Annotated in this window: 49 protein-coding genes, 2 tRNA genes and 1 pseudogene (1 of these 52 running past the window's edge); 20 read left to right on the plus strand and 32 right to left on the minus strand. The window is 36.3% G+C overall.

Translation table 11 applies throughout. From position 1 onward, the window contains the following. The 3 genes from ACTBZY_RS13725 to glmM form a co-directional block, all read left to right on the plus strand. A partial coding sequence (locus tag ACTBZY_RS13725) for a DNA-directed RNA polymerase subunit beta (protein ID WP_463046909.1) occupies window positions 1–213 on the plus strand: 213 nt, incomplete at its 5' end. A gap of 30 nt (window positions 214–243) precedes the next feature. After that, window positions 244–4,551 (plus strand): DNA-directed RNA polymerase subunit beta', encoded by a 4,308-nt coding sequence (gene rpoC / locus ACTBZY_RS13730; RefSeq protein ID WP_463046910.1) that lies wholly within the window; start codon window positions 244–246, stop codon window positions 4,549–4,551. Between the two features lie 325 nt (window positions 4,552–4,876). Next, window positions 4,877–6,271, plus strand: coding sequence for a phosphoglucosamine mutase (gene glmM, locus ACTBZY_RS13735; RefSeq protein ID WP_463046911.1), 1,395 nt, complete (start codon window positions 4,877–4,879; stop codon window positions 6,269–6,271). Window positions 6,272–6,279: 8 nt separating this feature from the next. Here glmM and ACTBZY_RS13740 read toward each other — a convergent pair whose 3' ends face one another. The 20 genes from ACTBZY_RS13740 to smpB form a co-directional block, all read right to left on the minus strand. After that, entirely contained in the window at window positions 6,280–6,567 is a 288-nt protein-coding gene (locus ACTBZY_RS13740) for a hypothetical protein (protein ID WP_463046912.1), read from the minus strand. Then, a complete protein-coding gene (locus ACTBZY_RS13745) occupies window positions 6,560–7,081 on the minus strand; it encodes a DUF420 domain-containing protein (protein ID WP_463046913.1) in 522 nt (173 codons plus the stop codon). Before ACTBZY_RS13745 ends, ACTBZY_RS13740 begins: the two co-directional genes overlap by 8 nt. Next, entirely contained in the window at window positions 7,078–7,752 is a 675-nt protein-coding gene (locus ACTBZY_RS13750; protein WP_463046914.1) for an SCO family protein, read from the minus strand. Before ACTBZY_RS13750 ends, ACTBZY_RS13745 begins: the two co-directional genes overlap by 4 nt. A 29-nt stretch (window positions 7,753–7,781) precedes the next feature. Next, complete coding sequence (locus ACTBZY_RS13755; RefSeq protein ID WP_463046915.1) at window positions 7,782–8,117, minus strand: cytochrome C oxidase subunit IV family protein; 336 nt, start codon at window positions 8,115–8,117, stop codon at window positions 7,782–7,784. Window positions 8,118–8,141: 24 nt separating this feature from the next. Next, entirely contained in the window at window positions 8,142–8,870 is a 729-nt protein-coding gene (locus ACTBZY_RS13760; RefSeq protein WP_463046916.1) for a cytochrome c oxidase subunit 3, read from the minus strand. An 89-nt stretch (window positions 8,871–8,959) separates the two neighbouring features. After that, window positions 8,960–9,532 carry a cytochrome c oxidase subunit 3 gene (locus tag ACTBZY_RS13765; RefSeq protein ID WP_463046970.1) on the minus strand — a complete coding sequence of 191 codons (573 nt, stop codon included), beginning with the start codon at window positions 9,530–9,532 and terminating at the stop codon, window positions 8,960–8,962. After that, on the minus strand, window positions 9,532–10,413 hold the full coding sequence (gene cyoE, locus ACTBZY_RS13770; RefSeq protein ID WP_463046917.1) for a heme o synthase: 882 nt from the start codon (window positions 10,411–10,413) through the stop codon (window positions 9,532–9,534). Before cyoE ends, ACTBZY_RS13765 begins: the two co-directional genes overlap by 1 nt. Before the next feature lies 1 nt (window position 10,414). Then, window positions 10,415–11,359, minus strand: a complete 945-nt coding sequence (locus tag ACTBZY_RS13775) for a COX15/CtaA family protein (protein WP_463046918.1) — start codon at window positions 11,357–11,359, stop codon at window positions 10,415–10,417. Window positions 11,360–11,436: 77 nt separating this feature from the next. Next, complete coding sequence (locus tag ACTBZY_RS13780; protein WP_463046919.1) at window positions 11,437–13,305, minus strand: cytochrome c oxidase subunit I; 1,869 nt, start codon at window positions 13,303–13,305, stop codon at window positions 11,437–11,439. Between the two features lie 30 nt (window positions 13,306–13,335). After that, window positions 13,336–14,442 carry a cytochrome c oxidase subunit II gene (locus ACTBZY_RS13785; protein WP_463046920.1) on the minus strand — a complete coding sequence of 369 codons (1,107 nt, stop codon included), beginning with the start codon at window positions 14,440–14,442 and terminating at the stop codon, window positions 13,336–13,338. 57 nt (window positions 14,443–14,499) lie between these two features. Continuing rightward, window positions 14,500–15,846: a quinol:cytochrome C oxidoreductase gene (locus tag ACTBZY_RS13790; RefSeq protein ID WP_463046921.1), complete on the minus strand. Its 1,347-nt coding sequence runs from the start codon at window positions 15,844–15,846 to the stop codon at window positions 14,500–14,502. A 55-nt stretch (window positions 15,847–15,901) separates the two neighbouring features. Next, the gene (locus ACTBZY_RS13795) at window positions 15,902–16,516 is read right to left on the minus strand and encodes a c-type cytochrome (RefSeq protein WP_463046922.1); all 615 of its coding nucleotides are present in this window, start codon (window positions 16,514–16,516) and stop codon (window positions 15,902–15,904) included. Between the two features lie 8 nt (window positions 16,517–16,524). Beyond that, window positions 16,525–17,046, minus strand: a complete 522-nt coding sequence (locus ACTBZY_RS13800; protein ID WP_463046923.1) for a DUF3341 domain-containing protein — start codon at window positions 17,044–17,046, stop codon at window positions 16,525–16,527. Window positions 17,047–17,077: 31 nt separating this feature from the next. Next, window positions 17,078–18,439, minus strand: coding sequence for an NrfD/PsrC family molybdoenzyme membrane anchor subunit (nrfD, locus tag ACTBZY_RS13805; RefSeq protein ID WP_463046924.1), 1,362 nt, complete (start codon window positions 18,437–18,439; stop codon window positions 17,078–17,080). 55 nt (window positions 18,440–18,494) lie between these two features. After that, window positions 18,495–21,533, minus strand: a complete 3,039-nt coding sequence (locus ACTBZY_RS13810; protein WP_463046925.1) for a TAT-variant-translocated molybdopterin oxidoreductase — start codon at window positions 21,531–21,533, stop codon at window positions 18,495–18,497. Window positions 21,534–21,589: 56 nt separating this feature from the next. Beyond that, a complete protein-coding gene (locus ACTBZY_RS13815; protein ID WP_463046926.1) occupies window positions 21,590–22,795 on the minus strand; it encodes a c-type cytochrome in 1,206 nt (401 codons plus the stop codon). A gap of 251 nt (window positions 22,796–23,046) precedes the next feature. Beyond that, window positions 23,047–23,117, minus strand: a tRNA-Cys gene (locus ACTBZY_RS13820). Window positions 23,118–23,242: 125 nt separating this feature from the next. Then, window positions 23,243–25,045 (minus strand): 30S ribosomal protein S1, encoded by a 1,803-nt coding sequence (gene rpsA, locus ACTBZY_RS13825; protein WP_463046928.1) that lies wholly within the window; start codon window positions 25,043–25,045, stop codon window positions 23,243–23,245. Between the two features lie 153 nt (window positions 25,046–25,198). Further along, window positions 25,199–25,708, minus strand: a complete 510-nt coding sequence (locus ACTBZY_RS13830; RefSeq protein ID WP_463046929.1) for an HNH endonuclease — start codon at window positions 25,706–25,708, stop codon at window positions 25,199–25,201. A 109-nt stretch (window positions 25,709–25,817) separates the two neighbouring features. Beyond that, window positions 25,818–26,273, minus strand: coding sequence for an SsrA-binding protein SmpB (smpB, locus tag ACTBZY_RS13835; RefSeq protein WP_463046930.1), 456 nt, complete (start codon window positions 26,271–26,273; stop codon window positions 25,818–25,820). 483 nt (window positions 26,274–26,756) lie between these two features. On the opposite strand from smpB, the gene hflX reads away from it, so the two are divergent. Further along, entirely contained in the window at window positions 26,757–28,019 is a 1,263-nt protein-coding gene (hflX, locus tag ACTBZY_RS13840; RefSeq protein ID WP_463046931.1) for a GTPase HflX, read from the plus strand. A gap of 44 nt (window positions 28,020–28,063) precedes the next feature. Beyond that, a tRNA-Arg gene (locus tag ACTBZY_RS13845) sits at window positions 28,064–28,135 on the plus strand. Between the two features lie 1,208 nt (window positions 28,136–29,343). On the opposite strand, the pseudogene tnpA reads toward ACTBZY_RS13845, so the two are convergent. The 3 genes and pseudogenes from tnpA to ACTBZY_RS13860 form a co-directional block, all read right to left on the minus strand. Then, a pseudogene (tnpA, locus tag ACTBZY_RS13850) lies at window positions 29,344–29,820 on the minus strand (IS200/IS605 family transposase). Window positions 29,821–30,109: 289 nt separating this feature from the next. After that, on the minus strand, window positions 30,110–30,367 hold the full coding sequence (locus ACTBZY_RS13855; RefSeq protein WP_463046932.1) for a hypothetical protein: 258 nt from the start codon (window positions 30,365–30,367) through the stop codon (window positions 30,110–30,112). Between the two features lie 45 nt (window positions 30,368–30,412). Further along, a complete protein-coding gene (locus tag ACTBZY_RS13860) occupies window positions 30,413–31,144 on the minus strand; it encodes a hypothetical protein (protein ID WP_463046933.1) in 732 nt (243 codons plus the stop codon). 406 nt (window positions 31,145–31,550) lie between these two features. Between ACTBZY_RS13860 and ACTBZY_RS13865 the strand changes: the two genes are divergently transcribed. Genes ACTBZY_RS13865 through ACTBZY_RS13875 form a run of 3 tightly spaced genes read left to right on the plus strand, consistent with a single transcriptional unit; the run spans window position 31,551 to window position 35,384 of the window. Further along, a complete protein-coding gene (locus tag ACTBZY_RS13865; protein ID WP_463046934.1) occupies window positions 31,551–32,198 on the plus strand; it encodes an SRPBCC family protein in 648 nt (215 codons plus the stop codon). A gap of 7 nt (window positions 32,199–32,205) precedes the next feature. Continuing rightward, a complete protein-coding gene (locus ACTBZY_RS13870; protein ID WP_463046935.1) occupies window positions 32,206–34,485 on the plus strand; it encodes a TonB-dependent receptor in 2,280 nt (759 codons plus the stop codon). 2 nt (window positions 34,486–34,487) lie between these two features. Continuing rightward, complete coding sequence (locus ACTBZY_RS13875; protein WP_463046936.1) at window positions 34,488–35,384, plus strand: DUF4249 family protein; 897 nt, start codon at window positions 34,488–34,490, stop codon at window positions 35,382–35,384. 147 nt (window positions 35,385–35,531) lie between these two features. Here ACTBZY_RS13875 and ACTBZY_RS13880 read toward each other — a convergent pair whose 3' ends face one another. The 7 genes from ACTBZY_RS13880 to ACTBZY_RS13910 form a co-directional block, all read right to left on the minus strand. Further along, on the minus strand, window positions 35,532–36,062 hold the full coding sequence (locus ACTBZY_RS13880) for a phosphatase PAP2 family protein (RefSeq protein ID WP_463046937.1): 531 nt from the start codon (window positions 36,060–36,062) through the stop codon (window positions 35,532–35,534). 1 nt (window position 36,063) lies between these two features. Beyond that, window positions 36,064–37,206 carry a serine hydrolase domain-containing protein gene (locus ACTBZY_RS13885; protein ID WP_463046938.1) on the minus strand — a complete coding sequence of 381 codons (1,143 nt, stop codon included), beginning with the start codon at window positions 37,204–37,206 and terminating at the stop codon, window positions 36,064–36,066. A gap of 26 nt (window positions 37,207–37,232) precedes the next feature. Further along, the gene (locus ACTBZY_RS13890; protein WP_463046939.1) at window positions 37,233–37,970 is read right to left on the minus strand and encodes a COG4705 family protein; all 738 of its coding nucleotides are present in this window, start codon (window positions 37,968–37,970) and stop codon (window positions 37,233–37,235) included. 40 nt (window positions 37,971–38,010) lie between these two features. Continuing rightward, on the minus strand, window positions 38,011–39,468 hold the full coding sequence (locus tag ACTBZY_RS13895; RefSeq protein ID WP_463046940.1) for a hypothetical protein: 1,458 nt from the start codon (window positions 39,466–39,468) through the stop codon (window positions 38,011–38,013). Window positions 39,469–39,478: 10 nt separating this feature from the next. Beyond that, window positions 39,479–40,075 carry an RNA polymerase sigma factor gene (locus ACTBZY_RS13900; protein WP_463046941.1) on the minus strand — a complete coding sequence of 199 codons (597 nt, stop codon included), beginning with the start codon at window positions 40,073–40,075 and terminating at the stop codon, window positions 39,479–39,481. Between the two features lie 110 nt (window positions 40,076–40,185). Further along, on the minus strand, window positions 40,186–40,668 hold the full coding sequence (locus ACTBZY_RS13905) for a PepSY-like domain-containing protein (RefSeq protein WP_463046942.1): 483 nt from the start codon (window positions 40,666–40,668) through the stop codon (window positions 40,186–40,188). Between the two features lie 368 nt (window positions 40,669–41,036). After that, the gene (locus ACTBZY_RS13910) at window positions 41,037–42,440 is read right to left on the minus strand and encodes a c-type cytochrome (RefSeq protein WP_463046943.1); all 1,404 of its coding nucleotides are present in this window, start codon (window positions 42,438–42,440) and stop codon (window positions 41,037–41,039) included. 137 nt (window positions 42,441–42,577) lie between these two features. Between ACTBZY_RS13910 and ACTBZY_RS13915 the strand changes: the two genes are divergently transcribed. The 12 genes from ACTBZY_RS13915 to ACTBZY_RS13970 all read left to right on the plus strand — a co-directional run bounded on the left by ACTBZY_RS13915 (window position 42,578) and on the right by ACTBZY_RS13970 (window position 56,635). After that, window positions 42,578–43,039 (plus strand): DUF2147 domain-containing protein, encoded by a 462-nt coding sequence (locus ACTBZY_RS13915; RefSeq protein WP_463046944.1) that lies wholly within the window; start codon window positions 42,578–42,580, stop codon window positions 43,037–43,039. A gap of 14 nt (window positions 43,040–43,053) precedes the next feature. Further along, complete coding sequence (locus ACTBZY_RS13920; protein WP_463046945.1) at window positions 43,054–43,701, plus strand: DUF998 domain-containing protein; 648 nt, start codon at window positions 43,054–43,056, stop codon at window positions 43,699–43,701. A gap of 10 nt (window positions 43,702–43,711) precedes the next feature. Continuing rightward, complete coding sequence (locus ACTBZY_RS13925; protein ID WP_463046946.1) at window positions 43,712–44,350, plus strand: VTT domain-containing protein; 639 nt, start codon at window positions 43,712–43,714, stop codon at window positions 44,348–44,350. 11 nt (window positions 44,351–44,361) lie between these two features. Continuing rightward, on the plus strand, window positions 44,362–46,947 hold the full coding sequence (locus tag ACTBZY_RS13930; protein WP_463046947.1) for a phosphatidylglycerol lysyltransferase domain-containing protein: 2,586 nt from the start codon (window positions 44,362–44,364) through the stop codon (window positions 46,945–46,947). Between the two features lie 69 nt (window positions 46,948–47,016). Then, window positions 47,017–48,192, plus strand: a complete 1,176-nt coding sequence (locus tag ACTBZY_RS13935; RefSeq protein WP_463046948.1) for a CehA/McbA family metallohydrolase domain-containing protein — start codon at window positions 47,017–47,019, stop codon at window positions 48,190–48,192. 130 nt (window positions 48,193–48,322) lie between these two features. Then, window positions 48,323–49,603 (plus strand): TolC family protein, encoded by a 1,281-nt coding sequence (locus tag ACTBZY_RS13940; RefSeq protein ID WP_463046949.1) that lies wholly within the window; start codon window positions 48,323–48,325, stop codon window positions 49,601–49,603. A 6-nt stretch (window positions 49,604–49,609) separates the two neighbouring features. After that, a complete protein-coding gene (locus ACTBZY_RS13945) occupies window positions 49,610–50,539 on the plus strand; it encodes an efflux RND transporter periplasmic adaptor subunit (protein ID WP_463046950.1) in 930 nt (309 codons plus the stop codon). Beyond that, window positions 50,536–51,129, plus strand: a complete 594-nt coding sequence (locus ACTBZY_RS13950) for a phosphatase PAP2 family protein (RefSeq protein ID WP_463046951.1) — start codon at window positions 50,536–50,538, stop codon at window positions 51,127–51,129. Before ACTBZY_RS13945 ends, ACTBZY_RS13950 begins: the two co-directional genes overlap by 4 nt. After that, window positions 51,119–54,217: an efflux RND transporter permease subunit gene (locus ACTBZY_RS13955; protein WP_463046952.1), complete on the plus strand. Its 3,099-nt coding sequence runs from the start codon at window positions 51,119–51,121 to the stop codon at window positions 54,215–54,217. The genes ACTBZY_RS13950 and ACTBZY_RS13955 overlap by 11 nt, the downstream gene beginning before the upstream one ends. A gap of 59 nt (window positions 54,218–54,276) precedes the next feature. Then, window positions 54,277–54,612 carry a hypothetical protein gene (locus ACTBZY_RS13960; RefSeq protein WP_463046953.1) on the plus strand — a complete coding sequence of 112 codons (336 nt, stop codon included), beginning with the start codon at window positions 54,277–54,279 and terminating at the stop codon, window positions 54,610–54,612. Next, window positions 54,605–55,198, plus strand: a complete 594-nt coding sequence (locus tag ACTBZY_RS13965) for an HD domain-containing protein (RefSeq protein ID WP_463046954.1) — start codon at window positions 54,605–54,607, stop codon at window positions 55,196–55,198. The genes ACTBZY_RS13960 and ACTBZY_RS13965 overlap by 8 nt, the downstream gene beginning before the upstream one ends. A gap of 243 nt (window positions 55,199–55,441) precedes the next feature. Beyond that, entirely contained in the window at window positions 55,442–56,635 is a 1,194-nt protein-coding gene (locus ACTBZY_RS13970) for an MFS transporter (protein ID WP_463046955.1), read from the plus strand. Between the two features lie 467 nt (window positions 56,636–57,102). On the opposite strand, the gene ACTBZY_RS13975 is transcribed toward ACTBZY_RS13970, so the two are convergent. Together ACTBZY_RS13975 and ACTBZY_RS13980 are read right to left on the minus strand one after the other, a co-directional pair. Continuing rightward, window positions 57,103–57,246 (minus strand): hypothetical protein, encoded by a 144-nt coding sequence (locus ACTBZY_RS13975; RefSeq protein ID WP_463046956.1) that lies wholly within the window; start codon window positions 57,244–57,246, stop codon window positions 57,103–57,105. Between the two features lie 250 nt (window positions 57,247–57,496). After that, window positions 57,497–57,671, minus strand: the 3' end of a protein-coding gene (locus ACTBZY_RS13980; RefSeq protein ID WP_463046957.1) for a multicopper oxidase family protein. 2,075 nt of this gene lie beyond the right edge of the window; 175 of the gene's 2,250 nt are visible here — the last part of the coding sequence; the start codon falls outside the window, past its right edge — the gene reads right to left on this strand; the stop codon is at window positions 57,497–57,499.

The raw sequence follows: 57,671 nt of genomic DNA on the forward strand, positions 1-57,671 counted from the left end.
GGAGAAATGGAAGTTTGGGCATTAGAGGCCTTCGGAGCTTCTCATGTTCTTCGTGAGATTTTGACATTGAAATCTGATGATGTGGTTGGACGTGCCAAAGCCTACGAGGCTATCGTGAAAGGGGAAAATCTTCCAAAGTCAGGAATTCCAGAATCATTCAATGTACTTGTACATGAATTGAGAGGATTGGCTCTTGAGATTACCTTGAAATAATTTATCATTTTCATTTAAAAAAGAAAGAAAATGTCTTTTAAGAAAAACAAAAAGTTAAGCAGCGACTTTAACAGCATAACCATTAGTTTGGCTTCTCCAGAATCAATTCTGGAAAGCTCTTTTGGTGAAGTTACGCAACCAGAAACTATCAACTACAGAACTTACAAACCAGAAATGGGAGGTTTGTTTTGTGAGCGTACTTTTGGTCCAGTAAAAGACTGGGAATGTCATTGTGGAAAATATAAGCGTATTCGTTATAAAGGTATCATCTGCGACCGTTGCGGTGTAGAAGTTACCGAAAAGAAAGTACGTAGAGAGCGTATGGGTCACATTGAACTAGTAGTTCCTGTAGCTCATATTTGGTACTTTAAAAGTCTTCCAAATAAAATAGGTTACCTATTAGGTCTATCTTCTAAGAAACTTGACCAAATTATTTACTACGAGCGATACGTTGTAATTCAAGCTGGTGCAAAAGAAGAAGATGGTATCCAGTACATGGACTACCTTACGGAGGAAGAGTACCTTGATATCGTAGATAAATTACCAAGAGAGAACCAACTGCTACCTAACGACGACCCTCAAAAGTTCATCGCCAGAATGGGAGCAGAAGCTTTAGAGATGCTATTGAGCAGATTGAAGCTTGACGAACTTTCTTACGAACTACGTCATCAAGCTGCAACTGATACTTCTCAACAAAGGAAGGCAGAAGCTTTAAAAAGATTGAGAATTGTAGAAGCTCTTCGTGATGCCAACACAAGGATAGAAAACCGTCCAGAATGGATGATTATCAAGATGGTTCCTGTAATTCCACCAGAATTACGACCTCTTGTTCCTTTAGATGGTGGACGTTTTGCGACATCAGATTTAAATGATCTTTACCGTCGTGTTATTATTCGTAATAATCGTCTTAAAAGGTTATTAGAAATTAAAGCCCCAGAAGTAATCTTACGTAACGAAAAACGTATGCTTCAAGAGGCCGTAGATTCTCTTTTCGATAACTCAAGAAAAGTAAATGCGGTACGTTCTGATGGAAACCGTGCGTTGAAATCACTTTCAGATATGCTGAAAGGAAAGCAAGGTCGATTCCGTCAAAACTTATTGGGTAAGCGTGTTGATTACTCTGGTCGTTCTGTAATTGTTGTAGGTCCAGAATTGAAATTGCACGAATGTGGTCTTCCCAAAGGAATGGCTGCCGAGCTTTTCAAACCATTCATTATCCGTAAGCTTATTGAGCGTGGTATCGTGAAAACGGTTAAATCTGCAAAGAAAATAGTAGATAGAAAAGACGCTGTAGTTTGGGATATTCTTGAAAACGTGTTGAAAGGACATCCGGTTATGCTTAACCGTGCTCCTACGCTTCACAGATTGGGTATTCAAGCTTTCCAACCAAAATTAGTGGAAGGAAAAGCCATACAATTACACCCGTTAGTATGTACAGCATTTAACGCCGATTTCGATGGTGACCAGATGGCCGTTCACGTTCCTTTGGGACAAGAAGCTATTTTGGAAGCCTCAGTATTAATGCTTTCTTCTCATAACATCTTGAACCCTGCCAACGGAGCACCTATTACGGTACCTTCTCAAGACATGGTTTTAGGACTTTACTATGTAACCAAAGGTAAACGTTCTACAGAAGATGAGAAAATAGCTGGTGAGGGAATGACATTCTATTCTCCGGAAGAAGTTATTATTGCAATGAACGAAGGCAGTGTTTCAAAACATGCTTATATCAATTGCAAACTGACCGTTAAAAATGAGAAAGGTGAATTAGAGAAAAAGATTATTGAGACCGTTGCTGGTAGAATACTCTTCAATCAATTTGTTCCTGAGCAAGTAGGATATATCAACGAACTTCTAACTAAAAAGAAACTTCAAACCATTATTGGTCAGGTTTTCAAAGAAGTGAGTTTTGCTAGAACAGCGGATTTCCTTGATGATATTAAAACACTTGGATTCCAAACGGCCTTTACTGGTGGACTTTCCATCGGTTTAGGAGATATCATGATTCCGGAAGAAAAGCAGGATCTGATTGAAAATGCTCGTGTAGAAGTAGAAGAGGTTCAAAGTAACTATATGTTCGGTATTATTACGGAGCGTGAGCGTTATAACCAAATCATTGATATCTGGACTCGTGTAAATACGAGATTAAGAGAAACACTTCTACAACAATTAGAAGATAAAGATCAAGGCTTTAACTCTGTTTATATGATGATGCACTCTGGAGCCCGTGGTTCTAAAGAGCAAATTCGTCAATTGGGAGGTATGAGAGGTTTGATGGCCAAGCCACAAAAGAACATTCAAGGTTCTGTAGGTGAAATCATTGAAAACCCAATTCTTTCTAACTTTAAAGAGGGTCTAGATGTATTAGAGTACTTTATCTCTACCCATGGTGCTCGTAAAGGTTTGGCTGATACAGCCCTTAAAACTGCCGATGCGGGTTACTTAACAAGACGTCTTCATGATGTTGCTCAGGATGTTGTCGTAAACGAACAGGATTGTGAAACCCTTAGAGGTATTACAGTTTCTGCGTTGAAAGAAAACGAAGATGTGATTGAGCCATTATCTGAAAGGATTCTTGGAAGAACAGCTGTAGACGACGTGATAGATCCTGTCACTAAAATGCTATTAGCTAGGGCTGGTGAAGAAATCACAGAAGAAATTGCAGATCTTATTGAAGAGTCTGCAGTAGATTCAGTGGAAATTCGTTCTGCTTTGACTTGTGAGACAAGACGTGGAATTTGTGGTAAATGCTACGGTAGAAACCTTTCAACCAACAGGATGGTGGAAGTAGGAGAAGCTGTTGGAGTAATTGCCTCTCAGTCTATTGGAGAGCCTGGTACACAGTTAACGCTTCGTACATTCCACACAGGGGGTACGGCGATGAACGTTTCTGTAGATGCTAGTATCAAAGCGAAATTTCCAGGTATAGCCAATTTCGATCAAGTACGAACAGTTGAGAGTATAGATAAAGAAGGAAATCCTACTAAAATAGTTTTAGGAAGACGTGGAGAATTGAGAATTGTAGATCCTGAAACAAATCAGATCTTAATTACCAACAACATTCCTTACGGTTCTACTTTACAGATAGAAGATGGTCAAAAACTAGAAAAAGGTGATGATGTATGTCACTGGGATCAGTTTAACGCCGTTATTATTTCTGAAAGAGATGGTAGCATTGAATATGATGCTATTGAAGAAGGTATTACTTTCCGTGAAGAAGCCGATGAGCAAACTGGTTTTAAGGATAAAGTAATTACAGACTCTAAAGACCGTACTAAAAACCCGGCCATCATTATCAAAGGAAAGAAAGACGACGAAAAATCGTATAACCTTCCAGTTGGTGCCCGTGTAATGGTAGAGGATAAAGCTAAGGTAAAAGCAGGACAGATTCTGGCGAAAATACCAAGAGCTATAAACATGAACGCCGATATTACTGGTGGTCTACCTCGTGTAACGGAGCTTTTTGAAGCACGTAACCCTTCTAACCCAGCTGTAGTTTCAGAAATTGACGGTGTTGTATCTTATGGTGGTATTAAAAGAGGTAACCGTGAAGTATTCGTGGAAGCCAAAGATGGTACTAAAATGAAATATATGGTTTCTCTTTCTAAGCTAATCTTGGTTCAAGAAGGAGATTACACTAGAGCTGGTGAACCACTTTCTGATGGTGCCATTACTCCTGCTGATATTCTAAGAATTAAAGGACCTACTGCGGTTCAAGAATATTTAGTAGAAGAAACTCAGGCGGTATACCGTCAGCAAGGTGTAAAACTTTCTGATAAGCATATTGAAGTGATTGTACGTCAAATGATGCAGAAAGTAGATATCCTAGACGCTGGTGATACTATTTTCTTAGAGATGCAAGCCATTGATAAATGGAAGTTCCGTGTTGAGAATGACAGAATCCTAGACATGAAAGTTGTTGAAGATGCTGGAGGTTCAGACCAATATAAGCCGGGACAAATGCTTACTAATCGTGATTTCAGAGATGAAAACAGTAGATTAAAGCGTGAAGATTTGAAGATAATGAAAGTGAGAGAAGCAAAACCTGCTGTATCACAGACTATTCTTCAAGGTATCACCACTGCTTCACTAGGAACAGAATCTGTGTTTTCTGCAGCATCTTTCCAGGAAACTACTAAAGTCCTTTCTCATGCCTCTGTTCAGGGTAAAGAAGATACCTTGGAAGGTTTGAAAGAGAACGTGATTGTAGGTCATCTTATCCCTGCCGGTACAGGTAAGAGAGATTATCAAAATCTAATTGTAGGTTCTAAAATTGAACTTGAAGCTGCTCAGGAGCGAATGCTGATTGAGAACAGAAAAAGAGAATATGTAGATTAATAGTTAAATCCCGTCAGCTGAAATGTTGCCGGGATTTTTTTGTTTTATGACACTATTTTAACCAATTCTTTCACAATAATAGGTAACTCATTCATTTTGATAGCTTTGTGACTGTATTCAATTCACTTTGGAGTTGAAGGTATTTCATTTGAAGTGAAACTTTATAGGTTAAAGTATTTTCGTATTAGAAAGACACCCCGGAATCCTGGGTGTCTTTTTTAGTTTTATACAATACTTTTTATTTTAGCAATGCTCGCATTAACTTCTAATTCCATATTATTCCACGTATTTTTGCCATCCATATTCATTAATCATAAGAGATACCGTGACCTTAATTAAATCTATATCAGGCATTAGAGGAACTATTGGAGGTAAAACAGGAGACAGCCTTAGTCCTTTAGATGTTGTTAAATTTACCGCAGCATTTGGAACTTTCTTACTTCAAAGAAATCCTGATCTTAAGAAAATAATCATTGGACGCGATGCAAGACTCTCAGGTGCAATGATATCTGGTTTAGTGAGCAATACGCTCATAAGTCTAGGTTTTGATGTTGTGGACTTAGGACTTTCCACAACACCCACAGTTGAGATGGCAGTGGTGTTTGAAAAGGCTTCTGGAGGAATCATCCTAACCGCCAGTCATAATCCTATACAATGGAACGCCCTAAAGCTACTTAATGAAAAAGGTGAGTTTATTTCTGCTTTGGATGGTGAAGAATTACTGGCCATTGCAGATGCTGAAAACTTCAACTTTTCTGAAGTAAAAAAACTAGGCACTTACAGCACGGATGATACTATGTTACAGAAACATGTAGATGCCATTCTAAAGCTACCTCTGGTAGACGTAGAAGCTATTAAAAAGGCCCATTTCTCTGTTGTGATCGATGCCATCAACTCTTCCGGAGGAATAGCAGTTCCTTTGCTTCTAAATGCACTTGGTGTTAAAAACATTAAATGTATTAACTGTGAACCCACCGGTCATTTTGCACATAATCCAGAACCACTTCCAAAGCATCTGACAGAGATATCCCATGAATTGGAAAAAGGAGACTATAATCTTGGTATCGTAGTAGATCCTGATGTGGACAGGTTGGCATTTATTTGCGAAAATGGAGAGCCTTTTGGTGAAGAGTATACACTGGTGGCCATTGCTGATTATATTCTTTCTAAAACTCCTCAAAAAGGCCTAAAAACAGTCTCGAATCTATCTTCTAGCATGGCTTTGAAGGTAGTCACCGAAAAACATGGTGGGGAATATCAAGCTTCGGCTGTAGGTGAGGTAAATGTAGTGACCAAAATGAAAGAAATCGGTGCCATTATTGGTGGAGAAGGAAATGGTGGAATCATTTATCCTGAACTACATTATGGAAGAGATTCATTAGTCGGTATAGCCCTATTCCTTTCCCAACTGGCTCATTTCAACAAGCCTGTAGGTTTCCTTAGGAAAACATTCCCTAACTACTTTATTGCAAAGAAAAAGGTAGAATTAGACGCCTCTATGGATGTAGATGCCATCATAGCTTCCATTGAAACGAAATATAAGAAATACACTATTGATAAGCAGGACGGATTAAAAATCACTTTCGACAACGAATGGGTACACCTTAGAAAATCTAATACAGAACCAATCGTTAGAATCTATGCAGAATCGGAGTTCGAAACCACAGCCGATAACCTTGCGGATAAAATTATTGCTGATATAAAAGAACTTATGAAATAGATAATATTCTATTTATAGATATTCTTTAAGCGGGTAGACAAAGAGAGCTTTTCTGAGAGCTCTCTTTTGCTAGCTCGAAACCAAAAAAAAGCAACTCCAGCTACCAAAATATAAGGCATTAGCAATAGATATAATATGCCGAAATTTAAACCTGTCCCTATAACACCTCTACCCTCGCTAAGGTTACTGCCTACGGTGGCTCTACACATGGCACACTGAGCCATGCTCACATTAGAAGCTACCATTACCAAAAGTAATATTAAAACAATTTTAGTTATCGAATTCTTTTTAAGCATAATACGGTGAAATCATTAAGTAAGCTATAACCCCTGTTATAGAAACGTACAACCAAATAGGATATGCAAATTTAACCAACTTTTTATGTCTTTGAAAATCACCTACCAAAGCAAAATAAAATGCTCTAAGCACCAATGGCAGCACTACAAGGGATAGGATTATATGACTCAATAGGATAAAATAATAAAAATATTTCACACTTCCTTCACCACCAAAAGAAGTAGATGGATTCGTTAAATGGTATAGCACATAGCAAACCAAAAACAATCCACCTAGACAAAAAGCTAAAGTCATAGACACTCTATGAGCAATCTGATTTCTACGTTTTATAAAAATCAAACCTAAAACCAACAGTACGCTGGTCATGATATTTATTCCTGCAATGATATGCGGTAACATTCTTGTCCATTCGCCTAAATATGGCTTTGACCGTATTCCTAGTAGTACCGCCACCACTAAAGGAACCACCACAGATATTACATTTATCGTTTTAAGAGAATAATCCTTTTTCATTTCTGCTTATTAATTATATCCTTAAGCACCTTAATTTCCAGTTTAAGCCTTTCTATTTCCTCTAAATCCGTTCCATCATAAATTCCCCTTACGAGGTTATTATTATCCACCAGAACCACCTTATCGGAATGAATGAAAGCCATGTCAATGTCGTCAATAACTTCAGCTTCATTATCAGAAGAAGCATCCATTACGGGAAGCTTAAACTGCTTAATAGCTAAATTATAAATGTATAGTTTATCACCAGTTAAAAACTGCCAGGTACTTTTTCCTTGAACAAAATCTTTTGAATAAGCATTTAGAACCGAAGAACTATCATGTTCGGGATCTACTGTTATACTTAAAAAACGAACATGCTCATCCTCTTTAAAAGTATCTTGAACTCGACTTAAATTCTGGTTAATAACAGGACAAATGGTCCCACATCTAGAGAAGAAGAAACTTACCACTTTAATATCCTTCTGATAATCAGAAAAGGTCATTGTTTCCTCTAACTGATCTTCTAAAGTGAAATCCTCTATTGCATGAAATAGCGTATCCCCTTCTATGACTTGAATGTGACCTCTTTCATCCAATTCTGGAAAGTAAGTTGGTAATTCAAAGTTATTAGCTCCGCAAGACTTAAGAAAAATAAAAAATAAAGCCGGAATCACTAATAAAAATATTAGCATCCCGGCTTTTAAAAAACCTTTATTCATGATTATCTCAAAGAACCAATGTATCCTCCTTCAAAATAAACTAAAGCTGCAATAAACCAGAATACAAAGACAACTGGTAATATTACTGTCCATATTAAAGCCTTCACTTCATTTTTAAGGTGCATAAAGGTGCCTACGATGTAGAAAGACTTTACAAAGGTTAAAATAATAAATAATGATATTTTAAGCCATTTACCTAAGCTACTGTCAGAGCTAATTGTGAAAGCAATTATAAACTCGACTGCCGTTATGATTAACAAAATCCAGAATACCTTCCACAACTCCTTTGTTTGTGGTTTCTGTTTTTCTGCTTGAATATTTTCTATGTGTTCTGTCATCTTATATAATACTTTTGAAAATAATTAAACTAGGTAAAAGAAAGTAAATACAAACACCCACACTAAATCTACAAAGTGCCAGTACAAACCAACCTTCTCCACCATTTCATAATGCCCTCTTTTCTGATAAACGCCATTTGAGGCGTTATAAAAAATAAGGATATTTAATATAACTCCAGAGAGTACGTGAGTTCCGTGAAATCCAGTAATAAAGAAGAAGAAGTCTGCAAATGCTGCAGGGCCGTATTCATTATGAACTAAATTAGCTCCACCTGCTCCTGTTCCATGAATAAAGTGAGACCATTCCCAAGCTTGAGAACCCAAAAAAGTAATCCCTCCAAGTATAGTCCATAACATCCACTTCTCTACATCAGCTTTATCCATTCTATGTCCAGCTTCAACAGCCAGAACCATAGTAACAGAGCTAAAAATCAAAATGAAGGTCATGATACCAACGAAAACAAGAGGTAAACTTAGACCATGTAAAAAAGGCACTGCCTCAAACACCATTTCTGGCGTAGGCCACCATTCTTGAGAAAACGTGAAATCCTTAATTGACTGACCTGGATTTAGATCCTTGAAAGTAGGAAAACTAAACCTTACCAATCCATAAGAAATCAATAAAGCGGAAAATGTAAACGTATCAGATAGTAGAAATATCCACATCATCAATTTACCATATCCAACTCTCATTGGTTGCACCCCACCCTTCCATAAAAGATTATCGGGTGTTGAAGAAGCATGACTTGACATAAAACGTTCTTAATTTTTAACTATAAAACCGAGGCAAATTTAATCATCTTTTGCAAAAATGCCTTGGGAATAGCGTATTGGTTAAAAAATTATCTAAAATACAATAAAAACACAAAAAGGTAAATCCATAAAATATCTAAAAAATGCCAGTAAGTAGCACAAACCTCAATTTGAACCATCTTTTTAGCATGAATACTCATTCTAAAAGCTGCAACTAACGAAAACAATAGAACCACTAAGCCACTTAATAAGTGGAAAGCGTGCAGCCCTGTTAAGATATATAAAAAAGAACCCGAAGGATTTCCCTTCAAATATACGCCTGCTGATTGCAACTCCTGCCATCCAATATACTGCATCACTAAAAATATCAGACCAAAAATGGTCGTAATACTTATGAAAATCCTTAGTTTTTTAAACTCATCTTGCCTAGCCGCTTTTAATCCCAAATGCATAAAAAGACTACTTATGAGTAAAACCAACGTACTCCAGTAAAATATAGCTGGAAGTGTAAACTCCACCCAGTTACCCTCAGCCCTACGTACTAAATAGGCCGATGTTTGCGATGCGAAAAGCATCAAAATAGTAATAATAAAAAGCCATGTCATAAACTTCCATTTATTGACACTTAAAACCGGCTTAGGTTCTTTTTCTGATATTGCCATCATAATTTATCGAGTAAATATGCGATTTGCACCACAGGTAAATAAATAAAAGAGCCAAACATTAACTGAAGTGCAGCCTTTTTGTCCATCTTCCGCATCAGATGAAATGTTTGAATCAAGAATAACACGCCAAAAAGCATGGCTATCATAGCCGAGTGAATTCCTGTCATTCCTAAGTAAAATGGTACCCAACACAAAGGTAAAAGCACCACTGTATACATCATAATTTGTATAGCAGAATTGATATTTCTACCACCAGATGATGGTAATAACTTAAAGCCTGCTTTTGTATAATCTTCATCCAACACCCAAGCGATAGCCCAAAAGTGAGGGAATTGCCAAAAAAACTGAATTCCAAATAATATTCCTGGCTCTAAACCAAATTGATTAGTAGCCGCTAGCCATCCAATCATCGGAGGGAAAGCCCCTGGTAAAGCTCCCACAGCCACTGCTACTGGCCCCTTCCTTTTTAATGGTGTATAAACAAATCCATAAAGCACAAAAGACAAAAAAGAAATACCCGCTGCTTTAAAATTAAAATAATAAGACAGTATAAATAAAGCTATACAAAGGCAAATAGCACTAAATATAGCAGATTCTTTAATTGATAAACGACCAGATGGAATAGGTCTATCCATCGTTCTAGTCATTAATTTATCCAAATCTTTCTCCCAAATCTGATTCACCACATTGGCAGCAGCAGTGGTTAAAAAAGCAGCTAAAGCAAATAGTGAAAGACTACCATAATTTACATTGTGGCTTCCCAACATATAACCAATAGCACTGGAAAACACCACGGTAGAAGATAACCTAAACTTTGTTAACTCAAAGTATGCCTTAAATTTCAAAACAAAATTATTTAGAACAAGACTCTCTTCCATATCAATTTCCTTTTATAGCTGACTGATTACCAAAAATCAAATAAAGACTAAACTGCAATCCGATAATAAGCGTTGCAAAGGTAAGATGAATTGGCTGTGCAAACGCTGGAATTTCAAAAAGACCTAAAATTCCTCCTACAACAAATTCTAACACCACCAACAGAACTAAGTATCTCACAAATTTTAACCCTAATCCACCCTTCTCCGATTTCTTTACCGTTTTCAATAAAAGCCCATGGGAAATCAAAAGAATAATACCCAGAATAATATGTATATAAAACCTTCCTCCAAGTAATAAACTTACCCATTGCTCCCTTGGCTCACTTCCAAAAGATAAATGGTCCACGGCCTCCCTTATTTGTGTTCCCAAGATCAATTGACCAAAACTTAAAATCAACAATATGAGCACTCCAAATCTATAAGAAGTATTTTGTTCTGAGTCTAACACTTTATCATACCTGTAGGCCAAAAACAAGGCATATATCAATAGCATAACAACAAAGATTGCCAAAACCAAATGAACAGTCACTAATCCCGGATGTAACTCGTAAGAAACCACTTTCGAACCCAAAAATCCTTCCACACCTACCAAAACAAAAGCTAAGAAGGAATAAAGAATAACGCCTGATTTAGTGTTTTTATATTCTTTATATGAAAAAACAAGTGTGATAAAAATAAATAAACCAATAAGAACCCCTACCAATCTATTCACATATTCCACCCAAGTCTTAAATGCATGGAATTCCACCTCACCCTTTAGTTTTTCACCGAATATCTTTTGATAATTCTCGGGAAGCTGACTTACATGTGTAGGAGGAATCCAAGTTCCAAAACATTTTGGCCAGTCTGGACAGCCCATACCAGAACCGGTAGCTCTCACTACTCCTCCTACGAGAATTAGAAAGTAAACTGCAGCAATGGTAATAATGGCAAATTTTTTATACATCTTAAAACAAAAAGAACGAAGTACTTGGCATTAACTTCCAGTACTTCGCACTTGGTTTTATAAATAATACCGAGATATCAATCTGGAATATTCTTATCAAATTCTATAGACTCCACTATTTTCTCTTCTTCTATCAACTCATTCTCCTCTGGGAAGTTAGATTCAGGAGTGGCAGAAAAAGGTATGTGTTGTGGAATAAAATCCTCTTTAGCACCAGGCTTACTATAATCGTAAGGCCATCTGTATACTGTTGGTATTTCACCAGGCCAGTTACCGTGACCAGGAATAATTGGTGTCGTCCACTCCAAAGTATTAGAATTCCATGGATTTGCAGGTGCCTTCTTACCCCAGAAAATAGAATATATAAAGTTAAATATGAATATTAATTGAGCTGCAAAAGTAACAATGGCAGCCACTGTCATGAATGTATTCAAATCTGCGTAAATATTGAAAGCGTCAAAACCAGACCATGCATAGTATCTTCTTGGGAAACCAGCAATACCAATATAGTGCATAGGGAAGAAAACCGCATAAACACCGGCAAATGTTATCCAAAAGTGAACGTAACCCAAAGACTTGTTCATCATTCTACCAAACATCTTTGGGAACCAGTGATAAACTCCTCCAACCATACCAAATATAGCCGCAGAACCCATTACTAGGTGAAAGTGAGCCACAACAAAATAGGTATCATGAAGCTGAATATCTAGAGCAGAGTTACCTAATATAATACCTGTCAATCCACCTGAAACAAAGAAGGAAACCAATCCAATAGCAAATAACATTGCTGGAGTAAAAATAATATTTCCTCTCCAAAGTGTCGTAATATAGTTAAACGCCTTTACCGCTGAAGGAACTGCAATAATCAAAGTCAATAACATAAACACTGAACCCAAGAAAGGATTCATTCCTGTCATAAACATATGGTGAGCCCAAACAATAAAAGCTAAGAACATAATTCCAGCCATTGATAAAATCATGGCTTTATACCCAAAGATTGGCTTACGGGAATTGGTAGCAATAATTTCAGAACTTAAACCTAGAGCAGGTAAAATAACAATGTAAACTTCAGGGTGTCCTAAGAACCAAAACAAGTGTTGGAAAAGAATAGGACTTCCTCCTTGATTTGATAAAGCTTGTCCATTGATATATATATCTGAAAGGTAAAAGCTAGTACCAAAACTTCTATCAAAAATCAATAATAATGCTGCTGATAATAAAACTGGGAAAGAAAGTATTCCCAAGATAGCTGTAAAAGTAAATGCCCAGATAGTCAATGGTAACTTGTCAAAGGTCATACCCTTTGTTCTTAAGTTGATGACTGTACTCACATAGTTTACTCCACCTAACAACTGTGAAATTATGAATAGAGCCATGGCTACTAACCATAATGTCATTCCCGAACCAGAACCTGGATTAGCATCTGCTAAAGCACTTAGTGGTGGATATATTACCCAACCACCACCAGCAGGACCAGTCTCGATGAAAAGAGACCAGAACATTATCACACTGGATAGGAAAAAGAACCAGAACGATAACATGTTCATAAACCCTGATGCCATGTCACGGGCACCAATTTGAAGTGGAATCAAAAAGTTAGAGAAAGTACCACTCAAACCTGCCGTAAGCACAAAGAAAACCATGATGGTACCATGCATGGTAACCAAAGCCAAATAAAAGTTAGGATCCAATTTTCCTTGACCATCTATCCATTGACCTAAGAAAGGCTTTAGGAAAGACATGTCCAAATCTGGAAACCCTAACTGTAATCGGAAAACTAGAGACATTAAACCCCCAATCACAGCCCAAATAATTCCAGAAATTAAATACTGCTTCGCAATTATTTTATGATCTTCCGAAAAAATATAAGTTCTAATAAAACCAAGCTCATGATGTTCCTCATGACCGTGATCGTGTGATCCTGTATGTGATAAATCTGTTGACATATATCTTAAGACTTTAAATCAAATTTAAAATTATTCTCCTGCTACCTCTATTACTTCTACAACTTCCACCACTTCAGGTGTTTCGTTAGAACCAATGTATTTAAGAGCTCTGGCTTTTAAATTATCTGGTACTAATTCTATAAAACCTGGGTTCATAGTCAAGAACGGTGTTTGTTCCCTTTTCCAAGCCTCATAATCTTCTAATTCATCCACAATCAGTATAAGTCTCATACTAAAGTGACCTCTTCCGCATATTTCAGTACAAGCGATTTCATAATTAAAATCAGGGTTACCCAATTCCTTCCTCATGTCCTCCGTTGACTTATCTGTTTCAAACCAGAATTTAGTTGGCATTCCAGGAACAGCATCCATTTTAACTCTCATATGAGGGATAAAAACTGAGTGCAATACATCCCTTGCTCTAATTTTTAAAAGTACCGGTTTTCCTTTAGGGATATGTATCTCTGTGGCACTTGTGAAATCATCAAAAGAATTCGGATCTGTAAAATCAATACCAAAAGAATTTGATTTGGTATCATCTATCAAACGATAATCATAGTCACCCAATTTGTTATCATCTACGCCAGGGTAACGAACTGCCCAAGCAAATTGACGACCCATAATTTCAATAACCTCTGCATCTTCAGGAGCATCATCCATTATCTTATTCCAAACTCTCAAACCAGAGAATACCAAGCCAGCCATCACCACAGCAGGGATAACCGTCCATATTACCTCTAATTTATTATTATGAGGATAAAATGAAGCTCTATGTCCCTTTTTGTATTTATACTTAATAGGGAAGTAAAACAATAATGAATTCACTATAAAGAATGCAACCATAATTACACTCATAGAAACCCAAAACCAGAAATCAGTCTCACGCCCATGAATAGAAGAAGCTTCCGGCAAGAAATCCTTTCTAGCATCTAGAAACGACCATACCAAACCTACTACGCATAGTATCCAAAAAATAAACAAACCAATGGCATTCCAGTCATTAGAACTGTCTAAATGGGTGTCCTCTACTTCAGCGGTTTTCCCCTGAACACCCTTTAATAAATCCTGTGTTTTACCTACAACGATAATCGTTAAGGCTACAAACAAAAGGGCTAAAATTCCTATAATAATTGTCATATAATTAACTATTCAATCTCTTTTTAAGATATATATATTCAATTAAACCTTTAATGATTAAATATCGTGATGTAAACTCTCCTCTAAGAACGGGTGGTTCTTAGCATACATATTAGCCTTACTCAATTGTGAATACACAACATAAATAAATGCACTCGCAAAAACTGTTGTAACACCAACCTCAATCAACCCAATACCACCTTGGTTTTTCGCTATACCTGGCATCAGCATTTGATAAAAATCAAACCAATGACCAATCAAAATCGCCCAACAAGCCAACTTTAAAAATGTATAATTTCTTTTAGAACCTCTTGCCATTAAAATTAACAGAGGGAAAAGAAAGTTAAGGATAAGACTTATATAAAATGGTGCATTATATCTTCCATCAAAACCTGTTAATCTCTCTCTGAAATAAATCGTTTCTTCTGGTAAATGAGCATAGAATATTAAGAAAAACTGACTAAACCATACATATGTCCAGAAAATAGAAAATCCGAACATTAATTTACCCAAATCCTGAATAGCTGAATCATTTACCGCTTTCAAATACCCCTTACCTTTTAAAGTAACTATCATTAACATAATAGCTGCCAAACCTGCTACGTGCCAGCTAGACAAATGATACCAGCCAAACATCGTAGAGAACCAGTGAGCATCTACTGCCATTGATAAATCCCATGCCGCTGTAGAACTTGTTACCGCAAAGAAAATTAAAAACATTTTTGCGTACTTTCTACTTGATGCGTAATCATCCAAACTTCCAGAAGCATCCTCCAATAAAGAATACTTTCTAATTTGCTTCCATAAATACCACCAGATAACAAAGTAAGCTACCAATCTAAACATATAGAAAGGCATGTTTAACCACCAGCTTTTACCCGCTATAATCGCATCGTAATTGTTACTTGTAGGATCCATAATGCCCTCATGTGTCCAGTGCATAATAATATGTCTTGAACCAGGGATAGTCATAAGAATTAATATTATAACTGCTGGAATAACAATAAACGCTGGAAACGCCTCGGGTATTCTTTTAAACGAAGTATACCATCCAGCTTTCGCTACATAATTATAAGAAATGAAGAATACACCTATCACCGATATTCCTAAGAAATAAATTGAATTCATCCAGAGATTTCCTACAATTCTATTCATTAATGTTGCTTCATGATGCCCTTCTGCTGCATGAGCATCTACTGCTCCATGTGCATCGGCAGCTCCATGAGCTACTTCGTGAGCACCACCAGCAAAGCCGTCTGGACCCCACCAACCGATGTTTATCAAAAATACTCCAATAGCTACTAGAGCTAAGCCAATAACACCGCTGATGAGCAGTTTACGTTTTAGCTCTGGGGAGAAATCATAAGATTCTTCTACTGAAGGAGTTTCGTGCTTATGAGCCATGTCTAATTCTTATTATTATTCCTTTTTAAAGGGAAAAACTTGTTAAATTCCTAAATTAAATTCCTAATTGTAAACGCTGTACATAATGTACAATCTTCCATCTCTCTTCAGGAGTAACCTGAGAAGCATGAGGCCACATTCTTCCTTTACCATATGTAATAACATGGTAAATATGACCACCACTTACTGAACTTAAAGCATCAGAAGCGTAATTTGGAACACCTTTATAAACAGCACCTACCTTACCATCACCAGCACCTTTGCTACCGTGGCAATGCATACAATTTCTTTCATACAACACTTTACCTTGATCCTCTGCCGTTTCAGACCAAGGGATAGGATTTACAAGATTTTTAGATGCCCAATCAAGGCTATCTTTATCCATATCATACATCATCAAGTCGGTTACCACCGTACCATCATCCTGAAGTATCTCTGTATTATAATTAGCTCTAGCAACGGTACCTTCTACTGGTAATCTCATGTTCATCCCGTGTGGGTTCACATTATTAGGTCTAAACTGAGTTTGCGACTCATAAGCTCTTGAATTATACATATTAGGAGCATACTCCCAACCTGTACTTTCATTATCGCTACAAGAGACCATAGTAACAGCCACCATAACACAGGCTAAAACTGAAATCGAAAGTTTGTTTTTCAAAATATTCATTTCTTCAATTATATCTCTTTAACGTTAACCTCAGAAGCACCCGAATTTTTCAATGCTTCTTTAACTTCTTCTTCCGAAGCACCACTTTTTTCCAAATCAATGGCCATTACAAATTTATCATCTGTAATTCTGTCATCAAAGATAACCGGCTTTGCAAATGGATTTAAACCTTCCATTCCAAAAAACACAAATGACATACCATAAGAAGCTAACAAAACTGTTAACTCAAATACGATAGGAATATTTGTAGGGAACGGAATGAAATTCTTTCCACCAACTATCATTGGCCAATCAAAACCCATCGTCCAAAAAGTTAATAAAAAAGCCAATGAAGTACCCGTAATTCCAAAAACGAATGCAGGAACACCCATTCTTGCTCTTGGATAACCTAAGGCAGCATCCAAGCCATGAATAGCGAATGGTGAATAGACCTCATGAATTTTTATTCCTTTTCCACGAACACTGGACACCGCATTCATCACGACTTCATCGTCTTCGTAAACACCTATTATATATTTTTTATTTGCCATTATTGACTTATAAATTATGCTACAGTCTGATTTATTTAGATTTCTTTTCTGAAGATGACTTTAGTACACCTTTTACCTCTGCCATGTTAATGACCGGAAGGAATTTGGCAAACAATAAGAAACACACAAAGAAGAATCCGAACGTAAATAAGTAATCTCCAATATCACCCATTCTTGGGGTAAAGTAAGTCCAACTAGAAGGAAGGTAATCTCTGTGTAGAGATGTAACAATAATTACAAATCTCTCAAACCACATTCCTATATTAACTACTACTGCTATTACAAAAGATACTACGATACTTTCCCTCATTTTCTTGAACCAGAATATTTGAGGAGAAAGAACATTACAAGTCATCATGGCCAGATACGACCACCATAAAGGTCCAGTAGCTCTATTGATAAAAGCATAACTTTCATATTGAACTCCTGAGTAAGCGGCAATAAAGAATTCTGTAATATATGCCACACCCACTATAGAACCCGTAACCGTAATGATTTTATTCATTAAAGAAATATGCTCTATGGTAATGTAATCTTCCAATTTGTAAACTACTCTAACAATTAACATCAAGTTTTGCACCATTGCGAAACCCGAGAAAATTGCTCCTGCCACGAAATATGGAGGGAAGATAGTTGTATGCCATCCAGGTATTACTGATGTGGCAAAGTCCATGGATACAATAGTATGTACCGATAGTACTAATGGTGTTGATAAACCTGCAAGAATCAAGGATACATCTTCATATCTAGCCCAAGCTCTCGCTCCACCTGTCCAACCCATAGAAAGGGCACCGTAAATGGTTTTTCTAAGACCCGTAGCTCTATCTCTAATAGTAGCTAAATCAGGTATTAAACCAATATACCAGAAAAGTAATGAAACTGATAAGTAAGTGGAGATGGCAAAAACGTCCCAAACTAAAGGGGAGTTAAAGTTAATCCAAAGCGAACCGAAAGTGTTAGGAAGTGGCAGTGCCCAATATGCCAACCATGGTCTACCCATGTGAAAGAATATAAAAGTACCTGCACATAATACCGCAAAAATGGTCATTGCTTCAGCAGCTCTATTAATGGATGTTCTCCATTTCTGACGGAACAATAACAAAATGGCTGAGATAAGGGTACCAGCGTGACCAATCCCAACCCACCATACAAAGTTTGTGATATCCCAAGCCCAACCAACGGTTTTATTTAAACCCCAGTTGCCTAGTCCATGAAACCATGTTTGATAAGCCCAGTATCCACCATAAGCCAAAACAGCTAATGATATACCGAAAACCACTTTCCATTCTTTGGTTGGTTCTCCTTCTACATGTCTGCTTATGTCTTCAGTAATATCATGAAGGGTCTTACCTCCCGTTACTAAATGTTCTCTAATTGGCGAAACTACTTGCATAATTGCTACCCTTTAATAAAAGAGTTCCTATTATTTTCGTTTAAAAAATTCTTTATTAACCGTGAGCCTCAACTTCAGTATGAGTCTCTTTTTGATGAGCTGAAGCCTTGGCATCAGCTAAATCTTTATTTCTGATCTTAGTCAAGTAACTAACTTGAGGCTGAACATTAATCTCTTCCAAAACATGGAATGCTCTACCTTCCTTCTCAACCGCTAAGGTCTTAGATATTCTAGAATTTGGGTCCAACATGTCACCAAACGTGATAGCTCCAGTTGGACAAGATTGAGAACAAGCTGTTTCTATCTCTCCATCCTCTGGTCTACGCTTCTCTTTCTTTGCAACCAATTTACCTGATTGGATTCTTTGAACACACATAGAACATTTCTCAATCACACCACGAGATCTTACTGTAACCTCAGGATTAAGAACCATTCTACCCAATTCATTATTCATGTGGAAATCGAAATCCTCGTTTTCATAATATTTCCACCAGTTAAATCGACGAACTTTATAAGGACAGTTATTAGCACAATATCTTGTACCCACACATCTGTTATAAGTCATTTGATTTAAACCCTCAGAACTGTGCGTTGTCGCTAATACTGGACAAACCGTCTCACAAGGAGCATTGCTACAATGCTGACACATCATTGGTTGGAACACCACTTCTGGATTTTCAGAAGCATCTTCCATTTTTCTAATGTATGCTGGGTCTATTTTATATGTCGTATCTGCGTCTGTGCTGTAATAACGATCCAGACGAATCCAATGCATTTCACGAGCTCTAGCCACCTCTTTCTTTCCAACAACAGAAACGTTGTTTTCTGCCTGACATGAAACCAAACAAGCAGAACATCCTGTACAAGTGTTAAGGTCAATGACCATTCCCCAGCTATGATTCCTTTTCTCATGACCATCCCATAGGCTAATGCTGTATGGATTTACTGGGCCTTCAGATGTCTCTATCTTTGGCTCAAATCTACCTGCTTTCTTGTTATTAACATACTCACTCAATACAGACTCCTGAACAACGGCCTTACGACCCATTACTGTTTCGTGCGTTTGAGTTTGTGCTAAAGTATATCCAGATTTTGTTTTTTCAATTGTTGCATTAGCAGTCCAATTGACACCATTAGTAAATGGCATGGCGTTCGCTCCTACATTACCACATTTTCCTGCGGCTGTACGACCGTAACCCTTAGCTACACTAACAACATTATGAGCTTGGCCAGGTTGAATTAACACAGGTAATTCTATGCTATAATCACCCACAGTCAATTTAGCCCAATCACCTTTTTCTAAGCCTTGCTCGTTGGCGGTTTTTTGAGACACGTTTAACGTATTCTCCCAAGTAACTTTAGTAATTGGATCTGGCATCTCTTGAAGCCATGGATTGTTGGCTTGAGAACCATCACCCATAGGCACTGATTCAAAAACACTAATCTCTAATCCGCCACCTTTAGTTGCTGCTACCTTAGAAGCCGCAGCTCCTAAATCACCCGCGAAAGAAACACCTTCGGCTGAAAGTAACTCTCCTGTTTCAAGAACTCCATCATGAAGAGCAGAAACCCAAGACTTACCACCTAATACATTACTTTTCCAGTTGGCTTTTAAATATTTATGATAATCACCATCAAGACCAGCCCATAATAATAAACTAGACTCCGCTTGACGCGTATTAAATATCAAAGAAATAGTAGGTTGCTGAAGTGAATAAGAACCTGTTTTAGGAGAAGCATCTCCCCAAGACTCTAAGAAATGAGGTGCAGGTGCTACATACTTACAAGCAGCGGCAGTTTCATCTACACGATCAGCAAAAGAAACAGATGTTTTAACCTTTGCAATTAAAGTCGCAAGTTCAGAACCATTCGCTTGGTTAAAAACTGGATTGGCATCCAAGAAAATAACAGCGTCTACGCTCCCTGATTTCAACTCATTAACAAAATTTGATAAAGCAGCATCACTACCCTGACGAGTATTGTTTGCTCGAGCTAAACTAATTGTACTTCCATAACTTCCTAAGAAGCTATTGATTCCGTTAACGATTGTTTGTATGGCCGTATCATTAGAACCAGAAACCACCAAAGCCTGTCCGTTAGCGGCTTTAAGATCTATTGCACATTTATTGACTAGTTCAGAAGAAACAGATGAATTACCAATAACATTACCTGTTAACTTATTATACAAAGCAATCAACAAAGCCCCTTCCTCAGATGGCTTTATCATATCTCTGTAATCAGCAGAAGCACCCGTGATAGTCATTCCAGTTTCAAACTGATAATGACGAGACATGTCATGCTTTCCATCTTTACCGCTATTCAACCTACGGCCTTCCGCCCATTGGGACGAATATTCTATAGGAGAAATCCAATTTCCTAGAAAATCACAATTAATACCTACAATTACCTTCGCTTTAGAAAAATCATAAGAAGGAACAATTGCTTTACCAAAAGAAGCCTGATTTGCAGCAATTAAACCAGAAACAGAATTAGCATCATAAGATACATGAACTGTTGAAGGATAATTTGCAGTAAAATCAGCTATTACCTTATTGGCTGTTGGTGAAACAACCGTTGAAGAAACAATTCTGATATTTGATGCAGATTTTAATCCTGCAACAACCTCTTTATCTAGATCTTCCCAAGAAATTTCAGACTCACCTTTTCTTGGACCTTGAAGTTTTTCGTTGTCATATAGAGAAAGAACCGATGCATGAACACGACCGCTCATACCACCTTTAGTCACTTTAGAAAGTTTGTTACCTTCTATTTTGATAGGCCTACCCTCTACTGTTTTAACTAAAATACTTGCATAATCACCACCTTGAAAGTAAGTAGATGCAAAATAGTTAGGAATACCTGGCTCTACAGATTCCGGTTTCTTTAAATATGGAATAGTTTTTCTTACTGGAGCATCACAAGCAGCTAAAGAAACCGCAGCAACACCAAAACCGAGCATTTTCAAGAAGTCCCTTCTGTGAGTTCCTCCTTCGATATCGTCTAAGTTAAATTCACGATCCGCGTTTTTAACCACCTCAATATCATTTCGATACTCTTCTATCCCCTTCCAATACCTTTTAGTAGTATTTTCCATTAGTATTTATATTTCCCCACAAAGGGTTTTTCTAAAAATCTCTTACGATTAATATTTTAATAATGACATCTGGCACATTCCAGACCACCAATATCCTCCACTTTCATTCCTCCAATTGAAGTCGCTTCATGAGCTTCCACAAGCTTATCGTAATACGCATTACCTTTAGCGTTAACGTCTGTTTGTCTGTGACAATCAATACACCAACCCATGGTTAAAGTATGACGCTGCTGAACCACTTCCATTTTATTAATTTCACCATGGCAATTCTCACAATCCAAACCAGCCACATTCGTATGCTGAGAGTGATTAAAGTAAGCCAAATCTGGTAAATTATGAACCCTTACCCATTCAATAGGTTGGTCAGTCTCCAGTGCAGTATAAATTTTTTGAATTTCTGGCGAACCTTGCTTAATGCTATTATGACAGTTCATACATATACTAGCTGAAGGTATACCTGCTTGCTTGCCTTTATAAACCCCAGTATGGCAATATGCACAATCAATGTCCATATCTCCTGCATGAAGCTTATGAGAAAACGGTATTGGCTGGGTTGGAGCATAACCTTGATGTACCCCTATTCCATAAAGACCATCAAATGTTGCTTTCGCACCAAACAAAAGGAATAACACGATAATAGCATTTCTAACAGTTGGGTTTTGAAAAACAACTTTCGCTGAATCTCTAAGCTGCTCGCCTACACCTCTATTATCAATGGTTTCACCTTCTCCTTTCGTTAATTTTGAGAGTACGTTTAAGACAGCAATAAGTGCTACTAAAACTAGACCCATTAAAACTAGTAGTGTTACCAAAATGATATTAAAGAAGTCTCCTTCTTTAGAACCTCCATTATCAGCAGCGTTTGCAGCTCCAGGAACAGCAGCCGTTGCCGGTGCAGCCTCGTTAGCAGCTTTAACGTATGCCAAGATTCCCTTAATTTCGTCATCTCCGAAACCAGCGAATGCGGTCATCTGCGTTTTGTTGTACTCTTCGTACAAGTCAACAGCGTATTGATCTCCACTTGCGATTACGGCGGCGGGATTGATAATCCAAGCTTTCAACCAATCATAATCTCTTCTTTCTTCGATATCTTTTAGACCAGGACCTACTACGATATCAGCCCCTGAGGAGTGACATGCAGCACAGTTATTCTTAAATATTTTCTCACCCAAGGCAGCATCGCCATCTTGCCCAAAAGTAAGGGTAACGGTTGTTAAAGAAATAAATAATAGAAGAAGCGGTCTTATATGCGTTTTGAACATATTCTATTATTGACGGTGTATTTGTTTTGAGAGTGCAAATCTAGCCATGGAAAGAGTTCCATCAAAAAAGAATTTTGATTTTTTCTGTGGTTGACTATAATTTAGAATTGTTATAAATAATTGCATAACTTACTGAACAGCAATGTCTTAAATACAAAATACCATCCTAAATCCTCAAATATTGAGTCCTTAAGAATGGTATTTTTAAAAGATGCTGTAACAAAGACAATTTGTATACAACTGAGCTTGAGAGGTCTCGAGCGGATTCGAACCGCTGTACATGGTTTTGCAGACCACTGCCTAGCCACTCGGCCACGAGACCCTATTTTTAATCCTTGGCTGCAAAACTACAATTGACATGCCAAACTGCCAAAGGGCTTAATCTTATTTTTTTGAAATAGGGACTAGAAAAACTAGTCCCTATTCAAATTAAGCTTTTTGAGAATACTACTCTCCCTTCTTAGCCTTCGCTTTCTTAGGAGCTTCCATCTCTTCCTTCAAAGCAGCCAAAGCTGATAAGTCACCTAAAGTAGACTTCTCTGAAGTTTGATTTGTCGAAGTTTTAGCTTTGCTAGCAGCAGCTTTCTTAGTGCTCTTTGCAGCTACCTCTTCAGCAGAACCATCCCAAGTTTTGGTATGAGAAAGAATAATTTTCTTCTCCTCTTTATTGAATTCTGTAACTATGAAAGAAAGTTTGTCGCCTATTTCGCCAACAGAACCATCTTCTTTCGCTAAACTTTTCAATGCAGCTGCACCTTCGATTCCGTAAGGAAGCTCTAATGCTGCCAATTTATCAGACTTAGAGATGATAGTACAGTCATGCTTAGTTCCAACATCAAAAGTACCTTCGAATGCATCCCATGGATTCTCTTCTAAGTGCTTATGAGAAAGAGCCAATCTTCTGTTTTCTCCGTCTAACTCTAATACAATTACTTCTAGTTCATCACCAATCTTAACAAAGTCAGATGGATGTTTGATTTTCTTAGTCCAAGAAAGATCTGATACGTGAACTAAACCATCAATTCCTTCTTCTAATTCTAAGAAAAGACCGAAGTTAGTTAAGTTTCTTACAGTTCCTTTATGCGTAGTTCCAACCGCATACTTGCTAAGAAGATCTTGTTTTGTCCAAGGATCTGCAGCAAGCTGCTTAATTCCAAGAGACATTTTTCTCTCATCTTTATCCAATGTCAATACGACTGCGTCTATTTCGTCACCGATTTGCAAGAAATCAGATGGGTTACGTAAATGCTGAGACCAAGACATTTCAGATACGTGAATCAATCCTTCAACACCTGGGTGTATTTCAAGGAATGCACCATAATCTGCAAGATTAACAATTTTACCTTTAACAGGGGAACCAACTTCCAAGTTAGACTCAAGGGCATCCCATGGATGACTTTGAAGTTGTTTCATACCTAATGAAATACGCTTCTTGTCTTCATCAAAGTCAAGAACAACAACATTAAGTTTTTCGTCAAGGTTAAGAACCTCGTTAGGGTGATTAACACGACCCCATGAAATATCTGTGATATGCAGTAAGCCATCCACTCCACCAAGGTCAATAAATACACCGAAGTTTGTGATATTCTTAACAACACCTTCAAGTACTTGACCTTTTTCAAGGTTAGTAAGAATTTGCTGACGTTGTTTTTCAAGGTCTTTCTCAATAAGTACTTTATGAGAAACAACCACGTTATCGTTGGTGTGATTAATCTTAACAACCTTAACTTCCATTTGTTTGTTAACAAATACATCAAAGTCTCTGATAGGCTTCACATCAATTTGAGAACCTGGCAAGAATGCCTCAATTCCGTGAATATCAACAATAAGACCACCTTTAGTACGTCTCTTAACAAGAGCGTCCATAATTTCGTCAGTCTCAAATGCTTTCTCAATATTACTCCAAGCAGTAAGAATTCTAGCTTTCTTACGAGAAATAACAAGCTGCCCAAGGCTATCTTCTTGCTTCTCAATGAAAACCTGAACAGTGTCTCCTACTTTTAAATTTGGTAAATCTCTAAATTCTGATCTAGAAACAATTCCGTCAGATTTAAAACCAATATTTAATAAAACCTCACGTGCTGTAACGCCTACTACTGTGGCTGTTACTACATCCTTCTCCTCTATCGTCGTTAAAGTCTCTTCGTAGATTTTAGAAAGCTCTTCTTTCTCTGCACTAGAATACCCTCCACCAATACCTTTCTTTGAAACTCTGTCCCAATCAAATTCTGGAAATTCTTGATTATCCATATATCTTATTATCAGCCCTTTGATACATCTACGTTACGAGCCTAATACCGCAGAAATTAATTATTAATCGAACATTCCTTTTAAAAGGACTGCAAAAGTAATCAATTTGCGATATATAATCAAATAAGAATTGCTTAAATAGCTAAATTAATACTAAGCCATTTTATTGGCTCCTAAGAACGGAGCCCAATTTTCTCCTACTTTGCCAGAGAAATTCCGAAGAAACATAACAAATGTAGGTTTAAAGGGTTTTTTGCTCAGTGGCATCCCTGCTTCTTCAGGTGTATTGTCACCTTTTCTACCATTGCAAGATTTGCATGCTGCCACTAGGTTAACCCAATTGGTTTTACCTCCTCGAGATTTAGGAATAACATGATCCAGAGTCAAATCCCTATTTCTTCCACAATAGACACATTCATTTCCATCTCTTTTGAAAATGTTTTGTCTATTCAAAACCACACCTTTATAGGGTACTTTGACGTAATTATTAAGTTTTATAACGGATGGGAGGGGATATGAAACCGATACGGTTCTTAGACGAGCCTTATTGTCATCTTTCAAGAGTTCTGCCTTGTTTAAATAAACGAGCAAAAAGGCTTTAGGTACAGTGCAAACTGTGATGGCACTAAAATCGGCATTTAGAACTAAAACTTTCCGGCCCATTTGCTTGTAACTGATTGAAAATGATTCCCGAAGATAATAGTTTTACTGAAAAATCAAGCACTTACAGCCAAGTCTTTACCTAAACATAATATTAATACTAAAACAGCACCTAAAACTTTCTACTTTCTTGCCTTTCAGTATCTCTAGATTTTATACTCTCTCTTTTATCGAACAATTTTTTACCTTTTGCTAAAGCAATATTTAATTTAGCCAACCCATTCTCGCTTATAAATAATCTTGTTGGAATTATGGTTAGACCAACATCTTTGAGCTTCCCTTCTATTTTCCTCAATTCCTTTTTCTGCAACAACAATTTACGCTCTCTAAGCGGTTCATGGTTATAGTGCGTACCGAATTCGTAAGGTGAAATATGAAGATTCTTCACAAAAAGCTCACCATTGGTAATATAACAGTGGGCATCGGAGATATTTGCTTTACCCATCCTGATGGACTTCATCTCGGTTCCACGCAGCACTATACCAGCCGTATAAGTATCTATAAACTGGTACTCGTAAGAAGCCTTTCGGTTCTTAATCTCTACTTTACTTGAAATTTTACTTGACATATTACTTAAGGGAAAAGATTGCAAAGCTATAAAAATAAAATCCCTGCCTCAATTTTAGTGACAGGGATTCCGACTTACGTGCTTTCCTAATAATCCATGTGTATCACGTAAACGTGAAACAAAGCGGATTAAGCCTTTATGAGTTCAACACTCAAATATTTTTATAGTCTGTGGCATCTAGATAACAAATGTATGCACTCCAATTCTATTTTCCAACAGATTTAAGTTTTTCCGTTTAAACACCTGATAATTAATAGTAACTGAAATTAGTTGCAGATTTAATCAGATTCGAATAGTCTAGTTACGAATACTGTGCCAGTTTGTATTATCAGTGCAAACTCCAAAAATCAAAAAAAACATTATAAAATTTTCACATATATTTTCACCTCTTTATCAATCGGTTACAAATATATCTATGAATTTTTATTTCTTATAACTAACTTTGGCACGTCAATTTAGACGAATTAAAACCAAATTACAAGTTTGCAGAATAGCCCTTTATTTTCTACTTCTAAGGAAAAAGAAAAATGTGTGTTGGTAGGTGTGATAAATAAAGACCAAGATGCAGAAAAAACTAAAGAATACTTGGATGAACTGGCTTTCCTGGCCAGTACTGCTGGAGTAACCTGTGAAAAAGTATTTACACAAAGACTCCCAAAGCCTGATAATAAGACGTTTGTAGGGAAAGGAAAACTTGAGGAAATACAAACTTATCTATTAGCCAATCCAGTGGATTCTATTATTTTTGATGACGACCTATCTCCATCTCAGGTAAGAAACCTTGAGGCCAAATTTGAGGACACAAAAATCTTGGATAGAAGTCTCCTTATTCTTAATATTTTTTCTCAAAGAGCCAAATCAGACCAAGCCAAAAGGCAGGTTGAGCTGGCTCAGCATCAATATCTATATCCTAGACTAACCCGAATGTGGACTCACCTTAGTAAACAAAAAGGTGGTGTAGGTATGAGAGGGCCTGGAGAAAAGGAGCTAGAAACCGATAAGCGAATAGTAAAAGACAGAATCTCCTTCTTAAAAAAGAAGCTTGAAAAAATAGACGTTCAATCTTTAACAAGAAGAAAAGAAAGAGACCGATTGGTACGTGTGGCCTTGGTAGGTTATACCAACGTAGGAAAATCTACATTAATGAGAGTTTTGGCTAAAACAGATGTTTTTGCAGAAAATAAACTTTTCGCCACTATAGACTCTACCGTCAGGAAGATTGTTTTGGGAAACATTCCTTTCCTTCTTACAGACACCGTTGGTTTCATTAGAAAACTCCCAACCACCCTAGTGGCGTCTTTTAAATCGACACTAGACGAAATAAGAGAAGCAGATATACTCATTCATGTGGTAGACATCTCTCATAGGTCATTCGAAGAGCAAATAGATGTTGTTAACGGTACACTAGCAGATATTGGTGCTGCGGACAAGCCTACCATTCTGGTTTTTAATAAATTAGATTTATTTAAGCCCGAGTCCGAAGAAGGTCTTGATGCTCACTTAGCCACCGATGAAGATTTAGAGAAAAACCTATCTCGACTAAAAACCAGTTATTTGGCCAAAAACATGGACAATGTGGTTTTCATATCCGCTGAAAATAAAGAGAACCTTAGTGAGTTAAGATCCGTTCTTATGGAGCATCTCACTACCAGGCATTTTGCGATATACCCCAATTGGGATCCAACGCAAAATCCGCTTTATGACTGGCAAGGCCATCAAGATTCTGGCACAGAAGACGAGAATTAAACTTATTAAAAGGTAAAAGCTTACCATTTAGTAGTCTTTCTCATGGCCCCGTAGTTCAATGGATAGAATAGAAGTTTCCTAAACTTTAGATCTAGGTTCGATTCCTAGCGGGGCCACTATTTGTCACGTTAACGCGTTGTTAATCAGTAAGTTAACGCACTGCATCAGTACTAGGTAACAGCAAGTGTAACAGTGAACTTAATTATAATAATAAAGTAGATTGAACACCCATACTGTAATTAGTGAAATATAGCTGCTAATGTAGCCTATTTCCCAAAATAGTTTTCATCCCTCAGCTACTTCTTGAAATAAACAATCGTCTTAAAAGATCCTTCATCAAGTGCCAAATTTACAACCCAAGCAGGTATACTTCCTCCAGGATCGGAGCTGAAAGTATATTCACTCTTAAACCATCCTCCTATTTTGGGAGTAGAGTACCATCGGGAATCGAAGGACATTATCCTAACAACGTCTTTTGTTTTAGGAAGAGACATAGGTTTAGCCGTAAATACTGAAGTTATTGTTCCATCCACAGAATTATTTACCAACTTTGAATAACCCGCAATATCTCAATCAGACAATGGTCAAGAGAAATAAAGTTTATTATAATAAATCACTTCTTGGTCGTTCATTTTTGTTAACACCTGCGATATCAATGCTCCATGAACCCAATATGGATACTTTTACATATAGGTAATTGCAGTAATTAATATTTTCATATTGGTCTCAAAATCGGAAGTGATTTTTACTTCTTACTTCATTGACACTGCTTGTGGCTGAGGAGCAGTAATAAACAGTAATGCCTACCTTTTCTTCGACAAATTGCCTAGGTGTTTGTTGTGCAAAAATATTCTTAGAGATAAAACAGTTATATTCAGTATATGTCCTAAAAGAGAGGAGCCTTCAATAATTGATTTTTTGTTTGGGTTTGAATGATTCTAAAGTTAGATTTTTAAACTTTTGCCTTTTCAATACCCACAAAATAAGTATAACTCAAAAAAATGTATTTGCAGAACTCAGACTTGTGAAAGTGCCTAAAATATTTTTCTTAAATACTCAAAACATCTCCATAGTTGTGGTCTACAAATATTCACTACTGCCTGGTTCGAATGATAGACGACATGAAAACGCCAAAGTACAAGATACTTGTGCACCGTTAAGCAATATTGAATATTCACTAAAGTTCAGAAACGTAAAGGATAATTTGAATACCCAAACTGGACCTTCCATTAAACTAGGAATCCAATAAACCAATCCCACTCCGCTAAATTTCAAAATTAAATAGCCCAATAATATTTGAACATGAATTACAGGAAATAAACCACTATGGACTCAAAGTCCATAGTTTTAGTTCAGACTGAAAGTCCGCCCATTCGACGATAAAATTAGTATTATTACTTTCATTTGGATTTCTATGCTGCTCCAAATATTCGTTGACCATTTCATTCGTAATATTGCCCATACTCCAACACCCAAAGCCTATTGCTCATAAATGGCTACCCCAATAACGCTTCTTCAATTCAGAAAACTCCAACTGCAATTTTCTCAAGGAACGCCCCTTTAGAAGTTTAACCAATTGACTTATCGATTGAGAAGAGCTGCATTCAACATGCACTTGACCCGAACTTTAGATACGACTCCCTTCAATGTTTGAACTCCTTCTGCCACACAAATTTGTATTAACAAAATGTAACACCGTAACTTAATATCTCCTCTAGAACTGCATAACGATATTTAGTCGACCACACTATATCAGCTGTAATCTTGAAACACTATGCCCGTTTGATTTTTGAAAATCCATATATCAAAATTAGTAAATTTTTAGAAGCTGAAAGCCAAATGCAATAAATTGCATAGTTTCAACCATCCCTGAGACCAATAAAGAGATCATTTTTACGTACGTCTCTTTATTTTTAACTAATGTTGATGGCATGAATGTTCCCAATATTCCAAGAACAAGAAAATTCTACCTCCTAAATTAACTGCACGGTGCCAATCGGGAGCTATTGTGAAATAGTTCGCAATGATCGCATGTTTTGTTTAGTTGAAAATCAGGCATATTGTAAGCCCGACATATTGAGCAAGATTTATTAAGTAGAGGCATTGTTGTCATACTGGCAAATGACAATGTAAAAGATAATTTCAAATAAGTACTCGTAACTATCTTCAGTTTTTTTATGAGGAAATTTGACATCAAAAATGCCGTCCAAATAAAACAGGAACTCATAAATCTGGCTGCGATTCAGATGAAAGTCTTTTCTTAGATTTGATGACAACTTTACGGCATCAGGAGGAATCAAAAAATTTTGATGAAGATATTTAGTAATGAAATATGAGTCAAAATTCATAATTCCCTCCTTTTTCTGTATTTATTTAGTGCTCCGGAATGTTTATTACATCTTTGACTTACGGCCTTTCATGTCCCAATCGAAAATTCCAAATTTTATACCTATATTCATCGTAAAACCACTTAATTGTTTGGCTGTGGTTTGTGGATACATACTCGTGGCAGCAGTTAGAGCGTCTTTTTTATCCAATGCCAATCTGTAATTGGCTCCAATAAATAATTTACCATATTTAAATAGATTGGTTTCTAAATTTATACCAGGCTGTACTATAAAGAACATCTCTTCATTATGACCACCATCACCTCTTGATTCCATACCATGATTTTCGTCATCCATTTTATTGGCTTGGAAGAAAGTTTTTGATTCATTCACAGAATCTATGCTCGCCATGCCTGCTCCTAGCATTAATGGGAATGAGACGTGTACCACTGCATCTGGTTTAGGTGTGTACTCAAATTTCAATCCGCCATATTGGGCATCAAAACTTAGGCCCTTTGTGCTACTTAATTGTTTTGGCATATAGTCAGTAAACGTACTGTACATTCCCGCTCCAATTCCCCATTTTTTGTTGGCTTGTAACATCCCAGAAAACCCTACCGTTGGAGCAAATCCACCAGCCAGTCCGGTGTATTGAATCTCTGGCACCACATAAATACCTAAAGATTTAAGGTTCCCTTTTAAAGAACTTCCTTTAAAAACTGTTTCAGTTTCCTGTGCTTTTAGTGTAAATGTTGCGGTTAATATTACCGCTAAAAGCAATACAAATTTGTTTTCCATTTTCATTGATTTGTTTTAATTATTTGTTATTAGCACTTTATTCTGGGCAAAACATTCATTCATTTAAACCCTGTATTCGCCATTACACCGAAATATTTAAAAGCGTTGTCTGTGGTTTGAAAAATATCCAAATAACTTTTTGAGGAATAAATATATTCTCCTTTTTTTAATATGAGTGGCCTCCTACCTTTAAATGAAAATTGTCAGGTACAACCGTAGTTCTGCCTTTGAAAAACACTTCGAATTTATTTTCATAAAAAACTAATTCTTTTAAGGCAACGCTTTCTTGCGTTTTCGGGTATGGGCAATGAAATAATTTCATTTGGCCATTAAAAAACTACCAAATTTTATCCTGAGACCTTAGCTTTTCTTTCAATTCTAAGTATCTAAAATCAATGAAAAAATAATGAATTATAAAAAATGGATCGTCACGATAGGCCTTAGTTTTTTCATCGTTGGCGTAAATGCTCAAGATCCCAGTTGGCGATTGGCTAAAGAAACCGACGACATGAAAGTTTATTACAGAACTGTACCAGAAAGCAACATTAACGAAGTGAAAATCACCACTACTTTTAATGCTTCTATGAGCACTATAGTTTCTGTATTAACAGATGTAAATGATTATCCTAAATGGGTTTATAAGGCTTCTGAGTCAAATATTGTAAATCGAATTTCACCATTTGAGATGAATTATTACAATAAGTTAGATTTTCCTTGGCCATTATCTGACAGAGATATTGTAGTTCACACCCGAATCTCACAAGACGCCAAAACAAAGGTGGTTTATTCTATTTCTGAAGCAAATTTAAAGCTTCTACCTCTTAAAAAGGATTTAGTTCGAATGAAAGAATTCAAATCAAAATGGACTTTTACTCCTAAAGGAGCATCTGTCCTAGGCGAATACGAATTCACATCAAACCCTGCCGGAAACATCCCTACTTGGATGATTAATCTTGCCTTAGATGAAGGGCCTGTGCGAACCATTCAGAATTTTAAAAAACTGATTTTAGAATCTAAGGGAAGTTCAAAAAATAAGCTAGCCATTTTAAATTAATACACCTGTGAAAATATTATACATACCTCTTTTAACATTAATTTCTTGTTTTGCTTTTGGCCAAAATATTACATTAAGTGGCCATGTAAAAGATAAGCAAAGCGGCGAATCTATTATTGGAGCCACCGTTTTTATAAGCAATACCAAAACGGGCACTTCTACTAATACGTATAGTTTTTATTCGGTAACAATACCTACCGCCGATACGATAGGTTTGGTAATATCCGCCATAGGTTATCATCCACAAGTTTTAAAAGTTTCTGGTCGTGAAAATAGGGAATTGGACATTTACCTAAGCAATCAGGTTTCAGACCTTAAAGAAGTGGTAGTTTCTGCTAAACGAAACAACGACAACTTACAGAAAACTCAAATGGGAGTTATTGAAGTTCCAATGAAAATGGTAAATACCCTCCCTGTTGTTTTTGGAGAAAGAGATCTCATGAAAATAATTCAATTATTACCTGGAGTACAAGGGGGAAATGAAGGTACTACTGGGTTTTATGTGAGAGGTGGCAATACCGACCAAAATCTTATACAGTTAGATGAAGCTACTGTTTATAACCCAAACCACCTTTTTGGACTGTTTAGTACATTCAATTCAAATGCACTAAACAGGGTTACTTTAATAAAAGGTGGTTTTCCTGCTCAATACGGTGGAAGGCTTTCATCGGTGTTGGATATTACAATGAAAGAAGGGAATAATAAAAAATTCGCGGGTCAAGGTGGAATTGGTCTAATCTCCTCAAACTTAACCCTCGAAGGACCAATTAAAAAGGATAAAGGTTCGTTTATAGTTTCAGGCCGCAGAACCTATATTGATCTTCTAGCTAAGCCATTTATAAAAGCTTTTGGTTATGCATTTTATGACCTAAATGCTAAATTAAATTACCAATTAGGCAAAAACGATAAGATATATCTAAGTGGATTTTATGGAAAAGATGATGCTCATTATACAGGAGCTAGTAGTTTAAACTATGGCATAGGATTTGGAAACAATGCGGCTACATTACGATGGAATCACTTATTTGGGCAAAAACTTTTTGCCAATACCTCTTTAATTACCAATAAGTACTCGCTAGCATTATCTACTACCCAAAGTGGTTATGTAGCTCAGATTTATACAGGAATAAAGGATTTAAACGCAAAAACGGATTTCGAATATTACCCGAACCCAAATCATAACATTCGTTTTGGGTTTAATTACAGCTTCCACACTTTTACGCCATTAGCTGCGTCTTCCAAAATCAAAAAAGATGGAACTATACCGAAGTTCAATACGGATAGTTTAGCGAAGACATATACCAATGAAGCTTCCTGGTATTTTAATGACGAAATAAAAGTTTCTGATGCATTTAGTTTAAATCTAGGACTAAGAATTCCTTACTTTTTTACTTCAACCGCCCAGTATGCTTACCTGGAGCCAAGGATAGCTTCAAAATTCAGCATTAATGATGAAACATCCCTGAAGCTTTCCTATACCGTAATGAATCAATTTCTCCATTTGATACCTAATTCTACAGCATCATTACCCACAGATATCTGGATTCCAGCGAGCAAAATAACTGCACCACAGCGGTCGCAACAAGTAGCTCTGGGTTTATTCAAAAACTTTGATAATAATGCTTTGAAAACGAGTATAGAAGTCTACTATAAAAACATGAAAAATCAGGCTTTATTTAAAGAAGGTACGCTTCTTACTGCTGGTGGAAATTTGGAAAACAATTTAACATTTGGTAAAGGATATAGTTATGGTATGGAGCTCTTTGTGGAAAAGAATATTGGCAAATTTAATGGGTGGTTATCCTATACATTGTCATGGACAAATCAAACATTTAAAGAATTAAACGGAGGAAAGGAATTCCCATTTGCTTACGATAGAAGACATAATCTTTCTTTAGTAGGTTCTTATGAATTGTCTGATAAGTGGGTATTGTCCAGCACTTTTGTTTTCAATACAGGCAGGCCATATACTTTGCCAGTGGGTAGGGTGGATGTGGGATACGGTGGTACATTATACAATGGTACATATGCTGATTATTCTACACGTAATAACTACCGACTAAATAATTATAACAGGCTAGATGTAAGTGCTATATATAAAAAGAAAAGGTATTTATTCAAAAAGGCTTATGACTCAGAATGGGTTTTTAGTATCTATAATTTATATAGCCGTCGCAATCCTTATTTTGTTTATCTAAGCACAGACAGTGTTACAAAATTACCAAAGGCTACCCAGGTTTCTTTACTACCAATAATACCAAGTGTATCATATAATTTTAAATTTTAATTATGAAAAATATCATAATATCCGCCACTATTTTTGGTCTAATATGGGCTTTTACATCTTGCGAAAAACAAGTGTCAATTGCACCAGCACCATATAAGGATCAGTTATCCATTGAATGTCTTTTAGTAGCTAATCAAAAGCCAAAACTGTACTTAAATAAATCAGTAGCTTATTTCAGTAATTTGGTGAGTACTAAAGATTTATTTATTTCAGATGCTACAGTGAAAATCATATCAGGAGATGTGATAGATAATTTAAAAACGGCTATTGTTCATAATGATTTCTTATGTCGAGACGAATACTTTTGGCAAGGCGATTTAGAAATAGTAGAAGGTAAGACTTATACATTAGAGGTTACTTTTAAAGGCCAGGTTTTCACTGCCAATACTACCGTGAATCTAAAAAAACCTGTGATAGACTCCGTTGGATATACATCTCAGTTCAGTGATTTATATGGTGAACATGAAGGGGTAATTTTCTATTTCAAAGATATCCCAAATCAATCTAATTTTTATCGCTACAAAATGGCTAGGCAAGTAGATAGCACTGTAAGAACGGCAAATGATAAAATTTACAGAACGGAATGCAATGGGGCTAACTTTTTCACTGTGAATGAAATAGGGAGGTCTATTTATGACGACAAGAATAAAAATGGACTGCCGATGAGCTTTGTAATAGAACCATCGTATACACACAAGAAAGGCTCCGAAGCTCAGGTTTATCTGCAAACGGTTGATGAAAAATCTGCGAAATTTTATGATGCCCTAGATCGTCAAAAGCTGTCTTCTTATAATCCATTTGTAGAACCCGTATTCCTAAATAGCCAGATTGAGGGCTGTATTGGTGTTTTCGGAACTATGAACATTTCTCAACCAATGCATTTCGTTTATCCGGAATAAGTAGAAATGTAATTGCAATCCTTTCGAAAGTAACCGATAAACCAACTCTTTCTCAATGTTAGAATTGATTTAGTTAACCTAGATTTTCTTATGGATTGCAAAGATTTATTCAAAAGCAAACCCATTGAAATGGATACTTATATGGCTTTAAAACAAATACACAAAACTAAAGTCTGTTGATGAAACATCAAACTTGAGTTTCCCAAGATTTGAATCTTGTCGGAAGGTTTTTCTGAAAAGATAGGAGCTCCCTATACCTATTGCAGCACCACCCAAAACGTCGTAGATGTCATGTTTGTTTGCTTTGATACGCGTATAACCTACATATGATGCTACCAAGTAACTAGGGATTCCAACTTTTAGACCATAAAGCTGATTTAAAAAAGTAGCACCATAAAATGCTGCTGAGGTATGACCGGAAGGAAAACTAAACTTGCCTCCGTTTGGTCTGGGTTTATCTATAATTCTTTTAAGGCCCTGGGTAGTTACCTCAAAACAGATGAACCCTAAAGCATAATCCCTAAAATGACCGTTTGCAGATGAATATTTGAAAGAGCTAAGCAGTGCACCGGCTGGCAAGGCAATTGATAAATAATCTCCAGATTTTTCGCTGAAAGTTTTCTGAGCATTTACGGATCCAGATAGTAGTAAGATGGTTAAGGATAAGTACCGCAGCATTTTAAAAGCCTTCCATCTGATCAATGATTTGTAAAAATGTAGTCTGCCAATAATTAGGATGTGCAGATGTTTCGGTATCTCCAAAACGTACTATCATGATGTTTTTTTCTGGATATACATATAGGTATTGGCCAAACAGACCAATGGCATAAAAGCTTTTGTATTTGGCAGGGCCAATGCCCCAATTGTTATTATAATTATGTTTGTTGTTTCCTTCCGGATCTGGGCTAGTAGAATATGAAACCCAATCTTTTGAAACAATCTGTTCACCCTCCCAATTTCCATTATTCATATATAACCTTCCAAATTTTGCAAAGTCTAAAGCTCTGGCTTGAAGACAACAAAAAGCTTTCTCTACACCAAGGCTATCTGCCCTATCTAAACTCCAGTAAGCAGGTGCTTCCATGCCTAGTTTAGACCAAAGCTTCTTTTCCATGGTCTCGGAAATCGTATTACTATATACTTTCTCAACAATTAGACCTAGAAGCATAGTATTGATACTACTGTATTTGAAGATTGTATTTGGCGGAAATTCTATTTGGGCCTCTAGCACTCTTTGACGAAGGTCATCACCCCAGTAATATTCTGCATTATCTGATAGTGGGCTAAATTTACTGTCTGTGAACGCAATACCAGAAGTGTGATGGAGTAGATTTTCAATGCTAATTTTATCCCAACCTTCTTTTGATGCGTATTCTGGCAAATACTTTGTTATGGAATCGTCTTCATTGTCTATTTTTCCTTCGTCAATGGCAATTCCAATAAGAGTAGATATTATAGGTTTAACCATGGAGAATGAAGAAACGTTAGCATTTTCATCATAGTCTCGTCTATATTGCTCGTAGAGTAAGGTGTCGTTTCTTATGATCATAAAAGCGATAGTTTTATGCAAATCCACGAAAGCGTCGAGTGAAACATTGGTGGAATTAAAATCTTTATCTGAAACCCCTATAGAAGAACCCAGGCCATATTCTTTTAATGGAAGTTTAAAACAAAAGGGTTCTCTAATGCCATTTCCAACTTCTCTTTGCGAGAAATGGACATAATCCTTTTGCCCCGGTATACCACCATATCTTAATGTTTTGTAAAGACTGCAAGATGATAAGTTAAGAAGTATTAGAACTCCGGCAATCAAATATTTCATAGAATTTATTTTTTTTCAATCAGCTTTTATTGATTTAATTCTCTCTTTCTTTTTATTATGACATAAAATAAAAACCCAACGAGTAATATTGCCAAAACAGCTGAAGAACCCACTGTTCCAAGGTTTAAGCCTCCTTTCGCAATAGGTTTTGTGAGTAGGTCTCCAAATGTGGCACCAAATGGGCGAGTCAAAACAAAGGCCATCCAAAATAAGGCGATACGAGAAACTGAAGTGAAATAATATGCCAAAGCTATTATCGAAATTAAACTCCCTATTAATATTGCCCCGCCGCCAAAGCCAAGTCCAGAACTATCGGCTAGGAAATCTCCAAGAGCAGTACCTAGCGTATTGGAAATTAGAATTGTAAACCAGTAAAATGTTTCAGGTCTGAGTTTAGTTATATCTGCCACAGATAGAGACTTTTCTACGCTGTACCATAATGCTAGGATAGCCACCAATAAGCCAGATAAAATAAATGCACCTGTGGCGTAACCCAAACCCAGTGTTCTATCCATATAATCTGAAATGGTGGTGCCAGCGGTACTAGTGGCCACTATTACAAGCCAATAAAGGATGGGTTCATAACCCTTAGCTCTTAGCTGAGCAATAAGCGTTACAATAAAAAAGCTAATTAGAATCATGGAACTGGTTCCATATCCTATATTCATGGTCATAGAAAGAAGGTCTCCACCAGTTTCGCCTAAAGTTGTGGCACAGATTTTCATTATCCAGAAAATTAGATTGACTTCGGCTACCTTTTTCATGATTTTAATATTAAATAATTATTGATTTGAATTTTCAAAACTAGTACCATTTCGGCTGATACATTATTTTCAGTTTCACACCACCTAAAATGTCGTCTCGCTTATATATTGAGTTTTTCCATTGTGCAGATACGTAAGGTAAAGCCTGAAAAACATATTTACCAAGTCTCTTTTCAATTCCCGCTGAGAGTCGTCCATTATTAAAAACTGAATTTGAAATGTTTGCCTCATTTTTTCCTTCGTCAAACTCCCCTGAACTGCCTTTATATTCAAAAGTTACATACTGTTTTCCCGCCAAATCCAAATCTGTACCTAGGCCAAAGAGCAAAGTCCAATTGTTTCTTAAGGGGTACCTGTAACTAAGGCCTAAAGGTAACTGAAGAAAATAGTTGTCAAATTTTATGTTAAGTATTTCATTTCCTTGAGGTACAAAAGTGGCATATGTTGGCCTAAAATCAAGTTTGGTGTCTTTTGTGTATTCGCCATCTGTTAAATATTCATTGCCAAGTTGATTGGCAATTCTAAGCCCAGCTGAGATTCCCCAATGTTTTGAAAGAACTAACTCATTGGTGATTCCTGCTGCCAGCTGTTCATTCGCAACATCCATACTTACTCCAAAACGGTAGCGACTGTTTTCTAAATTTATATTAGGGATTCTAATGACCAAATGACTCTTTTCAGACTTAAATTCAGGAGCTTTAACACCTTTAAAAATGGCAGGAAAAATAAATTTCTTATCAAGTTTTAATTCATTCCCTTTAGATTTTTCTAAAGTTTCCAGTTTATATGGAGTAAAAGCAATCACATCTTTTTCAATGCCATTTCCTGTTAGATTATTATCCGGATTTTTGGCTAGATTGACTTTGTCTGAGATAACATTCATCTTGTCAATTAATTCAGGACTTTTTGTGTTTTGAGCTAAATTCTTATCGGGATTAATATACAGCTCATTAAGTTCTGTCTCTATTTTAGAAGCTAGTTTGATATCAGACTTTTTTGATACAGAATTAGCGTTTTTTGTTTCAATTTCCTTTTGCATTTGAATTGGCTCATTATTAATTGAAGGTTCTAGACCTTTGGAGCTTTCTTGTAAATTTTGAGCTGAAGCAAATTGCTTGTCAGAATCCAAAATTTGATTGACATATATCTTTCCAATTTTTGTGATAAAACGGTCAATGTAAATGGTGTCAGTTTTGTAAATTATTTCTGGAGTCGAGGTCTTTTCAAATGTTTTGTTGTTTTGTTGAATTGATTCTTTACTATTGTTTTTCGCAAGGTCATTGTTCGTATTATACAGACGAGCATTAAAGTAAAGCGAAGTGAGCATAGCTATTCCGGCTAAACCATAACCTATTGGTTTATAAAATGGCGAAAGTGGCGGTGTAATCGGAGGAATTGTCATAAAAGCCTTCATGTCATCCCAGTCACTCTCCTGAAACTCAGGCTCAATGCTCTCCAGCTTCCGTTTTATAGCGTCGTTGTAATTGTCTTTTTTCATACTCTTATCATTATGAATTTCTTATGGCAAACAGATCAGGTCTGTTTTTTTGTATCATGACCTGAAGTTTCACCCTAGCTTTTGAAAAGTTAGACCTCGATGTTCCTTCATTTATCCCAATTATCTCTCCAATCTCTCTATGATTGTATCCATCCACTACGTGCATTACAAAAACAGTTCGATAGGCAGGAGGAAGTTTTTGAACCAGAGTTAAAATTTCTTCTGCTGCTAAATGGCTTATGACATCTTCATCATATACTATATGTTCATGGCCTTCCAAATTTATTTCTTGGTCAAATTTTTTATTGTCCCGATAATGATTCAATGCTGTATTGACCATAATCGTACGTAACCAAGCTTTAAATGGATACGAGCTATTATATTTTTCAAGGTTATTGAAAACTTTCATAAACCCCTTATTAAGAATATCCTTTGCGTCTTCTGCATTCGAAGAATACCTCAAACATACGCTCTTGGCATAGCTGAAGTATTCTTTGAATAGCTTATTTTGAGCTTGTTCTTCCTTTTGTATGCACCTTTTAATAGTGTCTTCAATGGCAGAATCAAGTTTGAAATCAGGATATTTCGAAATCAAATTAAGTGTCATATTCGGTATCTTTAGCCTGTACACGGAAAGAGAAGAAACCGTTGTCTTGAGTAATGAAAAAAAATCAGAACTTATATGAGGATAAGCCTGATTTGAAAATGTAGTTTGCACTAAAGTTTGGCAGGTTTGCCATTTTCGTCAAAAATCAAGTCTTTTCCAGCGACTTCGGCTTCATAAAAAGTTTTACCATTTTTAGTAATAATAGCTGCTTCGGAGACTTTTTCACCTTCAAGTGCGGCTTTAACAACTTCTGGCAGCTCAGAGAATTCAATCTCTTTTTCTGTTTCTAGAATGTTCCCAATGGCGTCGAAAACTACTGAAAGTTCTTCTTCTCCATTTTCAAAAGAGGCTTCAAAGTCGTTTCCTTCTTTGTCCCATTCTATATCAGAGGCATTTGGATAAGCTTTGTTTAAAGCAGTTTTTACTTCGTCTGATACCTCAGCGTCTTCGGCTGATTCGTCTTCCGATTCTTCGGTTGCTTCGCTTGATAATTCAGCTACTTCTTGATCTTCAGCTTCCTCTTTTTCTTGATTCTCATTTCCACAAGCCAATGAACTTACTAAAAAGCCCATTAATACGATTTTCTTTATCATGATTTGCATCATTTATGTTGTTTAACAATACAAGATTAAGACGCAATTCTGTAGAGAGTTTGGAGAAGTGGTATTTCTAAGCTATTAGAACTAATCATCTTGCTCTTTGTCGTTCCCGCTTTCCACAAGGCCATTGGCATCAACTCAAGAGAGTGTGCGAGTCTATTTTTTTAAAATTCACGTAATACTCCTTAATAGTAATACGATCATTTCGGAGCCAGGCAGTAGATAGTTTTTTAGATCATTTTACTAATACCTCTCTCATAAGTAGATATTGAATAGGTCTTTAGATCTATTTGTTTCCTTTACGTAATATGTCCCTTACACGTAATACAAGAAAATATGGTCTTTATTTTATCAATTTGATATCATAATGTTTTTAGGTACTCAATTAGGTCGGCACGTTGTTCCACAGAGAGCCCATCTCCAAAATTGTGACCTTGATTGCTGTAGCCTTTCTCGTTAGTATCATAACTTTGTTTATCGATTTTATTATTTAATCTTGCGTATTTCCAGCCTACTTTTCCAGTATCATATTCTTGAGTAGTAAAGTTTCGTTTCCAAATACGCGGTCTTTCATTGCTGTTCAACAGGTCTTGGAGTGTGGGTATGGAACCATTGTGAAGATACGGTGCAGTAGCCCAAATGCCATCAAGAGGAGGAGCCACATAACCTTGCTGAATAACCAATTTAGCAGTGTAGGGAGGGCGTGCAAACCAACTACTGTTATACCATTCTAGCAATTGGGCAGAGGAGAAATTAGCTTTTAGTAACTCAGGATCTGTTTTAATAGTTTCTAGAGGGACAATCAAGTTGGGGTAAGTTGGGACATTGTCATATGTGCCATGACATTGTTGACAATTATTGTCAAAAAGAACCCTTCCTCTCCTAGCTGAGGCATCATCTATACTTTCAAAATATTTTGGTGGTCTAAGAGTTTTTATAAACGCATATACATTGGCAAACTCATTGTCTATTTTTCGAGCATCTAATGTATCCGTCAATGAGAATAGGCTACTCGCCATCATAAGTCTAGCGAAATCACCAGTACCTACTCCTGTATAGAACATGGCAAATTTCTTTTTGAGAAGCCACCATGCAGGCACATCAGTAGGTATCACAATATTATCAATAGATAAAGAACCTAAAGATTGCCATTTCAAGCTTGCTTTGTTTCTATGATTTGCTAAAATTAGAGCATATTTATCCGCAGGATTTACTCCCTGAGTATTCGTTTTACTCAACGGTGCTATCGCTTCTAAGGTTTGCTTATACTCCTTGAAATCTTGAAATTCCAGAGAGCTGCTGCCATGTTGACTTAGGACAAGATTATTTAATATTTGTAAATCTATTGACTGATCGTTGGAAAAATTCAAAGATGTATTACCAAGGCCAATCACCAGCTTGTTCTGAATGTAAGATGCATGGCAGCTGAGACAATTCGGCACTACGACCTCGGTATTATGTTTGCCCAAGACAAGATTATAATTGTAGTCAATACCTGCATTTAGCCCAGTTCTATTAAGAAGGTTTTGTGTCCGCTCACCCATAACCTGGTACCATATATCAATCGGTACTCCACTCTTGAGGTAGTCTCCAGTCACAAGATACTCATAGCCCCTCTCCGCAGATCCTGTTCTTTGTGGACTAGGCACTAGTTGGATATTATTTTGTAAAGGCGTTGGACTATCAATCGGTGGTTTACACGAAAGAACACTAAGTAAAGCTGCAAAAACAAAAAGAGTAGCAGTCCTAAATTTGATTTTATTCATCTCAACTATTAATAATAATGTAGGCAACATTAGGCTTAGAATCTGTAGAAAAATTGGATAAAAGCCATCTATTCAGAGAAAAGACCTCAGGCAACGCTTTTCAAACTATCTGGGTAAGGGTGTGAAAAGATAAAAAAATGACTCGAATAATTATTCTATTGATTTTCACGCTGCATCTCCCAGGAATGCTAGCTGCACAAATAAAAGGAGATGATCTTCTTGGATATTGGATTACGGAAGATGATAATGCCGTGGTGTATTGTACTAAAACAAATGACAAGTATAATGCAAGGGTAGTATGGTATGGACCTTTTCAAGAAGAGAACCTTAAAAAGATGTCTAAAAAAGAACGTGCCAACATTCAAACCAAATACCTAAATGAATTGGTGTTAAAGGATTTTATTTTTGATGGTAAAGAATGGGCCGGGGGAAAAATTATTCAGGTTTTTGAAGATAAAACCTACTCGGCTTGGGTAGAAAAGAATTCCAGCATGGAGTTGAAAGTTACTGGTTTTATCTTTTTTAGGTTCTTGTCTGAAAGTACCACATTAAGGCGGTGTCTTAAGCCTGACGGTGTACATCATCCTAAAGCGGTTTAATCATGTTTAAAAGAATGAACAATTCTCTGAAAGTCAATTGGTCATTAATGGCCATGTTTGCCATTATTTTTTTGTTTTATGGTGAATTTATGGGAAATGGTTATTTAGGAACTCTTTACACAGGATATGATTGGAAAACTGATTCCATAAGTTATTTAGGGCAGCAGAACAGCCCTGTTCTTCATTATGTTAAAGTTTGGGGAATATGTTTTACAATTACATACATCATACTAGGCCTTGCTTTTTACAAATCTTTTAATCACAAAAGCTTTATTGTAAAAATTGTAAGTGTACTTTTTGTAGTTTATGGATTTGGAGAAGGTGTTGGCTCAAGTTTTTTTCCAATTAATGAAAAGGGTTCTGCATTAACCCAGTCGGCATTTCTTCATAACTTATTTGGAGGTTTTGCCGATGTAGCCCTTTATGCCATTCCATTTCTTATGCTCTTTGAGTTTTCAAAGGGTAGGCACTTTAAATTTCATATAGCCACCTATGTTTTAATGGGTGTTGCCCTTGTAGCTTGTTTTATCTTTCTCATTGCCAAGTATTTCCATATAGGGCAGGGCGTTTTTACCTATAGAGGAGTTTGGCAGCGTATATTTTTATTGTGCTTTTACATCTATTTCTTCTTACTCATGAAAAAATTGCCTAAAGGCAATTAAACCTTATACCATGGAAATCTTAAAAATGATTTTTAATGCCGATGTTTTTTTAAACGAATTGGCAACCAATTACGGGAATTGGATCTATGTTTTTTTGTTCTTAATCATATTTTCAGAGACAGGTCTAGTCTTTTTGCCTTTTTTGCCAGGAGACGGACTACTCTTTGCTGTTGGTGTTTTAGCAGTTTCAAGTAACCTTAGCCCATGGGTTTTGATATTTGTTATGGTTTTAGCCGCATTTCTCGGAAACATAACCAACTATCATATTGGCAAATACCTAGGCAAAAGCATCTTGAAAACCAAACTCATAAAGCCCATTCACATAAAGAAGTCTAAAACGTTTTTTCATTTACATGGAATGAAAGCCATTATTCTCTGCCGGTTCATGCCTTACATTAGGTCTATCGTCCCATTTTTTGCAGGCGTTACTAAAATGAACATTTCTGTTTATCTAAAATACTCTTTGACAGGAGCATTATTTTGGGTCTTTACTTTTGTGTTGCTTGGCTACTTTTTAGGGCAATACCCTTTTATCCAATCGCACTTTCAATACATCGTGTATGCCATGATGGTATTTAGTTGGATTCCTTTAATCATCAGTTCTTACAAGTTTTTGATCAATAAAGCATTCACAACCCAAACAGTTTAATTAATAATATCATGAAAAAAAGTATTCAATTTATTTCAGGAAATTATAAGTCGATTATTCAAATCACTTTAGCTCTGTTTTTTGTGGCCATGGGGGTGTTTTTTATGATTCATGAGCAGGCAGAGATTGGTCATGTAAAAGATGCCATTATTTCTGCAAGACCTAACTGGCTTATATTGGGCTCGGCTTTGGTTCTTTTTTATGTACTCGTTATGGCTTGGATGTACCAATATAGTTTTAAGGCTATTTCAAAAGAAATAAGTTTAAACACAGCAATTATTCTGTTTTTGAAACGAAACTTTATTAGCGTTTTTCTACCTGCTGGTGTATTGACCAACATGGCATTTTTTAATAATGAAGTAAAGAAAAAAGAAGGGGTAAGCAAAACAGAAATTTATTTTGCTTCCTCTATCTACACGTTTTGTAGTATACTATCTACCGTTATTTTGGGTATTCCAGTATTAATATGGCTTATGTTTAAAAACATGGCATCTGGCCAGCATATTCTAGGATTAGCTTTGACTTTATTGCTATTAGGTTTATTTATTTATGCTTTTAAAAGTTTCCAGTCTGAAGGACGTATTTATCAATCAATTAAAAGGGGTTTTCCAGGACTAATTACTCAACTCACAGATTTTGGTGTGATGTCGTACAGAAAAAATGAAATACTCAAAGTTCTGGCTTTATCAGTAGTTATCGAGATCATTGGAATTGTCCATCTTTATATTTCTATGGTTGCTCTTAATGTACCAGCCACTTGGGAAATAGCTGTAATGGGCTACAGTATAATTTTGCTAATTTTAATGAGTTCTCCATTTTTAAGGGGAATAGGAGCCATTGAAATTACATTGGTATTCTTGCTAAAAAATTATGGAGTTTCAGAAGCGGATGCCATCTCTATCACCTTCTTGTTTCGCTTTTTTGAGTTTTGGAGCTTACTTGTTTTAGGGATTTTAGCATTTATTCTAAGAAAAGATAACCTCATTTTCAGGATACTGCCTGCGGCATTATTGTTTTTTTTAGGAGTCGTTAATATACTTTCTGTATTGAGTCCTGCCTTACATAATCGTCTTGCTCAACTTCATAATTTCCTGCCATTAGATGCCATTGATGCTTCCAATTATTTAGTACTGTTTTCTGGGTTTTTAATGTTTATTGTATCTGCCTATCTCATCAAAGGACTTCATAGAGCTTGGATTGTAGCTATTGTTCTATGCCTTTTCTCTATCGTAGGTCATATATCGAAAGGGATAGACTATGAGGAAGCCATAATAGCAATTGTAACTTTAGCTGCACTTATTTATGAAAGGAAACATTATTACTTTAAGTCCGATAAGAGTCACATTGTTAAGATTTGGTTCCCTGCAGTTTTGGCATCTTTTAGTATAATGTTTTTTGGAACAATAGCCTTCTTCTTTCTTGATAATAAGCACTTTGGGATAGATTTCACCTTCATGCAATCTCTCAAGGCATCACTGGAAACATTCTTTCTTTTTAATTATCACTTAAAACCAATAACGGTTTTTGGTGGCCGCTTTTTATTTAGCATGAATGCTCTTGGACTAATATCAATGGTTTATCTTGTTTATGCAGTTTTAAAACCACTGCTCATTAAAAATCAAACGAATGATGAAGAGGAGATTAAGATGGCTATTGAGCACATAAAAAAATATGGTAGATCCAATCTTGACTACTTCAAAACCTATTTTGATAAAAAATATTGGGTTTCAGAAAACTTAGGGGCAGTGGTTTCCTATAAAAAAACAAAGAACTATGCCATCGTTTTAGAAAACCCTGTTGTGAACGATCAAGAGTCGCTTCAAAGTGCAGTGATGGGTTTTGAAGATTATTGTAAAAATCAAGGTCTTAGGACAGCCTATTACCGCGTGCCGGAGTCTGACACAGTATTTTATGAAAACTTGGGAAAAAAGATTTTACCAATAGGAGAAGAGGCTTTTATAAACCTAGACGAATTCTCGACAGATGGTCGAAAAATGAAAGCATTCAGAAATGCAGTTAGTAAGGTAACAAACCTTAACTTAAAGTTTAAGGTAAATGAAGGACCACATAAAGGGGATTTTCTTCAAAAACTGAGAGCGGTAAGTGATTCTTGGCTCGTGGATATGGAAAGAAAGGAAATTGGTTTTTCACAAGGGATTTTCAACGAACATGAGCTTAAGAATCAAACAATATTGTCTGTAGAAGATGAAGAGTATAAAATCATTGCATTCATTAACCTAATTCCTAATTCAATTCCTTCGGAAGCAAATTTTGACCTCATCAGAAAAACGGCTGATGCTCCAGGTGGCACTGTTGATTTTCTTTACATAAAGATGTTGGAATATTTCAAATCGCAAGGTTTTAGTCGCTGCACTCTTGGTATGGTTCCATTTTCTGGAATAGATGAACCTACTACTATGAAGGAGCGAGTTATTAAACTGGCGTATGATAAAATTGCAAGATTTAGTTCGTACAGAAATCTTCGATTCTATAAAGAAAAATTTGAACCTCAGTGGGAAATGCAATACCTCGTATATGACACACCGTTAGATTTGTTCTTTATTCCATCTGCCTTAGAAAAAGTGATCAAAATCTGAGGCGTTTTGAAGTATGCCGGTTTTTTATTCTTATTAAAGAGTTAAAAAAGGACTTTATAAATTAATGAAATGTTTGTACTTAAACGCTTGATATTGCTCTTGGTAATCATTTTTGTTGGTTTGTATTTTCCTTTTTATGTTCAGACTGAGATATATAATTTCGGACAATCAGAACCATTTTCAGGTGACTCATTCTATAATCCTTATCAAAAATGGCAAAGTGATAAGCCACAAAAAGCTAATTTTCATGCCCATTCAAAGGCCTGGTTTGGTATTACAAATGGTGGTAACTCAGTATCCGAGGTAGCTACTGCATATAAATTAAAAGGGCATGAACTAGCATGCTTGTCTAACTATCAAAGCATTAGTAATAGAAGTGCTAGAGAGGGTTTTTTGCCAGTATATGAGCATGGTTTTAATATAATGAAAGTGCACCAGCTGGCTATTGGGGCAGATGCGGTAAGCTTTTTAGACTTTCCTTTTTTTCAATGTTTATCCCAAAAGCAATTGGTGATTAATAGAATTAAGGAGCATTCAAAGTTCGTAGCCTTGGCACATCCAGCATTAAGGAATGGTTACACAGAGAATGATTTGGCGTATCTATCCAATTATGATTTTATGGAAGTGCTTAGCCCTTTTGCCAATAGTTTAACTTTATGGGATACTGCTCTCAGGCATGGTAAGCGTATTTGGTGCATGGCTAATGATGATTTGCATCAAATTTCATCCCAAAGTTTGGGAAGATATTATAATGTAATCAGTAGTGAAGCTACCAATAAGGAATCTGCCGAAAAGTTAATGGAGGAAGGTTGTTTTTACGCTGTTCATGATAAGTCAGGAAGCTGTAAACTTTCACTAGAAAAGCTAAAAATTCATGGGGATATAGTAAGTTTTGATTTTAATGGAGAGGTAGCAAAGGTGTCAGCTATCTCCGATAAGGGGGTATTTGTTGATTTTAATTCAGATAAAGGGACAATCCTTTTTCCTGCTAATGAATCGTATGTTCGTCTTGAGGTCACAGATGTAGAAGGTAATTTGTTAATCACCAATCCGGTCATTCGTTCTGGAGTAAAAGAGGTTGCTGGGAGTAACTTTGTAATCAATGATTTTCATACAATGCTTTATAGAATGGCTGTTTTAGGTTTAACATTACTAATCCTTCTCCTTTGTTTTTCGAATGTTACCACTAGGGTTAATTTTGAAATCAAGGACATAATTTGCAAGTTATCATTGGCTTACACTTAAAAAAGACCAAGGAATTGCTTAAAATTGAAATACAAATTTCCTACAGAATTGCTTTCTAATTTTGGAACATAAATAATTCTTTTTGTTCATTGAGCTATTTTCAATCAACATTTAGCACGTTTCTCAATTCATGAAAAAAGCAATCCTTATTTCTTACTTTTTACTACTGCATTTAGTTAGTTGGGCACAATACAACATAAATTACTTTGTAGATCAGGCTATTAAAAACAGTCCTTTAATAAAAGAAAATAATAATTTATCAGAGGTAAGTAAACTGGAAATTGACAGACTAAAGGCATTTTATCTGGCACCTCAAGCAAACTTTACAGGTAATTACCTTTTTTCTCCAATCCTATCTTTGGATGGAAAAAACCCTTCCTTAAAAATTAATCCAGATGCTGCCACCAAATACCTAGGGTATGACCTAGCAAGCTCAAATGGGGGTACATACCAGGCATTATTTAACGTTAACCAACCACTTTTTAACCAAAAAAAGTATGAGGTTGCAGCCAAACAATCAGAAATAGCCTCTTCTATTTATCAAAATAATGCCAGAATAAGCGAACATGATTTATCTAAAATAATCGCTGACCAATATATCCTTTGTTATCAAAATTTACAGCAGATAGAATACCTTAAGGGGAGTATTGATTTATTGGAAGTGCAGCTAAATATGATGAAAATCCTGGTAGAGGCTAGTATTTACAAACAATCGGACCTCAATCTGATTTACATTGAGCAACAGAATTTTCGCACGCAGCTTTCTATTTTTGAAGCTTCTTATGCCCGAGACTTATTAGATTTAAAAATCCTCGCAGGTATGGGAGATACTACTTTATTTCAATTAGAGAAACCAGAAATAAGTCTAAATCCTATTATTTATTCATCTCTGTTTTCAAAGAAGTATGAATTAGACAGCCTCAATCTCTTTGCACAACAAGATGTTTCGGAACTAAAATATAAACCTCAGTTTGTGGCATTTGCCAATTCAGGACTCAATGCTGTTTATGTCCCAACTCTTCCTGCAAGATTGGGTTTCAGCCTAGGCTTTTCATACAATATTAGTTTATATGATGGAAATCAAAAAAATATCAATAGAGCTAAAAATACAATCTTGAGTCAATCAATTGCGAATTATAAAACAAATTTTGAAACACAAAATACCCTCCGTAAAAATAAAATTTTGAACGAAATAGTGTCTTATGTTAATCGGGAGGAATCAACTTTGGAACAGATTAATGACTATGAAAATCTTTTGAAAGGTTACACAAAAGAAATTCTTTCTGGTCAACTGTCTGTCATAAATTATATCACTGTGCTCAAAAATAAAGCGATTGTCCAAAGAGATTATTCGCTTATGCTATCGCAAAAACAATTACTTATAAATACCTACAATTATTGGAACTGGTAATAAATTATGAAAAACAATCTCACATTATTGGTTATTGCTGTTGTGCTAATATTGCAATCATGCAAATCAAATAGCGACACCAAAGTAGTTGAAGAACAAGTCCCCAAAACGCCAGTAGAGGTCGTTACTATTGGCACTGGAAATGTTCAAAACGGGCTTTCATTTTTTGGCAATACTAGTTACTTGCAGCGAAATGTTGTGATGGCAAGTATAGCATCTTTCATAACTAAAGTAAATGTAAAATTGGGGGATAAAATAAATAAGGGCCAGCTTTTATATGTACTTGAAACCAAGGAAAGTAGAGCTTTGGGCAAAAACATAGCTAAAATTGACAGCAGCCTCACCAATTTCGGCATCATTAAAGTGGTTGCATCTTCCAGCGGTATTATTTCAACTTTGGATAAGCAGCAAGCAGGTGATTATGTATTGGAAGGAACTCAGTTGTGCACCATTACAGAGAGTAAAGATTTGGTTTTTCAGGTTAATGTCCCATACGAATATGCCCAGTTTGCCAAAATTGGCCAGTCATGCACCATTACTTTACCTGACGATAAATCATATTCCGCAGTTTTTACCAAATCATTGGTTGGTATGAATGTAAATGCTCAAACCCTAACCATGCTGGCTAAAACCAAACAAGACCTTGTCTTACCGGAAAACATGATTGTTAAAGTTTTTGTAAATCGGAAAGTAAGTGCAGGAAGTCAAATATTGCCAAGAACATCAGTGTTGAGCGATGAAATGATGAAAGAGTTTTGGATCATGAAGCTAATAAATGACACCACAGCCGTAAAAACTTTAGTGCAGATTGGAAACAAAAATTCCGAAAATGTTGAGATCATTTCACCAATATTTGGATCCAATGATAGAATTATAAGTGTCGGAAATTATGGGCTTTCAGATACTGCTTTGGTGAATATATCGCTCAAGAAATGAAATATACAATTGCTAGCTTCGCTTTTATAGCACTTTTATTTTTAGTCTTTCCCCAAAATACGGATATTAATTTATTGGCAAATATTAATCTAAATCGGAACAAAAATCTTGACTCAATATTTCAATTTGTGACTAATATTTCGGGCTTTTTCAGTATAAGTATTTCATTGTTATTATTATCAATTGGGTTTATAAGGAAAGATAATTCGTTAAAACTTAAAGGTCTATATGTATTGGGAACACTGATAATGACCGCTTTGATATCTACTAGTCTTAAGTATTCCATTAATCGACCTAGACCATTTGTAACATATTCTTTTATTGAAAAATTAACATCAGGTGGCAATCCATCATTTCCTTCGGGTCATACTTCCGATGCTTTTGCATTGGCGGCGGCATTGAGCATAGTATTCCCAAAATGGTATGTATTAGCCCCCGCTTTTTTATGGGCTGGAGTTATAGGTTATTCAAGAATGATCCTAGGAGTACACTATCCAAGCGATGTACTGCTGGGTGCGATAATTGGCACAAGTAGTGCTTATATGTGCAGTTTTTTATACAAAAAAAAGTTGGAGAGAAATGGACAATAAAAACATATTTCAAGTCTTCAAAAAGCCGATTCTATTCATTGGGCTATTGTTACTTCTTGGCGGAGGATATACTTACATGCAAATGCAAACGAACCTCTTCCCTGAGGTTCTGTTTCCAAGAATATCACTCATAGCGGATGTAGGACAGTTACCCATGGATCGCACCATGATAACCGTTACCAAACCTTTAGAAAGTGCGGTTAAAAAAGTAAAAGGCGTAAAAGTGGTAAAAAGTACCACAAGTAGAGGAAATACGGTTATTGACGTGTTTTTTGAGTGGGGGACCGATATTTATGCTGCCAAAACTCTTATAGAAAGTAGAATAAATGAAATAAAAAACTTTTTACCCGCTGGAGTAAATATTGCTACTGAAGCAATGAATCAGTCTACTTTCCCTGTTATTGGCTATACGCTCGAAAGTGACAAATACGGTGCAGTTGCCTTAAAAGACAAGGCCAATCTAATTGCCCGTCCGCTCTTTTCTCAAATTGAAGGCGTTTCAAATGTTATAGTGCGAGGCGGCAAAAACAAAGAATTTGTAGTGGTGCCTGACCCGCTCAAAATGTCTTCTTTGGGCATTTCCCCTAGTACCATCATCAATGTTTTTAATGCTAATAATTTTGTCCTTTCGAATGGTAGCATAGCGGATTTTAATAGATTATATCTAAGCCTTACGGACACCCGATTGGCTGATTTAGATGAACTGGGAAATACCATTATCAAAAATGACGGCGTCCGAATGGTGCGTCTGAAAGAAATAGCGAAAATAGAACTACAAGAACAAGTTGAGTTTATAATTATCAATGCTAACGGCCACGAAGCAGTACTTATTGATTTAGTAAAACAACCAGGAGTAAACTTACTGGACTTTGCCAAAAGTGCATCTGAAAAAGCAAGTGAAATCAAAAAGGCAATTCCAGAAGGAATGACCCTGAAGCCCTATTATGACCAATCGGTTTTTGTAGGAGAGAGTATCCATAGTGTAATTAAGACTATTTACGAAGGGCTTTTTCTGGCTTTGGTTGTGATGATTATTTTTCTTCGCTCATGGAGGGCGAGTTTGGTGGTTATGCTTACCATACCGGTTACAATAGCGTTTGCCATTTTAGCTTTATACATGGTAGGCATATCTATTAACATCATGTCATTGGGTGCTATTGCAGCATCGGTGGGCCTTATCATTGATGATGCCATAGTTATCATTGAACAAATTTACCGACGGCACGAAGACCATCCAGAACAAGATCGTTTTGCTGTAGTGAAAGATTCCATCCATGACCTATTCCCTGCTATGATTGGCTCATCGTTGGCTACCATAGTTATCCATTTTCCGTTTAGGTTAATGAGTGGTTTGGCTGGGAGTTTTTTCAAAGAATTGTCTGATACCATGCAAATCACCATGGTAGTTTCTTTCCTGGTTACTTGGTTGTTATTGCCTGTTTTACATATAATAATTGGCTTTAAAGCCCCTAAAAAGTCTCATAAAAAGTCGGTAGAAAAAAGCTTGTATAACTTAAGAAGCTTAACATGGTTTTTCAATAAGCCCGTTTTTGCATTTGCCTTTTCATTTGTTTTGGTTATTTCCGCTTGGTTTTCTTTTAATAAATTAGAAACAGGTTTTTTGCCAAATTTAGATGAAGGTACCATTGTACTTGATTATTTTATGCCGCCAGGTACTTCTTTGCAAGAGACCAACCGAGTTTTGACCGAAGTAGAAAAAATCATTGAGGCAAATCCCGAAGTAAGTACGTATAGTAGACGTACAGGAATTGCAATGCACTTTGGTGGCGTGCCTCCAAACTTTGGAGATTACTCGATTCAATTAATCGACGGCCATACAAAGCACACTGAAGAGGTTATAAGTGAATTAAGGACAGAAATTGGTCAAACTTTTCCAGTTTTACATATCTCATTTGGACAAAGAATAGCCGATCTACTTGGAGACCTAATGAGTACTCCGTCGCCCATAGAGGTGAAGTTTTTTGGCGAAGATTATGAACGTCTAAAGCAGATTTCGACAGATGCAACTGAGATTCTAGGACACATTAAAGGTGTTGCCGATATAGATAATGGATTACGTATTGCTGCACCAACCGTCGTTTTTTTACCGAAACAAGACATTTTGAATCAATACAAAATATCATTGATTGATTTCCAAACTCAAGTTACGGCATATACCGATGGCATCGCTTTAGGCATGAACGCCAACCAGCCAGTACCATCACCTGCACAGGCTGCAATGACAGCTGGAATACAGGTAGGACAGATTCAAGATGGGGAGCAAATGAGAAGAATCATCATGCGTTTCACAGATTTTTCTGAAAACAGCTTGGATAAAATCAAAAAGCAACTCATTTTTTTACCAGACGGTACCACGAGGCCACTTACTTTCTTTTCTGATGTAAAAGTGATTTCAGGCGAAACAGAAGAGCACAGAGAAAACTTAAAAGCCAATGTCGTGCTCACTGCCCGACTAGACAATAGAGACTTGGGAAGTGCAATTTCTGAAATACAGAAAGAATTAAAAAGTAAGCTTCCTTTACCTAAGGGCTATTCCATTGCCTATGGCGGTGCATACTCTGAGCAGCAACAATCGTTTAAGGAATTAGCTCTCATTTTAGCTTTAGCTTCTTTGTTGGTTTTTGGCGTTTTAATGTTCCTTTTTAAAGAGTGGTTGCTCGCATTTTTGCTGCTATTTATTTCTTTGATGGGTATTACGGGCTGTGTTTTAGCTTTGTATTTTACCAATGTTCCACTCAATGTAAGTTCATACACCGGTATAATTATGATAGTGGGTATTTTGGCAGAGAACTCCATTTTTACTATTGCCCAATTCAAGTCTAACATGGAAACAAGCAGTGATGTGGATCAGTCTATAAAGTATGCCATTGCTCTTCGAATCAGGCCTAAACTTATGACTGCAATGGGTGCCATTTTAGCATTAATGCCTTTGGCACTTGGCATAGGATTGGGAGCTCAAATGCAGCAACCGCTTGCAATTGCTGTAATTGGAGGCTTCATTGTGGGCTTGCCAATGTTACTCATAGTGTTGCCTAGTTTTATGAGAGTACTTTATAAACAATCCTAGTTTAGGAGGCATTTCATTTGCCCTAAATCTCTTATTTATTAAAAGAACATAATTTAAATATGAAAAAAATAACAGACAAGATTGATATAATAGACTATCCATATTGGGAGACTTCTATATTCGCTCTGGCAATGACACTGTCAATACTTCCAGAAGAAACCGAGATTTTCGGTCAAGACCATACGTTTGTTTTCATTAACCCTCCCCTAATAAAAGATTCTACCATTCCAGATAAAGTAGCCCACAAAAAGGTAAAAATACAGACGGGATGGAGCAATAATGTAAAAAAACAAATCATGCATGAAGCATCAATAGATTTCAACTTCAAAATTGCAATCGAAGGAGCTAATTCATTGAAGTTAGAAATGAGAAAAGGGGGAGGGAAGAATGATTAATCAAATAAGAAAATATTGTTTGAATGTTCTTGAATCTTCGGTATGTAAGGATTTGGCCTTTCATAATATTGATCATACTAGAGAGGTTGTCTTACATATTGAACATATAGCTTCTATTGAGAATATATCTGACGAGGAAACTGAAATAGTACTTATTGCTGGTTATTTCCATGATGTCGGTTTTTCGAGTGCTTATGAAGGGCATGAAGAGCTTAGTGCAAGAATGGCTGCTAGTTTCCTGAATAGGATTAAATACCCTGACGAGAAAATCCAAGGGATTTTGAATTGCATATTGGCTACTAAAATGCCACAAAACCCGCAAAGTCAATTAGAAGAAATAATTTGCGATGCAGATTTGTATCATACAGGTATGGATAATTTCTTCTATAGAAATTTACTGCTGCGATTCGAATGGGAAAAAAAATGCAATCAAGTATATTCAGATAAGGAATGGTATGAGGATAATTTAAAGTTTCTGAATCGTATCGACTTCCATACCCCATTCGGAAAGTCGATCCTTTTCAATGGAAAAATGAAGAATATAGCTAAGCTCGAAAAACTTATAGACTTTTATAATAACTTTTAATCACATGAAGCTGTTATGGAGTATAAGACACTGGAACTAAAGGCCAACCTGGCATTTCCAAGAGGTGTATATTTAGTGATTTTACAAACTCAGATTTTTTTCGTTTACTTCTGAATAGGATTCCTGCCGTAGCATAGGATTATTTTAGAATAGTATAAAAAAACATTTCGAGAGTTTAAACAGATATTATTCCAATTGATTTAGAAGCAGGGGCTATTCGTTGTGCAGTATCTTAATAATACTATGAAAGCTAAATTAGGTCTCAAAGAAAACTGGAAGCAGTTTACTTTATTAATCATCGTCAATGGGTTTGTTGGTGGTATGGTGGGATTGGAACGAACAATTTTACCACAGATAGCCGAGTCTGATTTTGGTATATCCGCCAAAGCAGCAATTCTATCATTTATTGTAGTATTTGGCATATCCAAGGCCATCACCAACTATTACACAGGAGTTTTTGCCAATAAGATCGGACGTAAAAACTTGCTTGTTATTGGGTGGCTAGTGGGAATTCCAGTCCCACTTATTTTAATCTATGCCACTAATTGGAATTGGATCATTGCCGCTAATATCCTTTTGGGTATTAATCAGGGGCTTACTTGGTCAAGTACTGTTGTAATGAAGATTGACCTAGTAGGAAATAAAAATAGAGGTTTGGCGATGGGATTAAATGAATCCTCCGGGTATTTGGCAGTAGGGATAGTTGCGTTCCTTACTGGGTGGATAGCATCCGAATATGGTCTTCGCCCATATCCCTTTTATTTAGGAATTGGTTTTGCGTTAACCGGGTTGTTGTTGAGTATATTTTTTATTAAAGATACCGTTAACCATGTCTATTCTGAGACCAAATCAAGTAAGATTTTAAAACTCAAAAATGTATTTAGGGAAACCACTTGGGCAAATCCTAACCTTAGTTCAATTACTCAGGCTGGTTTAGTTAACAACTTGAATGATGGTATGATTTGGGGACTTTTCCCCATCCTTTTGACTAGCAAAGGGTTCAGTCTTGCAGAGGTAGGTGAAATTGTAGCAATCTATCCTATTGTGTGGGGGTTAGGACAATTGATTACTGGTAAACTTGCTGATACCTTGGTGAAAAAATCAATGCTTTTTTGGGGTATGTTTAGCCAAGGAATCGTCATTATTGCTATGTTATTTGCTAATTCATTTATAGAGTTCACTCTCTTAAGTGGCCTCTTAGGTTTAGGGACAGCTGTTGTATATCCTACTTTTTTAGCCGCAATAGCTGACTACACTCATCCTGTTCAAAGGGCAAATAGTATCGGTGTGTTTAGGTTGTGGAGAGACTTGGGATATGCCATAGGAGCAATTCTAACTGGAATCACAGCCGATATATTTAACTCTTCAATTTCTGTAATTCTAATTGGTAGTTTAACCGTTGTCTCAGCTTTCATTATTCTAATTAGGATGAAATAATACTCTACAAGTATTGTGATTCAAACTCGCCTAGCTCTAAGGTTTAACTTATATATATCTTTTAGTATATTGTCAATACAGTATAATTAATGATATACTAGATAATCTTATTTAAGCATTCGATTAAATACAATGAAGGTTAAAAATGACAAAACCATGTATTAGGGTATTGCTGGTGTTGAGTAAATCAAACAATTTAGACAGGATATTGAAAAAGTAGATAAGGCAATAAGCCGACTTGCAAGAGTGCCACACCTTGCTGGTAGCGAGGTGAGACTTAAAATTCTATTTATATTAGACAAAGAACCTAAGATTTGTCCATAAGATTGGAGTGACAGGGAGTGCAAATCAATAGCTTCACATTCACAGCTTTCAAGGCACAGTGCATATTTTAGATGCTTTATGCCATCGTCAATTGTATGTACCCGTTTTTTCTTCTCAAATGTCTTTAGTGTTCTGTAAATGGTCTACTTATCCGACATTTCCATAGCGTCTTCAATACTGCTCAGGGAAACGGCTTTGTTCTGTTCCATAAGGTTCTGAAGAACGAGAATTCGCATTGCCGTTGGTTTTATTTCCCGAATAGAAAGTTTGCTTTCAAACTTTTTCATTTGCACGTTAATTAAAAATATTGATTTTTAGATTATTTTTTAAATCCTTCAAGATTTAAATTTTGGCTATTGGCTTCTATGAAGTAGATTTCTTTTTTTTTAAAGCTCGGGCTTAGACCAGTGATTTTCTTGAGTTGATTGTTCAAATGAACTACAATTACTCCTTCAATATTAGCTTTTGCTGTTGTCACATAACTTCGACAACCTTTACAATTCATTCCAAATGTATTTTCACGAGTTTTTTTGTCTCTTAATAGTTCAATGTAAGCCCTAGTCCGATTCCCATATCACTGTCGTAATGGGTGGAAAAAGCAATATTCTTAGCCGCAATATATTTTAACCCTGTCATGTACTCTTTGTCGGTATTGACCATGAAAGCCCACCTTAACCTAGAAGTAATAGGAATATCTTCTCTCATTAATTGA

The organism is Arcticibacterium sp., from assembly GCF_055134445.1.

Bases quoted from the DNA above. Each gene is read 5' to 3' on its own strand.
- rpoC (WP_463046910.1), top strand. From the start codon at position 244: ATGTCTTTTAAGAAAAACAAAAAGTTAAGCAGCGACTTTAACAGCATA.
- ACTBZY_RS13740 (WP_463046912.1), bottom strand. From the start codon at position 6,567: ATGCTTAAAAAGAATTCGATAACTAAAATTGTTTTAATATTACTTTTG.
- ACTBZY_RS13745 (WP_463046913.1), bottom strand. From the start codon at position 7,081: ATGAAAAAGGATTATTCTCTTAAAACGATAAATGTAATATCTGTGGTG.
- ACTBZY_RS13750 (WP_463046914.1), bottom strand. From the start codon at position 7,752: ATGCTAATATTTTTATTAGTGATTCCGGCTTTATTTTTTATTTTTCTT.
- ACTBZY_RS13755 (WP_463046915.1), bottom strand. From the start codon at position 8,117: ATGACAGAACACATAGAAAATATTCAAGCAGAAAAACAGAAACCACAA.
- ACTBZY_RS13760 (WP_463046916.1), bottom strand. From the start codon at position 8,870: ATGTCAAGTCATGCTTCTTCAACACCCGATAATCTTTTATGGAAGGGT.
- ACTBZY_RS13765 (WP_463046970.1), bottom strand. From the start codon at position 9,532: ATGGCAATATCAGAAAAAGAACCTAAGCCGGTTTTAAGTGTCAATAAA.
- cyoE (WP_463046917.1), bottom strand. From the start codon at position 10,413: ATGGAAGAGAGTCTTGTTCTAAATAATTTTGTTTTGAAATTTAAGGCA.
- ACTBZY_RS13775 (WP_463046918.1), bottom strand. From the start codon at position 11,359: ATGTATAAAAAATTTGCCATTATTACCATTGCTGCAGTTTACTTTCTA.
- ACTBZY_RS13780 (WP_463046919.1), bottom strand. From the start codon at position 13,305: ATGTCAACAGATTTATCACATACAGGATCACACGATCACGGTCATGAG.
- ACTBZY_RS13785 (WP_463046920.1), bottom strand. From the start codon at position 14,442: ATGACAATTATTATAGGAATTTTAGCCCTTTTGTTTGTAGCCTTAACG.
- ACTBZY_RS13790 (WP_463046921.1), bottom strand. From the start codon at position 15,846: ATGGCTCATAAGCACGAAACTCCTTCAGTAGAAGAATCTTATGATTTC.
- ACTBZY_RS13795 (WP_463046922.1), bottom strand. From the start codon at position 16,516: ATGAATATTTTGAAAAACAAACTTTCGATTTCAGTTTTAGCCTGTGTT.
- ACTBZY_RS13800 (WP_463046923.1), bottom strand. From the start codon at position 17,046: ATGGCAAATAAAAAATATATAATAGGTGTTTACGAAGACGATGAAGTC.
- nrfD (WP_463046924.1), bottom strand. From the start codon at position 18,439: ATGCAAGTAGTTTCGCCAATTAGAGAACATTTAGTAACGGGAGGTAAG.
- ACTBZY_RS13810 (WP_463046925.1), bottom strand. From the start codon at position 21,533: ATGGAAAATACTACTAAAAGGTATTGGAAGGGGATAGAAGAGTATCGA.
- ACTBZY_RS13815 (WP_463046926.1), bottom strand. From the start codon at position 22,795: ATGTTCAAAACGCATATAAGACCGCTTCTTCTATTATTTATTTCTTTA.
- rpsA (WP_463046928.1), bottom strand. From the start codon at position 25,045: ATGGATAATCAAGAATTTCCAGAATTTGATTGGGACAGAGTTTCAAAG.
- ACTBZY_RS13830 (WP_463046929.1), bottom strand. From the start codon at position 25,708: ATGGGCCGGAAAGTTTTAGTTCTAAATGCCGATTTTAGTGCCATCACA.
- smpB (WP_463046930.1), bottom strand. From the start codon at position 26,273: ATGTCAAGTAAAATTTCAAGTAAAGTAGAGATTAAGAACCGAAAGGCT.
- ACTBZY_RS13855 (WP_463046932.1), bottom strand. From the start codon at position 30,367: ATGAATTTTGACTCATATTTCATTACTAAATATCTTCATCAAAATTTT.
- ACTBZY_RS13860 (WP_463046933.1), bottom strand. From the start codon at position 31,144: ATGGAAAACAAATTTGTATTGCTTTTAGCGGTAATATTAACCGCAACA.
- ACTBZY_RS13865 (WP_463046934.1), top strand. From the start codon at position 31,551: ATGAATTATAAAAAATGGATCGTCACGATAGGCCTTAGTTTTTTCATC.
- ACTBZY_RS13875 (WP_463046936.1), top strand. From the start codon at position 34,488: ATGAAAAATATCATAATATCCGCCACTATTTTTGGTCTAATATGGGCT.
- ACTBZY_RS13880 (WP_463046937.1), bottom strand. From the start codon at position 36,062: ATGCTGCGGTACTTATCCTTAACCATCTTACTACTATCTGGATCCGTA.
- ACTBZY_RS13885 (WP_463046938.1), bottom strand. From the start codon at position 37,206: ATGAAATATTTGATTGCCGGAGTTCTAATACTTCTTAACTTATCATCT.
- ACTBZY_RS13890 (WP_463046939.1), bottom strand. From the start codon at position 37,970: ATGAAAAAGGTAGCCGAAGTCAATCTAATTTTCTGGATAATGAAAATC.
- ACTBZY_RS13895 (WP_463046940.1), bottom strand. From the start codon at position 39,468: ATGAAAAAAGACAATTACAACGACGCTATAAAACGGAAGCTGGAGAGC.
- ACTBZY_RS13900 (WP_463046941.1), bottom strand. From the start codon at position 40,075: ATGACACTTAATTTGATTTCGAAATATCCTGATTTCAAACTTGATTCT.
- ACTBZY_RS13905 (WP_463046942.1), bottom strand. From the start codon at position 40,668: ATGATAAAGAAAATCGTATTAATGGGCTTTTTAGTAAGTTCATTGGCT.
- ACTBZY_RS13910 (WP_463046943.1), bottom strand. From the start codon at position 42,440: ATGAATAAAATCAAATTTAGGACTGCTACTCTTTTTGTTTTTGCAGCT.
- ACTBZY_RS13915 (WP_463046944.1), top strand. From the start codon at position 42,578: ATGACTCGAATAATTATTCTATTGATTTTCACGCTGCATCTCCCAGGA.
- ACTBZY_RS13920 (WP_463046945.1), top strand. From the start codon at position 43,054: ATGAACAATTCTCTGAAAGTCAATTGGTCATTAATGGCCATGTTTGCC.
- ACTBZY_RS13925 (WP_463046946.1), top strand. From the start codon at position 43,712: ATGGAAATCTTAAAAATGATTTTTAATGCCGATGTTTTTTTAAACGAA.
- ACTBZY_RS13930 (WP_463046947.1), top strand. From the start codon at position 44,362: ATGAAAAAAAGTATTCAATTTATTTCAGGAAATTATAAGTCGATTATT.
- ACTBZY_RS13935 (WP_463046948.1), top strand. From the start codon at position 47,017: ATGTTTGTACTTAAACGCTTGATATTGCTCTTGGTAATCATTTTTGTT.
- ACTBZY_RS13940 (WP_463046949.1), top strand. From the start codon at position 48,323: ATGAAAAAAGCAATCCTTATTTCTTACTTTTTACTACTGCATTTAGTT.
- ACTBZY_RS13945 (WP_463046950.1), top strand. From the start codon at position 49,610: ATGAAAAACAATCTCACATTATTGGTTATTGCTGTTGTGCTAATATTG.
- ACTBZY_RS13950 (WP_463046951.1), top strand. From the start codon at position 50,536: ATGAAATATACAATTGCTAGCTTCGCTTTTATAGCACTTTTATTTTTA.
- ACTBZY_RS13955 (WP_463046952.1), top strand. From the start codon at position 51,119: ATGGACAATAAAAACATATTTCAAGTCTTCAAAAAGCCGATTCTATTC.
- ACTBZY_RS13960 (WP_463046953.1), top strand. From the start codon at position 54,277: ATGAAAAAAATAACAGACAAGATTGATATAATAGACTATCCATATTGG.
- ACTBZY_RS13965 (WP_463046954.1), top strand. From the start codon at position 54,605: ATGATTAATCAAATAAGAAAATATTGTTTGAATGTTCTTGAATCTTCG.
- ACTBZY_RS13970 (WP_463046955.1), top strand. From the start codon at position 55,442: ATGAAAGCTAAATTAGGTCTCAAAGAAAACTGGAAGCAGTTTACTTTA.
- ACTBZY_RS13975 (WP_463046956.1), bottom strand. From the start codon at position 57,246: ATGAAAAAGTTTGAAAGCAAACTTTCTATTCGGGAAATAAAACCAACG.